The sequence below is a fragment of the Mesorhizobium argentiipisi (SeqCode) genome (assembly GCF_037179585.1).
GTDB classification, from domain to species: domain Bacteria; phylum Pseudomonadota; class Alphaproteobacteria; order Rhizobiales; family Rhizobiaceae; genus Mesorhizobium; species Mesorhizobium argentiipisi.
This window is the reverse complement of the sequence record NZ_JAPYKO010000019.1, coordinates 57,088-113,211: the sequence shown is the minus strand read 5'-3', so window position 1 is coordinate 113,211 and position 56,124 is coordinate 57,088. Positions and strand designations below refer to the sequence as shown.

Here is a 56,124-nt window from a genome sequence, read left to right as displayed (position 1 = left end):
ATAGTAGCAGCGCGGATGAAAGCGAAGGCTGCCGGTTTCGTGGAAGGCCGTTATACCGCGTGCACGCAAATACATCTCGACAAGTGTTCCGGAGATGGGCCGCGATATGGCAACCAGCCGTCTCGCCGCATCGGCAAAGCCTGCTCCAGCGCGAGATGCTGGCGTTTTGCATCCGGCTGGGTGAGGCGGTAGCTGATGAGGCATGGACAAAAAGCTGCGCGCCTCATCGGCAACGTCCCTGAAGTCGACCAAGCCAAGTGATTCACGGATCACGTCGAGCAGGTCACCGTGCTCGCCAGTGGCGGCGTCGGTCCACTTGCCTGCCGCGCCTTTGCCGAAATCCGGACCCCCGAGGCGCACAAACATGGAGCGCCCCGAGGCATTGCGAGCATCGCCAACCACCCAATAGCGACCCACGCGACGACCATTGGGAAGATAGCGTCGGCACACTGCCTCGGCCTGTCGGCCGAGACAGGATGCCAGTTCGGAGGCATCGTGCCGCGACATCAGGCTGCCCTCCTGTTCTGATCGACATCCACCTCGATGGGCAGCGCGACTTCTTCTGGCAGATGGCAAAGCAGCCAGTCGGTCGCCTTGCCGGCCAGGCTGGCGGCGCGCACGACAGCGCGATTGTCCTGCCGCAGCACCTCCAGCCATGATCCGATGTAGTCGGCATGCCGCACGGTCGGAACGATGCCCAAAGCAGCGCACGAGAAAGCGGCGCTGATCTCCGCCACCAGTTCCTCGAACGCATACTTTCTGGTTCCGAAGGAGCCGGAGAAGTCGCGCGCAAGACGTGAGGGATGGCCCGTAGCATGGCCAAGTTCATGCAGCGCCGTACGATGCCAGTTGATAGGCTCGAAGAAGGCTTGAGGCGGCGGTACTTGAATGCGGTCCTGGGTTGGCAGGTAATAGGCTCGATCGCCGCCGATGCGGAATTCAATGCCTGCGGCCTTGATCAGGGCCTCCACACGTGGCTCGATCAGGGCCGGGTCCGGTAGCGGGGAAACTGCCATGTTTTCCGGCAACTCTTCACATTGCTCGGCATTGAACACGGTGAACTTCTTGAGGAACGAGACCGGCCGGGCATCTTCGCCAGTATCTCTGGCGCGTTTCTTCTCATCGTGAGGAACAAAGCGATCAGCATACACGACGGTTGTGCCGTGCTCGCCCTTGCGAACGTTTCCGCCAAGCGCGAGGGCTTGGCGGAAAGTCAGCCAGTTTTGGGCCGTATAGCCCTGCTCGACGACAGCGCCCCACAGGATAAGCACATTGATGCCGCTATATGCTCTGCCGGTGCTGGCGTTCCGGGGCAGCGATAGCGGCGCCTTGGCCGCCGCACTCCCCCAGGGCTGAACCCAAGGAAACCGACCCGCCTCCAACTGCGAGATGATCTTGTCGGTTATCTCGTCATAGAGGTTCGCCCGGCCGGCAGCTACTGCGCGTCGGTGATGGTGATTGGACATCGTGATTTCTCCGCGACAGGCGCTGGAGGACTCTCCCCAGCTTTCGACCCGTCGTGGAAAAGCCAATCCACACTCTGACTCTATCGCGGTGAGGTCGCCGCAATATCGCGGCCTTAGCCGGCACCGCACGAGCGGCTCATTGGCGATGCCTTCGTGAACCGTCTTGTTGGGCGTTCAGGGCGTCGCGAAGTTGCCAAGTTCTCCCTGACCTATATGCCGCCGTTTCTTACGCAAGAGCGTCCTAACCACCGCATAAGGGGTCTAGTGCCGTTCACATACGGTTCTTGGATGCGTACTTTTCAAACGCATAACCACCTGGTGGTGAGAATGAACTCGGGACAGTGCCAGCTATGCCCTAGCTGTTTGATACCGATGGATCCTGCGCTTACTGGCGAAAGATCTGGGTCACATCGGGCAATTGTCTGGCCAATGCCCGATCATCAGGCTCAAGCACTAGCCGATGACGCTGAGATTGTTCTGCGGCGTCAAACGAGAGGCATGCAATGAGCATTCCAGAGCAGTTGGACGACAATGTGCCGCTCCGCCTCAACGTTGCTGCCGAAATCGCGTTCCCGGACGGTTCTATTGGCGCGGCAGGGTTGCGAAAGGAACGAGATGCTGGCCGCCTGCAGACAGAGCTGATCGCAGGCAAGGAATACGTGACTTTGGCAGCGATCGCTAAGATGAGAGAGCTATGTCGCGGACGTCGAAAGGGGCGCGCCTGGTCTGGCGCGCTGAAAGCAGAAAGCAGAACGGAGCCTTGCGCAACGGAGCTGGCTGGTACATCCGCGATGGTACAACCTTCATCAGCGCTTGCGGTGGCACTGGCGACCGCGAACGCGCTGAGAAACGGCTCGCCCAACACATCATCGAAAAATACCGGCCGGCCCGCGAGCGCGGACGCGATCCGGCCACCGTCCCGGTAGCCGACGCCGTTGGCGTTTATCTTACCGAGGTAGCGCCCTTACACGCCAAACCAAAGCAAACCGCCGAACGGCTTATCGTTGTGCTGAAGTGGTTCGGCAACACGAAAATCGGCGACATCAATGGCAAGGTCTGTCGCGACTACGCGAAGGTGCACGGCAATGGCGCCGCTGCCAGACGTCAATTGGAGGATCTGCGCGCAGCACTGAACCACTATCATCGAGAAGGCTATGTAACCTCGACCCCTACGATCGTGGCGCCAGCGAAGCCTCTACCGCGCGACCGCTGGCTGACCCGCGATGAGGCCGCAGCATTGCTTCGCGCCGCGTGGCGCATGCGCCAGTCATGGAAGGGCAAGCCAAGCGACCGTCGCACGGGACGCCACGTCGCGCGCTTTATCCTCGTTGCTCTATACACCGGCACCCGGTCGGCCGCGATCTGCGGAGCAGCCATCGGGCCAACAGAGGGCGCCGGGCATGTCGACCTCGAACGCGGCATTTTCTACCGTCGCGCCACCCGCCGCCGCCAGACGAACAAACGCCAATCGCCGGTCAGGTTGCCTGACCGGCTGCTTGCACATGTGCGTCGCTGGGCGGCAACACCGTTGGAGATCAAGACCAAGGGCCGCGGGAAGAGCGCAAGCATCGGCCGCATGATCGCGCACGACTACGTCGTAGAGTGGAACGGCAAACCGGTGCAATCGATCAAGAAGGCCTTCCGCTCAGTGGTCGAGGCGGCCGGGCTCGGCTGGCATGACGACGTGGCAGCACCTGACGGTAGCATTCGGCGCGTATTCCGCACTGACATCACGCCGCACGTCTTCCGCCACACAGCTGCGACCTGGCTGATGCAACAGGGTTCCGATCCCTGGGCAGCCGCCGGCTTCCTCGGGATGACCGTCGAGATGCTGATTGAGACCTATGGACACCATCACCCCGAATTTCAGACCGAAGCCATCCGGGCGATCGTCTCCAAGTCTCGCTCGCCAAACCTGCACAAAAACACAGTCAGGATGCTTGCGGCACAGAAAGAGAACATTTCCGAATACCCCACAGTTACCCCACAGAATCGCTGGAAATAAACGTGAACAAAGGCCGTATGGCGTCACAAGAAATGGCGGAAATCCGGAATTTCTCTGGCCAACCCGCTCGTTCGGGACGAGGGGGTCGCAGGTTCAAATCGTCATCCTTGCGGCGGCGAGCTTACCGAAAGTGATTTTGCGGTCGGTGCATGAGGGGTTACTCTGCGTCATCCACGAATAAGGAGGATCGGATGAAAACCTTCCTTGCGACAGTCGCAGCATTGGGCCTGTCGATGTCGGGCGCAGCCGCAGAGTGCGCGTATCACCAATCAATGGCATCAGCAGCACAGGTCGACACGACCAAAACGGCCAGCGTTGAAAAATCCGACGTGGCGAAGACAACTGACGCGCAGCAGATCAAGAAACCAGCGCCGCCCAAGACGGAATAGCGGCTTGCCTGAAACAGTGGAGCGGCGAAGTTCAGAGCTCTCCGCAATATCTAGCCTGTGAGGTTGCCGCTAGAAGTCCGTTTCTGCCAGCGCTGGTCGGGTATGACCTGATGAAGGAGCCGTAGTGCCAGAACGCGACAGCCGAGACAGCGGCGGCTGGCCGGCTTAAAGGCGGGACAGGGTGGCCTGGCGCTGTATACGCATTCGCGTATTTCTTGCCAATATACGCTATCACGTATGGTGGCAGCTTATACGTAAACGCGTATGATATATCCAATATACGCGATCGCGTATGAAATCTGCCATTGCGTTCCCAACCTCATGGAAAGGCTATACGCGCGAGCGCCGTCCATCTCCTGTATTTACACGCCACGCTACGACGCCTCGATAAACCTGTTGCAGCAGCTAAGAATACCGTTCTCTTAATCATCCCCGACCGGGGACCGCCTGCATTGTTCCCGACCGAAACGGGGACAAAATGGCAGCTTTGCACAACCACACCGAACGACACGCGCGCAGTTCGCGCATGCTGCGCACCGCGCTCGGTCAAGCCATCAGCCGGTTCCTCGACGATCCGGCAATCGTCGAAGTGATGTTGAACCCGGACGGCCGAATCTGGGTGGATCGGCTTTCGGAGGGTCTGGCTGACACGGGCCAGATGCTGCCGGCCGCCGATGGCGAGCGCATTGTGCGTCTGGTCGCTCACCATGTTGGCGCCGAGGTGCATGGCCGTTCTCCGCGCGTCTCGGCTGAGTTGCCGGAAACCGGCGAACGCTTCGAGGGGCTGCTTCCGCCCGTCGTTTCAGCGCCCGCCTTCGCGATCCGCAAGCCGGCAGTCGCTGTGTTCACGCTCGAGGACTATGTCGCGGCGGGCATAATGACCGCCGGCCAGAAGGCCACGTTGCGCGCCGCAGTAGTGGGCCGCGCGAACATCCTTGTGGCGGGCGGCACGTCCACCGGCAAGACGACGCTGACCAATGCCCTGCTCGCCGAAGTGGCGAAGGGGTCGGATCGCGTCGTCATCATCGAGGACACGCGCGAACTGCAATGCTCCGCGCCCAACATGGTCGCCATGCGCACCAAGGATGGCGTCGCATCGCTCGCCGATCTGGTCCGCTCCTCGCTCCGCCTTCGTCCCGACCGCATCCCCATCGGCGAAGTGCGAGGCTCGGAGGCGCTTGACCTTCTGAAGGCTTGGGGCACCGGGCATCCCGGCGGCATCGGCACCATCCACGCCGGCTCCGGCATCGGCGCCCTGCGGCGTCTCGAGCAACTCATCCAGGAAGCCGTCGTCACCGTTCCGCGCGCCCTGATAGCCGAAACCATAGACATGGTCGCCGTTCTATCCGGACGCGGTTCTGCGCGCCGGCTCACCGAGCTCACCCGGGTCGAAGGACTTGGTCCCGACGGCGACTATCGCACTTCCCAAGCCAGTCAGAACAATGAAGGAGACAATTCATGATCCGCGCTCTCTCCCGAGGCTACCGGCGTATCGCCGCTTCAGGCACGACGCTCTTCATCAGTCTCTTTGCCGCCTCGGCCGCCAATGCCGCCGGATCGTCAATGCCGTGGGAGCAGCCGCTGGAGAAGATCCTTCAGTCGATCGAAGGTCCGGTCTCCAAGATCATTGCCGTGATCATCATCATCGTGACCGGACTGACGCTCGCCTTCGGCGATACTTCCGGAGGTTTTCGGCGACTGATCCAGATCGTCTTTGGCCTCTCGATCGCCTTCGCGGCGTCCAGCTTTTTTCTGTCGTTCTTCTCATTTGGCGGTGGAGCGCTGATCTGATGGCGACCGCTTTCGAACAGATCGACGCGGTGCCGGGATATGTGGTCTCCGTTCACAGAGCTCTGACCGAGCACATCCTGCTCGCCGGCGCGCCGCGTTCGATAGCGATCATGAACGGCACCCTCGCAGGCGCGGTCGGCCTCGGCCTGCGGCTGTGGCTGGTCGGTCTCCTTCTCTGGGCGCTCGGACACTTCACGGCGGTGTGGGCCGCAAAGCGCGATCCGCTCTTCGTTGAAGTCGTCCGGAGACATCTGCGCCTTCCCGCCCACCTGTCGGTTTGAGGGCGCGGCCATGATGAACCTTGCTGAGTTTCGCCGGGACGCCAGCCGCCTGGCCGACTACCTGCCTTGGGCCGCGCTCGCGGCGCCTGGTGTGGTGTTGAACAAGGACGGGAGCTTTCAGCGCACCGCAAGGTTTCGCGGTCCGGACCTGGATTCCGCCGTGGCGGCAGAACTGGTGGCGGTCGCCTCGCGCATTAACAACGCCTTTCGTCGTCTGGCCTCCGGTTGGAGCATTTTCGTCGAGGCGCAGCGCCATGAGGCGGCGACCTATCCCGACAGCCAATTTCCCGATCCCGCCTCCGGCCTGGTCGACGCAGAGCGCAAAGCCGACTTCGAGGAGGAGGGCATCCACTTCATATCGAGCTACTTCCTCACCTTCCTCTACCTGCCGCCGGCTGAAGATGCGGCGCGGGCGGAGACTTGGCTCTACGAGGGGCGCGAACAGTCCGGCGTGGATCCTCATGAGATCCTGCGCGCGTTTGTCGACCGCACCGATCGTGTTCTCTCGCTTCTCGACGGCTTCATGCCGGAATGCCAGTGGCTCGACGATGCCGAGACGCTGACCTACCTGCATTCGACTGTCTCGACGAAACGCCATGGGGTGCGCGCCCCGGAGACCCCGATCTATCTCGATGCGCTGCTGGCGGAGCAGCCTTTGACTGCCGGGCTCGAGCCGCGCCTTGGCGACCAGCATCTGCGCGTTCTCACCATTGTCGGCTTTCCGACCGCAACGACGCCAGGCCTGCTCGACGATCTGAACCGGCTCGCTTTTCCCTATCGCTGGACGACACGCGCGATCCTGCTCGACAAGTTCGACGCTACCAGACTGCTGAGGAAGATCCGACGGCAATGGTTTGCCAAAAGGAAGAGCATCGCCGCGATCCTGAAGGAAGTCATGACGAACGAGGCGTCCGTGCTCGTGGACACGGACGCCGCCAACAAGGCCGCGGACACCGACATCGCCTTGCAGGAACTCGGCGCTGACGTTGCGGGCGTGGCCTACGTCACCGCGACCATCACGGTCTGGGACGCCGATCCGCATTTGGCGCAAGAAAAACTGCGCCTTGTCGAGAAAGTCATTCAGGGTCGCGACTTCAGCGCCATGCTGGAAACGGTCAATGCCGTCGATGCCTGGCTTGGGTCATTGCCCGGGCATGCCTACGCCAATGTCCGCCAACCGCCCATCTCGACACTCAATCTCGCCCACATGATCCCCCTCTCTGCCGTGTGGGCGGGGCCGGAACGGGACGAGCACCTTGGCAGTCCTCCCTTGCTATATGGCAAGACCGAGGGCTCGACCCCGTTCCGGTTGTCCTTGCATGTCGGCGACGTCGGCCACACCCTGGTGGTCGGACCCACCGGCGCTGGCAAGTCCGTGCTGCTCGCGCTGATGGCGCTGCAGTTCCGACGCTATCTGCACAGCCAAGTCATCGCTTTCGACTTCGGCGGCTCGATCCGCGCCGCAGCACTCGCCATGGGCGGTGACTGGCACGATCTGGGCGGGCTCACCGAGGGGAGCCAGGCTTCCGTGTCGCTCCAGCCTCTCCAGCGCGTCCACGACACCTACGAGCGCGCCTGGGCGGCCGACTGGATCGTGGCGATCCTTGCGCGCGAAGGCATCCCCATCACCCCCGATGTCAAGGAGCACATCTGGACCGCTCTGACATCGCTCGCCTCAGCGCCGGTCGACGAGCGCACCATCACTGGCCTCAGCGTGCTCTTGCAGGCGAACGACTTGAAGCAGGCCCTGCGGCCTTATTGCGTTGGAGGCCCATACGGCCGGCTGCTCGATTCCGAAGCCGAGCATCTCGGCGCGGCATCCGTGCAAGCCTTCGAAATCGAGGGTCTTATCGGCACCGGAGCAGCACCTGCTGTTCTGTCCTACCTGTTTCACCGCATAGGCGACCGGCTCGATGGACGGCCGACTCTTCTGATCATTGACGAGGGCTGGCTCGCGCTTGATGACGAAGGTTTTGCCGGCCAGTTGCGCGAGTGGCTGAAGACGCTGCGCAAGAAGAACGCCAGCGTCGTCTTTGCCACCCAGTCATTGTCCGACATCGACAGCTCCGGCATCGCGCCGGCGATTATCGAAAGCTGCCCAACCCGGCTGCTGCTGCCCAACGAACGCGCGGTCGAACCGCAGATCACGGCGATCTACCGCCGCTTCGGCCTCAACGACCGCCAGATCGAGATCCTGGCGCGCGCGACGCCAAAGCGCGACTACTATTGCCAGTCGCGCCGCGGCAACCGTCTCTTCGAGCTCGGCCTTTCCGAGGTCGGTCTCGCGCTCTGCGCCGCTTCGTCCAAGACCGACCAGGCTCTCATCGCCAGTGTTGCCATCGAGAACGGCCGGGACGGTTTCCTCGCGGCATGGCTGCGCGCCAGAAACGTCGCCTGGGCCGCCGACCTCATCTCCGCCCCGCAAATCTCTGCCCCGCAACCCAAAAAGGAGCCCCAAACATGATTACCCGTCACGCCCGCGCACGCGCCCTTACGCTGGCCGCGGCCATGCTCGCCATGCCCCTTTCAGTATCGCCCATCGTTGTCAGGCCGGCGCACGCTTTCATCGTGTTTGATCCATCGAACTATGCCCAGAATGTGCTGACGGCTGCCAGATCGCTCCAGCAGGTCACCAACCAGATCACCTCGCTGCAGAACGAAGCCCAGATGCTGATCAATCAGGCCCGCAATCTGGCGACCCTGCCCTTCTCCTCGCTCCAGCGATTGCAGCAATCGGTGCAGCGCACTCAGCAACTGCTCAACCAGGCGCAGAACATCGCCTTCGACGTCCAGCAGGTCGACAAGGTCTTCCAGCAGCAATACGGCAGCGTGTCCCTGTCCAAGTCCGATCAGCAACTCGTCGCTGAAGCGCGCTCGCGCTGGCAAAACACGGTTGGCGGCCTCCAGGACGCCATGCGGGTTCAGGCCGGGGTCGTTGGAAACATCGACACCAATCGCGCCCAGATGTCTGCGCTGGTCGGCGCCAGCCAATCGGCGATCGGCGCGCTCCAGGCGACGCAAGCCGGCAACCAGCTTCTGGCGCTTCAGGCTCAGCAACTCGCAGACCTCACGGCCGTCGTCGCCGCGAACGGCCGGGCAGCGGCACTGACAGAGGCCGAACGCGCCGCGGCCGCCGAACAGGGTCGTGAGCAGCGGCGGCGCTTCCTCGTCCCGGGATCGGGCTACCAGGCCGGCAATGCGGCGATGTTTAACCGCTGAGGTCCGGGACCATGGATGGCAAGACCCTCGTTCGCATCGCCGGCGTCATCTTCGTCGCGTTCGCCGTGACGGCGACCGCGCTCGAAATGACCCGCAAGAAGGAAACATCGCCTGGATCCGTCCGCCCGCCAGCGTTCCCAGCGCCGAGTGCGCTTCGCGAGGGTCTTCGCCGCTGCCAGAGCCTCGGCGAGGCTGCCTTGCTCGATCGCGATTGCTCGCGATTGTGGACCGAACAGCGCGATCGCTTCCTTGGCTTCAATCCGCCATCGGGTAACGCCGCGCCCGGGTTGGCCTTGCCGCACTCGCCGGATGCGACCGGGCAGGGGGCGCGATAGGCATGGGTGGCACCGGCGTCATTGATCAGTTCCTCGGCACATTTACCCGTTACATCGACAGCGGCTTCGGCCTGCTTGGCGGCGAAGTCGCATTCATCGCCACCACGCTCATTGTCATTGACGTGACGCTCGCCGCACTTTTCTGGAGTTGGGGCGTCGATGACGACATCCTCGCGCGGCTCGTCAAGAAGACTCTTTTCGTCGGCGTCTTCGCCTATCTGATCTCCAACTGGAACAGCCTTGCCCGGATCGTCTTCGAAAGCTTCTCCGGCCTCGGCCTCAAGGCAAGCGGCACCGGCTTCTCAGTGCAGGACCTGCTGCGGCCTGGCAAGGTGGCGCAGACCGGGCTCGACGCCGGACGACCATTGCTCGAGGCGATCTCGGGGTTGATGGGCTATGTGTCCTTTTTCGAAAACTTCATCCAGATCGCTTGCCTGCTCTTCGCCTGGGCGCTCGTCCTGCTGGCCTTTTTTATCCTGGCAGTGCAGCTCTTCGTCACGCTGATCGAATTCAAGCTGTCGACGCTCGCAGGCTTCGTCCTGATCCCTTTCGGCCTGTTCGGCAAGACGGCATTCATGGCCGAACGCGTGCTCGGCAACGTCATCTCCTCCGGTATCAAGGTGCTTGTTCTTGCCGTCGTCATTGGCATCGGCTCGACGCTCTTCAGCGAGTTCACCCAAGGCTTCGGTGGCGAAAACCCAACAATCGATCAAGCCATGGCGATCGTGCTGGCGGCCTTATCGCTGCTCGGTCTCGGCATCTTTGGCCCCGGCATAGCCAACGGCCTCGTCTCCGGCGGACCGCAGCTGGCGCAGGTGCTGCCGTCGGCACCGGCCTCGCCGCTGGCGGCATGGGGCTCATCGCTGGCGCGGCTGCCGGCCTCGCGACGAGGGGCGGAGCGGCGGCTTTCTCTGGAGCGACATCTGCGGCCCGAGGCGGCTCGTACTTGGCCGGGGGCGCATCGACTGCCTATACCTTAGGCTCTATCGGCCAGACTGGCGCCGCCGGTGTCGCCTCAGGCCTGAGCGGCGTTGCAAGCGCCGGCATGTCGGCCGCTGCCTCGCCGCTTAGGCGCGCCGCCGCTCAGGCCAGTCAATCGATGAAGTCAACTTTCACATCCGGCGTCAATTTTGCCGTCGAGTCCACCGGCGGATCGTCGACTCTGGGAACGCTGGGCGGGCCCGCCGCTTCGGCTAACCATCCTTCTTTCGGCCGCGCCACTCAGGCCAGGGCCGAGGCCCAAAGCCCACCTGACTGGGCCAAACGCATGCAGCGATCCCAGCGCCTGTCTCACGGCGTCCAAACCACTGCCCATGCCGTGCGCTCAGGCGAGGCCAACGGCAGCGGAACCTCCATTTCTCTTTCTGAAGGCAAGTGATCTATGAACATCTTCAAACGCCCCGCCGTTCACTACGGCAAGACACCACAACCGGAAACGCCTTACCAGAAAGCAGCGCAGGTTTGGGACGAGCGCATCGGTTCGGCCCGCGTGCAGGCAAGGAACTGGCGCATTATGGCCTTCGGATCGCTGATCCTGTCGGCTGGCCTTGCCGGCTCATTCGTGTGGCAATCGAGCCGAGGCACGGTCGTGCCATGGGTCGTGCAAGTCGATACGCTCGGACAGGCGCAGACGGTCGCGCCTGCGGCCGCCGACTACAAGCCGACCGATCCTCAAATAGCATGGCATCTTGCCCGCTTCGTCGAACAGGTCCGATCGATCCCGGCCGATCCGATCATCGTGCGCCAGAACTGGCTGCGCGCCTATGAATGGACCACCGACCAAGGTGCTGCGGCGCTAAACGACTATGCCCGCGCCAACGAACCCTTCGCCAAGATCGGCAAGCAGCAGGTCGCGATCGAAGTGTCCTCGGTCATCCGCGCTTCTGCGGCTTCCTTCCGCGTCGCCTGGACCGAGCGTCATTACGAAGACGGCCGACTTTCCGTCACCGAGCACTGGACCGCCATCCTGACGATCGTGATCCAGCCGCCAAACGACGCTGACCGGCTTCGGGCCAATCCGCTCGGCATCTACGTCAACGCCATCAACTGGTCGCGGGAGATGACCCAATGAAGCTGGCATTCCGTGTTTTGACCACTCCTGCTTTTCATGGACGCGCGTGCGCGGCGGTTTTGGTTTCGGGGGCCATACTCGGAGGCTGTGCCACATCTCAAAAGCCACCCCAGATCGCCTATGACGCCTTCGTGCCACCTTTGCCATCGGTCCCGGCTCTCGCCACTGGTGAGAAGCCGAAACCGCTGCATGTGCCGCCGAGCTGGTCGCCGACGCATGGCGGTGCCGCCGGCAATACCCCGACGGCGCGTGTCGAGAATGCCAACGCCGCCGCCCGCGTCCAGCCGCGGCGCGAGGGCTATTACAACGCCATCCAGATATATCCCTGGAGCGAAGGAGCCCTCTACCAGGTCTATGCCGCGCCCGGGCAGATAACAGATATCGCGCTCGAGCCGGGTGAGAGCCTTACTGGCACGGGGCCCATCGCAGCGGGCGACACTGCACGCTGGATCATCGGCGACACCGAAAGCGGTGCCGGTGATACGCGGCGCGTCCATGTACTGGTGAAGCCCTCGCGCGCCGACATCACCACCAACCTCGTCATCACCACCGACCGTCGCAGCTACATGATCGAGCTTCGGGCGGATCAAAAGCCTTACATGCCGGCCGTGGCATGGGCGTATCCGGTTAAGCCGGCCGGACACCAGCCGACCAGCCTTGCGACGCCAATCATCCCTGACCTCACCGCGCGCAACTATCGATATGCCCTCACCGGCGACACGCCACCGTGGCGGCCGGTCGCCGTCTACGACGATGGCAGGCGCGTCTACGTCGAGTTTCCGCGCGGGATCGTGCAGGGCGAGATGCCACCGATCTTCGTCATTGGTCCGGATGGCGAAGCCCAGATCGCCAACAGCCGTGTCTTCGGAAACGTCCTGATCGTCGACCGTCTCTTCGGCGCAGCTGAACTGCGTCTTGGCAGCGGCAAGCGCCAACAGATCGTCCGGATCTTGCGTAGTGATGGGGCACCAACCCGTCGACTGCCGCCGATGCCAGGCTTCGGTGCGGCGCCGAAAGTCACGAACGTACCGAGACAACAGGGAGGGCAGGGGGCATGAACGAGAACCAAACCGCCGCTCAGCCGATGCGGCTGCGCGCCGAGCCGGCGCGTGTGACCCGGCTGTCACGCAAAGTGCTCGCAGGCATTGGTTGCGTTGCATCGCTGGGCGTCGGAGGCGCACTGATATATGCGCTTCAGAGCCGCGATATCGGCACCGACGGCAAGGAGCTCTACTCGACCTCCAATCGACAGCCCGCCGACGGCCTGGCTGGGCTGCCACGCGATTATACCGGCCCCGTCCTTGGGCCGCCGCTGCCCGGCGATCTCGGGCGGCCGATACTCGACGCCCAGAACAAAGGGCAGCCCGTGGTGCCGCCAAGAATCGCGCCCCCCACGGTCGACGAGGCAGAGCAACGCCGGCTGGCTGAAGAAGAGGCCGCCCGGACGTCGCGTGTCTTTTTCCAGACGGGAGCGGTGGCCGCAGCCGCGACCGAGGGGCCCGGCAATAGCGCAGTGCCGGACCTCTCCGGAGCCGGCATGGCAGGAGGCCAGACGGCGCAGGATCGCCAACTGGCATTCCTGAACGCGGCGGCCGACCGACAGACGGTGACGCCCGATCGCGTCATGCCTCCGGCATCGCCATATGTTCTTCAGGCTGGCGCCGTCATCCCAGCGGCTCTGATAACTGGCATTCGCTCCGACCTGCCCGGTCAGATCAGCGCGCAGGTGACGGAGAATGTCTATGACAGCCCAACAGGCCGGGCGCTTTTGATCCCGCAAGGGACGCGCGTCATCGGTCAATACGACAGCGGGGTTGGTTTCGGGCAGCGTCGCGTGCTGCTCGTTTGGAGCAGGCTCATCTTCCCGAACGGCCGCTCGATTGTTCTAGAGAGGCAACCTGGCGCGGACGGGCAGGGCTATGCCGGCCTGGAGGACGGCGTCGACTACCACTGGAGCGAGCTCTTCAAGGCGGCCGCTCTCTCGACCATACTCAGCGTTGGGGCGCAGGCTGGCTCGTCCGGTCAGGAGAGTGACATCGGGCGGGCCTTGCGCAGCGGCGCTTCCGACAGCGTCAGCCAGGTCGGCCAGCAGGTCGTTCAACGTCAGCTCGAAATTGCGCCGACGCTCACCATTCGGCCGGGATTTCCGGTTCGCGTGATCGTCACCCGCGATCTTATGCTCGAATCCTATAGAGGTTGAAAATGGCCAAGCTGAAACTCGGACCAATCGTCGACGACAAACCAGTCAAAGTCACCGTGGAACTGCCAGCACCACTGCATCGCGACCTTACCAGATATGCTGAGCTCCTTGGACGCGAAGTGGGGCAGCCGTCTGCCGATCCCGTGCGCCTGATCGTGCCGATGCTCGAGCGCTTCATGGCGACGGACCGCGGCTTTGCAAAAGCAAGGCATGAGCGAAACGCTTAGCGTCGGATCGCTAGTGCAGGCCGAACCATATCGGGAGCTATATCGTTTGCCGGGAGACAATCTGCGAAAGCCGATCGGATCGCGTCGAGAGAGACCTCAAGGGTGCTGGAAAACGGCCTGCCTCTCTGCCAGATGGCGACGTAGTGATAGAGCGCCGATGGGTCGACCGGTCTTGCTTCCAACTCGAACGCTGAATATTCACGCGCGATTATCTCATTGGTGATCGAGACGCCGAGGCCGGCCGAAACGAATCCGACCTCGTAACCGTTGGAGTCATACTCGACCAGTATGTCCGGCTCGACACCAGCGAAGCGCAAGGCGTTGAAGTTCATTTGATGCGACGCGAATTCGGGGTCGATATCAACGATCGTTTCGCCTGCCAGGTCGTTCGCTTCGACACAAGCCTGCTTTGAGAAGCGGTGCTTTGGATGAAAGATGCATACGTTGCGCGCCGAGCCGAGCGGCGCCCACTCAAACAGGCAAAGATCCAAAGGCAGCCGAGAGATGCCAAGGTCCGCTCGACCGGACAGGATGTGCTCGCCCACCTGGTGATAGTTTCCTGAAATTGATCGGACACTGGCACCAGTCTTCGAATGGATTGTCGCGACGACCTTCGGCAAGGTCACGAAACCGAAGACCGCAGGTGCTGCGATTGCGACTTGTTGCCTCTCGTCGTTCTTCATCGCGAAGATCGACGCTTCCAGACGATCAAGGGACGTCAGCGCAAGGTCGACATTGCGCAGGAGTTCCCACGCCTCTCGCGAAGGAAGGATGCGGTTGGTCGATCTCTCAAACAGCGCGATGCCGAGGAGCGCCTCAAGCTGTTTGATGTGCTGGCTCACCGCAGGTTGGCTAATCCCGAGCGCGATAGCTGCTTGCCTCGTTGATCCGGCCCGCAGCACCGCGCGAAAGACCTGCAATTGTCGGAGCTTCAGGCCGCTCTGCAGCAACTCCATTTCGCGCCCTTCATAGGTGGTGTTCAAATGCGCGCCTTCGCCTCGAACAGGAGAACTGCCGTGTGAGCCCGGCCGCAATGTCGATGGTACAAGCCATTTATTACACCTTACAAGGCATAAAATAACCCTATATGTGGCAGAGAGTATCTGCCTGCCGATTGTGGACTCATGGTCAGTCCACGTCAGATTCGAGCCGCGCGGGCTTTGCTTGGTTGGTCGCAGCAGGAGCTTGCGGACAAAGCAATTGTGTCGCTGAATGCGCTGGCCCGGCTGGAAAATGGCAAGGTGGATTCCCGGATCAGTACTTTGCAAGCCATTGAGGCGGCTCTGACAAAAGCTGGCGTCGAATTTTTGTCCGCTGGTCAAAAGGGCGAGGGTGTACGGCTTCTAGATCCTCAGGCCTAACCGTCCAATTTCGTGGGACACTGATTGCCAACGGATGGGAACACCTTTGGACAAGATCGCTAGCGCATCCATTGGTCCGAGTTGTGCGTTGCAAAAAGGGCGCATCTATAATGCGTCGTTATCGCTAAAATTCTGAAAATTATAGATTGAACCTAAAATCGGTGTCGATAGATTTGGGAAATTCTGCAAAACAAATGCAGTTATCCCCTAGTTGATTTCGTAGTATCCGGCAATCAGCCCGGAGAAATGCCGCGCGGAGTACGCGCCATCATTGCGAAATCCAAAGTCGATGGAAGAGTCCAATGGGCGGTTTTACTGCTCAGTTTGCTACCGCTTTCTCGGTTACCGTGAGTCTCGGCCTTGTTAGCGGGTCTCTTGGCACGGTGATTGGGCTGCTGTTGGCCATGTCGAAGAGCTCTCCGGCTTCCCGTTTCAAGCCTGCGGTGACGGCCTACACGACGGTCGTTCGCGGTGTTCCAGAACTCCTCATCATCCTGGTCATCTACTTCGGGGGACCACCCTTGCCAGCAAGATCGCCGGCCGATATGTGGAAGTGAATGCCTTTACCGCTGGGGTAATTGCGCTCACGGTTGTCTTCAGCGGCTATGCCACTGAAGTCTTCCGTGGGGCGATTGCGGCCGTCCCTGCGGGACAGACTGAGGCGGCGAAGTCGCTGGGATTAAATGCTTGGCAGCGGTGGGCATTTGTCATTGGACCGCAGATGCTGCGGTTGGCATTGCCCGCCTATGGCAATCTTTGGATATCGCTCTTCAAGGACACCGCCCTGGTCTCGATCGTCGGCCTGACCGACATCATGCGTGTTGCCTATGTGGGCGCTGGATCGCTGCGCGCGCCGTTGGCATTCTATCTAGCGGCATCCGCGCTTTATCTCTCTCTGACGACGTTCACCTTGCTGTCGATCCGCTTGGCGGAGCGGCGCTACCCCGCTCTTGGTCGATAGGGGCGCTCCGCGATGAACCTCAGCTTGATGTTCGAGGCCATGATGGTGCTGCCGTCGGGTGTCGGCCTCACCCTGACCCTGACGGTCCTGTCGCTGGCAGCGGGCTTCATGTTGTCAGTTCCCCTGGCCTTTGCCCGCGCGTTTGGTCGGCCCGGCCTGTCTCTCGCAGTGCTGGCCTACACCTATGTCATTCGCGGAACGCCCATGCTCGTACAGCTCTTCCTGCTCTATTACGGCCTGGGCCAGATCGAAGCCGTTCGAGCGAGCGTCTTTTGGGTGGTCCTGCGAGATCCGTTCTGGTGCGCCTTGCTCGCTTTCTCCCTAAACAGTGCAGCGCACACGACCGAAATTCTATGCCGGGGCCTCCAGTCCGTGCCGAAGGGCGTCGTGGAGGCCGCCGTAGCGCTTGGCCTGAAACGCATCCAAATCGCTCGCCTTGTCACTTTCCCGGTCGCTTTCAGGATATCGCTCCCGGCTTACGGAAACGAGGTGGTGGGGATGATCAAGGGCTCGTCCCTGGCGAGCACCGTAACGCTGCTCGAGATAACCGGCATGGCCCGACAACTCGTGTCGTCCACGTTCGCACCCTACGAGGTCTTTATTGTTGCTGGAGCGATCTATCTGGCGCTCACGACACTCGCTGTGAAAGCGACCCAGTTCCTGGAACGTCGACTTTCCTCCGGCGACCATTCAAAGCTACGACGCAAGGCGCGGTTCCGACCGGCCTTGCCGAGACACCGGATCACCACGCCAGTGCCGTGACGCCGCAGCTTTGCTGCTGCCTTCCCACCGACCCAAACAAATGAGGTGCCTCATGCGCATTCGCTTAGCTATTGCTGTTTCTATCGCTTGCGTAATTCCAGCGTTGCCCGCCCGGGCCGGGACTGAAAGAACGATATCGATCGCCACCGAAGGCGCATCGCCGCCCTGGGACGGGACCGATGAGAACGGCAAACTTTACGGGTTCGATGTCGATGTCGGTCTCGAACTGTGCAATCGCATGAAGGTCAAATGCAGCTTCGTCGCACAGGATTGGGACGGGATCATTCCCGCACTGCTGGTCGGCAAGTACGACGTGATCATGTCCGGCATGGCCATCACCGACAAGCGCAAGCAGCAGATCGCCTTCTCGATCCCCTACGCCAGCGGCTTCAACCAATTCGTCGTGCGCAAGGAGCTTGGGCTCGATGCCGGCGACACCAAGGAACAGGTCAATCTCTCGACCATGGGTGACAAGCAGAAGACGACTATTGAGCGTGTCAGATCGACGCTAAGCGGCAAAGCCATTGGTGTCCTTCGTTCATCGAACTCTGAGGCTGTGGTGAAGCAGCTTCTCGGGGATGTCGTGACGGTTCGCAGCTATGACAGCCTCGACAATTTGAAGCTCGATGTTGCTGCTGGGCGTGTCGACGGCGGTCTGGCTGACTATTTCACATGGCGCGACTTCCTCGAAACCCATGATGGTTCGAGTGCAGTGTTCTTCGGTCCGGAACTGAAGGGCGGCCTTTGGGGACCGGCGTGGGCGCCGGTATGCGCAAGGACGATACCGAGCTGGTCAACAAGTTCAATGCGGCGATCGAGGCGGCAACCAGGGACGGAACAATCAAGGCGCTGAGCCTGAAGTGGTTCAAGGCCGATATCGCCCCAGCGTTGTCGAAATAGCCGAAGAACCGGCTTCGACTTCGATCTGGCGCTGAAAGCGTGTCAGCCCCATACCTTTATAACCCACAGAGCGAGTTCAATGATCGACCCTTTTTGCGCGGTCGTAACCGGCCAATCGTTGATCACGCATGACATCCGTCATGTCCAAGCCGAGCGGTTCCCCGAGATCGAACGCTTCCTCCAACAAGGTGACGTCGTCTTTACCAATTTCGAATCGACGATCCTCGGCCGACACGGTGGTTGGCCAACCAAGGGCAATACTTCGGTTACTCCGCGCCAGAGGTGCTGGACGCGTTGCAAGACGTCGGCTTCAACGCGCTTGCCTTGGCGAACAACCACGCATTTGACCTCGGCCCTTGCGGCATCCAGTCCACGCTGGAGGAAGTTGAGGCGCGGGGGTTCTTACACGCCGGGATCGGCATCGACGAAACACATGCTGCGAAGCTCGGCCGGCGCCATCTGGGTAATCGACAGGTTTCTCTGCTTGCGGTCGATGCCGGCCCTGGCCCGGCCAACATGTATGCAGCAAACCGTACCGCTTCCCGGCCTGCTCGTCCTGGCGTCAACCGGCTGACCACAGTGCGCAAGATTGCGGTGCCGGACGGGCATTTCCGGAGACTGGCTAGGCTTGGCGACCACTTGCAAAGTTCGCACTTCGAACTGACCAACTATGCGCAGCCGGACGATCCCCCTGAAGTGGCGGGCCAGGACATCAATTTCTACGGCACCGTATTCTCTCAGGCAGCCGACTTCGGTCGCCTGATCGAGATAGACCCGCGAAGCGCGGAGATACATTTGCGCGCCATCGGGCAGGCGGCCTCGCAAGGCGACTTCGTCATTGCCTATCTGCACCACCATCATTGGGAACCTGGTTGGCAGGATGTGCCGCGCTGGGTGCAGGCCTTTGCCCGGATGTGCGTCGACGCCGGCGCTGACCTCTTCGTCAGCCACGGCGCCCCCGTGCTCCAGGCAGTGGAAATCTACAACGGCTCGCCGATCTTTTATGGTCTCGGCAATTTTCTCTTCCACGTCCATCCCGACGAGAACGAGTGGGATCCGCCGGGAGTTTGGCAAAGCATTGTCGCAGCATGTCGTTACGATGCAAGCGGATGTCTCCAAACGATAGACCTTCTGCCCGTCGTGATTGGTGGAGGAAATCAGGCTGTCGCATCCGGAACAGGCAGATTGGTTCCAGTCGCCGCCACCGGAAATATAGCGCGAGATATTCTCGACGGTTTCACGATCCGCTCTCGGACCTTTGGCACCGCAATCTCGATTTCCGGATATTCCGGCACCATCATTGTGCCGCCTGCATGCAAATTCCGCTGAAGATCGACACCAACCAGTTCCGCCTGCGACGATCCTTTACCCGAGAATGGCTTCGTGGAGCATCGAAAGCATTGTCGAAGCCGAAACGCTCGAGACCAGCGCCAAAGATCGGGCGCGACCCTCACCCGGTCGATCTTCATGTCGGCAGACAGATCGCGACTGTTCGCGTGCAGTCGGACGTATCGCAGGCTCAGCTTGCCCGATCGATAGGTATCAGCTGTCAACAGCTCCAAAAATACGAGAATGCAACAAACCGCGTAAGTGCGTCCATGATCTACGAGATCGGCAAGTCACTGGGCGTGCCGGTTAGCCGTTTCTTCGAAGGTCTGCCGCAAAATGGGGGGAGGGATCATGAACCTTCACAGCTGCCGGTCGATCGGATTGGCTTCATTGCCAGCCCGGAAGGTCGGCGCCTTATCGAACGTCTCATTCAACTGTCTCCGCGGGTGCGAGCCCGCCTATCTGCTCTGATCGCCGCGGTCGGGGAAGAGTTGAGTGTCCCTCAATGCGATGAAAAGTAACGAGACGGCCGGCGAACAGGCGCCGGCTAAACGCAAGATGTTGGGTGGGGAGCCGGTTCGATCGAACCTGTTGCAGGGCAGCACCCATGACGCCGTCGCTTCCCCGCATCGAGCTCTTCGCGGTTCCGGGTGATCTATTGCCGCGATCGGCTCGGCATCCCAATGATGGGCTCAGCGTCAATGGCGGGCGATTTCTATTGGACATACCTATGGCTTGTCGGGCGCGCGGCTCGTCGGTCGCGAGGGCGAATATCCGCTGGCGTTCATGGATGACGTGAAGGACCGTCTTGCCAATCGCGTGCAGCTCACCACGGATGGCCACCGCGCTTATCTCAATGCGGTCGAGGAACCCTTTGGTGCCGACATCGATTATGCCATGCTTGTCAAGCAGTACGGCGAGCCGGAAAGCAACAAGTCGCCAGAGCGCCGCTATAGCCCGGCCGTCTGCACTGGTGCGACCAAGACGCGGATCGAAGGCAATCCCGATCCGAAACATGTCAGCACGTCCCATATCGAGCGCGCCAATCTCACCATGCGCATGGCGAACCGCCGCTTCACGCGCCTACCAATGCGTTTTCAAAGAAGTTCGAAAACCATGTTCACATGGTCGCCATCTACACCGTCTGGTATAACTTCATCAAAATGCAGAGCTTCTCATGATCGCGTACCACCGGGATATTTGCCACCATTGCCTCCATCACAGGAGCCTGAGCGCCGCGCTGCTGCAGGCCAGCGACAAGGCCCGTACGCGTCAGCACGCCGCGCAGCCTGCCGCCATCGTCGACGATCGGGAACTCGTGTTGCGTCGTGCGCAACAGCGCCTGTGCCGCCTCGTCGAGGGTCGCGGTCGACGGCAGGCTTTCGAACCGGCTGATCATGACATCGCGGACGTTAACGGCACGCGCCGCCGCCTCGAGCCCCATCGCCTGGGTTTCCGCCGTGGCGGCGAGGTAGACGAAGATCGCAACGAATATAAGCAGCACGTTGCCGACAACGAGACCGACGCGCGAAGGCGAAGGCGGCGAACTGACCAACGGTCCCTGCAATCTCTGTCGCGCGCACACGGTTGTAGCGCGTGGCGAGCAAGGCGCGCAGCACGCGCCCGCCATCCATCGGAAAGGCCGGAATGAGGTTGAACAGGACCAGCCAGATGTTGACACCGACAAGGCGAGCCACCAACGCGGCATGCGGGTTATCCATCGATGTCAGCGCGTCGACACCGACAGTGGCCCGAGCGCGAGGACGAGGAAAGAGGCAATGACGACATTGACCAGCGGGCCAGCGAGCGCGACTACGATCTCTTCCGACGGCTTCTCGGGCAGGCGCTCCAGCTCCGCGACGCCGCCGATCGGCAAGAGCGTGATCTTTGGAGTTCGGATGCCGTAGCGACTAGCGGCGGCATGGCCGAGCTCATGCAATACCACGCAGGCGAACACGGCGACGATGAAGCCGACGCCCTCGATCGCAGCCGACGTTCCACCCTCCTGGTAATAGGCGATGCCGATCCAGGCGAGCAGCAGCAGGAAGGTCAGGTGGATGCGGATCTCGGTGCCGCCGACACGGAGGATCTGGTAGGACCACTGCATGATGTGACTCCGTCGGGTCGGGAAGCAGGCCGCGCCCGCCGAGCATGAACCCGTTCGAAGTCGCGTCAACTGCCTCGTCATTCGTTCAAGCGCTTCGGCGAGCGGCGTCCGGCGGCCTATCGTTCGCGCGAGGGCGCGACATTCGCGCCTTTTCGGACGAACTGGCCGACAAGCGCTGGCAGCTTGCCGAGATCGAACAGTTCTGGCGCGCGACGTCGATGGTGTTAGGCCCGAGGAACCGCGGGCAGCGCCCACCTGCTCAACCGATCCGGTGCTCGTCGTCGATCAGTTCGAGTGAGGATGGGGCAGTGTCATCCCATCGCCATAGAACGCGATTCAAGTAGCCGATTACGGCGCCCTTGGCGAAGTTCGGCACGAGCAGGCCATTATAGCCTTGCGCGACGAGCTCGCGGGCAATTGTCTCTCATCTGATCGCGCCATATCGGGTCGGCGAGGGGCTAAGTCCATTGCGGCAAGAACAGTGGCATCGCCCGCATCCGTCGCGCCATCTTGACAGAGGGTAGACCCCAAAAAGTGAGAGTTTGCTCTGATTAGTCCTCCCAAGCGTCGCTACGCCTATTCGGACCGGCCGACGGAACGAACGGTACGCGTCCTGAATTTCTGGAGGATGCAACTGTCGCCATCTCTTCCATGACGCTTCTCGTCCAGCCGCGCCTGGTGAACGAGCCGTTTTCTGACCCGGGACTGCTTCTCGACTTCCGCTTCGGCGACAGGGCAGTCCTGTTTGACCTCGGCGATCTGTCGGCGCTTTCGCCACGTGAGATCCTTCGGGTTTCGCACGTGTTCGTGTCGCACATGCACATGGATCACTTCAGCGGGTTCGATCGTGTGCTCGGGGTGTCGCTCTATCGTGACAAGCAGGTCCATATCATCGGTCCGCCCGGACTGGCCGATGCCGTTGAGGCCAAGCTGAGGGCTTACACGTGGAACCTCCTCAATGAGCGTTCGCAGGACTTTACGATCTTCGCCTCTGACTGGACAGAAGAAGGCTTTGCCACCGCAGCCGCCTTCCGGGCGCGCAGGGCTTTCGCGCGGGAGGACTGGCAGAACCCGGGCACTCAGTTCCCCCTGGACGATCCGGAGTTCGTGATCGAAGCAGTTACGCTCGATCACGGTATTCCTTGCTTGGCCTTTGCCTTCCAGGAAAAACTGCGGGTGAACGTGCACAGGTCGCGTCTGGACGAACTTGGTCTTCCCGTCGGACCGTGGCTCACAAACGCCAAGCGGGCGGTGCGACGCGGCTCCGATGCGGCTACCGAGTTCACGCCGAGTGCGGGCAAGAAGGTGACGCTTGGGGAACTGCTGCGGGCTCAGGCACTGGTCTGTGCGCCTGGCCAACGCATCGCCTATGCAACCGATTTAGCCTTCGGTCCGCAGAACGTCGCACGTCTCGCCAATTTGGCGCGCGGCGCCGATCAGCTTTTCATTGAAGCCGGGTTCCTGGAGGAAGACCGAGACCTCGCAGCGTCGAAAAAGCATCTGACCGCCGCGCAGGCAGGCGCGATCGCCAGGCAGGCCGGCGTGATCGCCGCCCAACAGATGCATCTTTCGCCGCGGTATCTCGGACGCGAAGACGAGCTGCGGGCCGAATTCGAAGCTGGATTTTTCGGAGCTTCCGTTACAGCGAGATAAGGCTCGCCCCCCTCGTGAGGCCCAGCACGGTAGGAGCAAGTTAGCGCCTGCGAACTGGATGCACCTTCGGTGACGCGCGAATCGATGGCGGCAGCGAAGCCTGCATCCATCTCGTTGATGAAAATGCCCGCCGCCCATTGCCGCAACAGGAAGAGCTGCGTGTCGGTCAGACGCAGGAACTTGCTCACTGCTTGTTGGTGATCGGATTGTCGCCGGCAAGCAGCGGCATCAGCGGCAGATGATAGGTGCGCGTCGCTGGATTGGCGTCGAGCCGGAACAGGTTCTCCTCGCCGGGCTTGAGCAGCAGGTCGAAAAGATACTGGCGTGCGGGACGACCCTGATCGGTGGTGGCGTCCTTAGCTGCCGCGGCAAGCGCGCAGGTCCAGCAACTGGCCGCGCGTTCCAGGCGCGCACGTAGCTCCGGTTTGTCTTCGCCGAGATACCGGCTCATCACCTCGGTCCCGATCCGGAAGCGCTCGTAGAGATAGGTTCGTCCGTTGCGCTGTCGCGCCTCGATGGTGCCGACCAGATTGGAGGCCTTTCGTTGAGATGAAGACGCAGCAGGTCCTCATACGCCACCACAGCCGGACGACTGTGAGCTACAATTTCCATGTCTCTCTATTACTCGCCATGTGAGCATCAAAAAAATACTGATGCACACGGCCATCCCTTCGAGAGGCATAATCTTCGATATTCTGGATACGCCTTGAAAAACACCGATCGGGTGAGAAATCGCCGCCCTGCCGCTTCATGGAACGACCGTTTCCTCGGCCTGCCGCTCACTGCGGTCCTCATGGTAGTTTCGAGGAACCTGTCACCCAGATCAACCGAGCCGGTGCTCGTCGTCGATCAACTCGAGCCTGGACGGGGCAGTGTCACCCCATCGCCATAAAACGAGATTCAAGTCGCCGATCGCGGCGCCCTTGGCAAAGCTCGGCACGAGCAGGCCATTATAGCCTTGCGCGACGAGCTCGCGGGCAAATCGCTGTGTATGCGCCTCGCCATGGTCTCTCATCTGATCGCGCCATGTCGGGTCGGCGAGGGTCGACGCATCTAGGCCCATTGCGGCAAGAGCAGTGGCGTCGCCCGCATCGAAGACGGCCTCGATCTCGGCACGATAGCCAACCAGTGTTGTCGGCTGCAGATCGCCAACCTGGTTGGCTTCGCGCAAAGCCGTCAGGACCGAAGTCGACGCATAGAGTGCCGGCACCCCTTTGGCGTTGAAACGCCCTCCATAAAGTTCGGCCCCGCGTCCCGACATGGGCTCGCGGGCATACACTGGGTTGAGGGCGCGGTAGAGCCGGCCCGAATAGGAGATCGCGGCGATGCTCAGGCGTAAACCCCCGCATCAACCGCGTCGATAAAGTTGAGGACCTCATCGGCCCGTCCCTCACGAACGAGCTGCATGGCCGTCTGCCCCGAAAATCCCGGCAGCGGCTCGGAGCGATACCAAGCATAGGCCATGAGCGCGGAGCCAAATCGTGGCTCGACCTTGTTCACGATCTCTACCATCTCGCGCAGGCGGCGCTGCGTCTTGTCTGAACGCACCCGCTCTCGGCGCTGAACCGCGTCTTTCCCTAGACCCGCGGTTCGCGCGATCTCCTCGCTCGTGGTTCGGAAAGCGTCCGCGATCTTCTTGGGCGCGAACAACCCGTCATCCGCATACTGTGCCAGGCCCATTGGGGTATCTCCGTACGATGCCAACAATTATGACGCAATATAGCGTCATTATCACCGGCATTGCAAGGCCCTGCCAGACATCTTCGCGTCACGATGGGTGTTCGAGCGGCGTGGGCCCACTCTTTACTATCTCCGGTCTTCAACAATTGGCAGGCCTTGGATTGAAAGGGCGCGCCGCTAAAACCTCTGCAGGAAAGGAGCCTTCATCAGGACGCAGCAAACCGCCATTCCGCATCAGTGGGCGCGATCGTTTGATCTTGAAGTCGTCTGTGAAGTTCGAGCCAAGAAGGGTCGGAAACAAAGCTCCTCATGCTTCCGCACACGTTCATGAGCGAGACATCACCGATCCGCTCGATTATATGGCTGGTCTCTTTGCAGGTTGTGTCGCGCAAACAAACCAACGGATCATCTTCGCACTCAATTACCCTGTGCCCCCACGCTGCCGGCAAATCGTCCGTTGCCAGCGCATGTCGAAGATCCGGATCGGCGTTCGAGGCCGTGAGCGCGCGACACAAAATGTAGCGCATCAGAGGATAGTAAATAGGCTGATGACTTCCTCCGAGCGCGCGCACGCCGGGCAGGATCGACAAGACGAGGAAAACGAGGAAAAGGTTGGGGATCAGGCTGCGGTTTGCAAGTCGCTCAAGAATGTCTGGGGCCGCGAATCGGGCCACCTTCATTCCCGTCGCCAGGTGTACGAGCTCCCCGCCCCGCAGCCGCAGCGGCAGGCGCTTGCCGTTTTCATAAAGCCAAAAGAAATCGGTACCGCGTGCGAGCCACCCGCTCCAGGGGCTGGCCGCCAGCCTGTCGATCTCGGCCAGGATATTCGAAGCGAGCTTCGGGTCTTCAATCAGCCCCTTTCGTAGCCAGGAATCCTCGTCTGAAAGATGGTCTGCCACCAAGTCGGCGATATCCTCGTCGTCCATCTGGAGGAAGGCAATCCGGCTTCCGAACAGCTTCGGCCAAAGGCTGAGATTGGCTGCCTTGATGGCATGTGCTGGCCGCTCGAATTGCGATTTCGGCAGAAGGCTGCGAAGCAGCGCGAGTGCGTCTCCTTCAGCGTTCGGTTTCGCAGGAACCATCTCGAAACGGTAGGATCCCGGCCCGGCCAGAAGGCTGTATCCGATCATCCGGCTTCGGCTGAGGCCGAACACGTTGATAGGTTTCCCATCGAAGGTGAGCCAGCCTGGCCCCTTGCGCGGTTTTTCAACCAGGCTCACCGTCGAAACGGCGTAGGAAACATAGGTCGAGCAGCCATGGGCCGACAGGCCGAGGAGGCTGAAGAGATGCGTGTAGTAGGCTTCGGGCTCCATCAGGAGAAACAAATGTGGACCTGTCTGCAACACGCGGCGCTTTTCGAAATCCCTGCAGATTTCCGCGGCGGTGTCCCCCGACAAGCCGTTTCTTCGCGCCGCCTTCCTGATGAGGTCGAGCAGTTTGGCGAAGGACCGGAGCCGGATTTCTGGCATGGGACCCGCAGCCGGCGTTTCGAAGAGGCGGAACGCATAGTCGCGGACCGGTCGGGACTGAAAAGGTCTCGTCCACGGGTAGAGCGCTGCCAGCGACCCGAAGATTGCCCGTTTGGCGTCGGCGTCTGTTGCTAGCTCGTCCACCTCACGGTTCGTCCTTTTGCTGCGTGACACTTCTGCTCAAAAAAGAAGCACTGATGAGGAGCGCCACTCCGAAGCCAAAGAAGACTGTCGAAGGAGATACATGATCTCCCACAACCGCAGTGATGCTGAAAATGAACAACCCCAACGTCACAGCGAAACTATGCATGACGCCTTTGGCTCTGCCTATTGCACTATCGCATACTCGCGACTGCAATGTGACCTCAACGCTGACACGCCCAAGATTGTACAGAACCCCAAGTGCGGCGAAGACGATCAGCGACCACGGCAGGGGCATAACTAGCAATGCCATCAGCGAGAGCGCAGATGAGCTCAAAAGGGCGAAATCCAGTCCATGAGCACAGACTATTCGTGTCAGCTTAGCGGCAAGAACTGCTCCGATCAGCGAGCCAAGCGACCATGTCGCTTCGAGGTGGCCGAAATCGGCAGCGGTGCCCCTTTGTTCTTCTAAAATGAAGGCTGACCCCATCACGCTGACCAGGACCGCGCCCGCGTATGAGAGCGCATACACCGCAAAGAGGCGCAGTAGCCCCGCGTCAATGTCCAGGGCGGGGCTCCTGGCCCTTATGAAGCTGCCCGACGCCGGCTCGAGCCGTATCATGGACAGGCTGATTGCTGAAACAAGGAAGAAAACAGCAAGGACGGTGAACGCCAGGGCAGGGGAGCGTTCGCTGAGCAAGGGTCCGCAAAGCAGAGCCGCCCCGAGGCAGCCGAATTGCATGACGAAAAAAACATTGGAATTTGAGGCCATGAGATCGCCGCCCCGCACCATGACGGGGATCACCGACTGCGAACCTGTAAGAGCGACACGGTCACAAAAGGCGAAGAGGACCGCCGAGAGGCAGATTATTAGAAACGTGTCTTTGTAAGGGAGGGCGCAAGCTGTGGCGAGCAATATCACAAAGCGTGTGAGGTCTGCCGCGATAACTAGACGCCGCCGGTCAAATCGGTCCGCCGCCACGCCGACGAGAGGGCTCGCCACGAGTTCGGCCAAACTGACGATCGCAAGCACCGTCGCCACACTGGTGCTTCCGTACCCCGCCTCGACAAGGATCCAAGCGGATGCAACGTAATAGCCGTTTCGTCCGACAGCCGCCGACAGCGTACTGATCAGGAATCCGAGGAACGCCCGGGACCGGACTGACGGCCTTTGGTCACAACAAACTTGGCATGCCTCTGACATGGGCGGCGCGTCCAACCATTCGGCCGCTTCTCATACATGCTGCTGCCAAGTTTGCTTTACAGCGATGTCGGACTTTTCAATTCCTTGCTAAAATCAGCCAAACCGTCGGGTTCTATGTCTTGCACTTGCGTCGAAACTCGATCGGATTGGCGCCGAACGCTCGCTTGAAAGCGATTGTCAAATGACTTGAACTGGCAAAGCCGCATTCCATCGCGATCCTGGTCGCCGACAAGTTGGTCGATCGAAGCATCTCCGCGGACTGCTCCAATCGACGCCGCGCGATGAACGCATGCGGGGTCATCCCCGTCGACTGCTTGAAAGCCCTGCTGAAATGATATCGGCTAATACCAAGCTCTCTTGCCAGCTCGGCCAGCGTGAGCCTTTCGTCCGACAACGATTCAATCATTGCCAGCACGCGCTTGAGATCGAAAGCCGAAAGACCGCCCTTTGCCGGCTGATGGGCGGCTCGATTCAACCTGACCATCTGCACGAACAATTGCGCGACCTGGCCCTCCACCATCGTCGCGCTGATCGGATCGGGATATCTGAGCTCGGCGGCTATTCTCTGCAGTGCCGCTTCTATGGTGCTGTCACGAAAACCGATCCATGGTGGCAGTTCCGCCGCGCGGCAGAATGTTGATCCTCCAAAAGTCTGTTCGGCAAATTCCCGTTCGATTGATACCAGCAAATAGGATGCAATTGCGTCGCCCTCATCCCAGCCGGTCCACTCGCTCTCGGCGGGGATGTAGACTATCGAACCTGGCCGCCTTGCCGAGAAAGAAATCCGACGTCCATCGATGAAGTCTTCTCCACGGTGCGCAGCACCTTTTAGGTTCATTAGGAACATATGCCGGGGATGAGAAATCCTTGTCTCCTGTCGTTTTAGCCCCGTCCTGCTGACTAAATCGGCTCGTATGTTTCCCCAGCTCTCATACTGATGGGCCAGCGTCTGGTGCCGTGAAGGGCGCATCTTGTTCGGGTCCAGGCAAAAGGTTTCCGCCAATCGAAACGGCCTCCACATTGCGAGAAGATCGCCTGATGCTTTGTGCCGAACCATAGGTTGCCGGACAAATCACAAATAATTCTGGGTTGGTAGAAGATGTGGCTTTAGAGAAAAAACGGCGCTCGGATGAAAGCCGTCTGCAACATGCCTGTCTATGCGTCCATCCCGCCTATGCTCGACTGCATGGAATATTAAGTCGAGCTAATCTTTACTTCTGCGTCGAGCTTAGGCGTCTCACCGAAAAACGGTTGTGGAGGCATACTGCAATGCGCGGACTCGATGGGTTTCTGGCTGAATGCGACCGCGGACCGCGGATCAACGAGCTCAAAGACTTCTTTGCAGCGACTGCCGCCGGCCAAAACGGAATGCCTATCCGCAAGCCGGCGGTCGATTCTCGGCTGCTGCCTAGCGACGAGCTTCTTCGCGGTCTTGTCGGCCTGCACGCGGCCCGACAAGGCTTTTTCGACCAGCACTATCACGGCAGCATTCCTTATCGGTTGGAGGAGGAATGCCGAATGGCATACGCCATACTGAAATACGCGCGCTACCGCGAAGCGCCGCTGTCGCTATACAGCCTTGGGACAGCGGAGGGCACCATGGCCAGGACCCTGTCCGAGTTGTCCGGTGGAAGGATCCGCAGCCTCTCGTGCAGCCCCAACGCGGAAAACTACAAGTGCTTCATGGCATATGGCGAGCCGCCGGCTGCCGAGTTCTTCGTCGGGCCCTTTCATTGGCTGACCAAGGACGTTCTCAGCTCAGACGTGCGGCTGGCAAAGTTCGCGTCCGGATTCGATTTCATTCTGGAGGATACTACCTTCCAAATGTACTCGCCAAACAGAGTGAAGCAGATCGAGTTTGTGACCCAGCATCTCAAGGAAGGAGGTATCTTCCTTTTCGTCGAAAAGTTCCGTGCGGCTGACGAGAACGACTACAAGCGCCGCGAGCGGCAGAAGGATTTCGGCTTCAAGACACGCTACTTCCCGCAAGACGAAATCGAGAAGAAGAAGGACACAGTGCTAAAGACGATGTTCAACAACGAAGTGACGCTGAAAGAGATGTTCGACGCGGCGGGCGCGCGTTTCAATCACTGCGTGGTGACCTGGAATAGCGGAAATTTCTGCAGCCTTGCTGCGAGCAATAATAGTCAAAATCTCAACATGTACCTTTCGCAGATGGCAGACCCCGCCATTCCAAATGAGTATGTCTACGAACCCGGCTTATATCAGGCCACCGCCGACTACGATGCCGCCTTGCAGCAAAGGTGATGCTCAGGCGATGCCCCCTCCAGACCGACCGAGTCATGCGGGCAAATGCAACCTCATTGGCGCGATGCGTATGGAGGACGACCCGAACACGTTTCGCCTAAACAGACATGATCGTGACGATATCCGCAGAGGGCCCTCATGACGAATACCGGCAACGCCCTTCAGTTGCTGGCCTGCGCCTTTGTGGCCGCTGACTGCGGTAGTCTGCGGCGGGCTGCAACCGTGCTGAAAGTCGGTGAATCCAGCGTAAGTCGCAACGTCGTTAAACTCGAACAGCTTTTGGGGATGCAGTTGTTCGAGCGCGACGTTCGCGGCGTGCGATTGACCGAGGCAGGGCGCGCCTGGACCGACCTCGCTCGGACACATTACGACGGTTTGCAGCAAGCTTTTCGGGACGCCCGCAACCATAGGGACGTAGAGACGCTCAGGATTGGGCTGTGCGCAGTGGGGGGTGGAGAATTCCTGAAGCGCCTCATCGATCGCTTCCGCAAATCCTGTCCAAATGTCAGTTTGGCCATTGAGGATATTGTACGCGAACAATGCCTGACGGCCGTATGCCGTCGGCACTTCGACATCGTGTTTGCGCCAGGGCTCGGCAACGTCACCTCTTGCCGCGCCGAGTTGTTGTGGCAGGAGCGTATCTTCGTTCTAGTAGCTGCTGATCATTCGCTTGCCGAAAAGCGGGTGGTCACGTGGGCAGATCTTGCGGGGATGCAACTGCTCGTGCCGGCCGGAACGAGCGGACCGCTGCTGGATTTCACCACGCTGGAAGGTTTCGTTACCGACGGACGCCGCCCAACTGTCAATATGTGCCAAGGTGGCCAGGCGAGTGTCATCTTCAATGTGCAGCTAGGTCGAGGCATCACGCTGGCGGGTGAGAGCTTCGCACGAAACGTCACCATTGATGCGACGGCATGGAAACCTCTTGATGGCCATAACAGTCTCTGTTCAATCAAAGCTGGCTGGCTTGAATCAAATCCGAAACGTGCCGTTTTGCGGCTGATTGGCCTTGCCAGAAGGATGGCGAATACGATTGCGAGTCCAACACACTCACAAAGCGCAAGCTTTCGTTAGACCCATTCCAGCAACTCGCGCATGGATTTTTGTCCGAAGGTGCATAAGACAACGGGGCCAGCGGCGTGTGTGCCAATGGCCAAAGCAGCACAAGCGGCAGTGACTGCCGCCCTAGCAGAACGAGTTGGACGCTATCACCCTTTGACGCATCACTTGCTTGGGGCGTGCTACTCGAAGGAAGCAATCCAGTGTCCAGCCGATAGATGGTTACCCTTTGAACCGGATACATGGGTTACAGTTACAGTTTTCCCCCTGAGTTGGTGTCCGCCGCAGCGCCATCTGGTCGGGGTTGGATGGGGCTGCGGCGGACCAGTTTCTTGTGTCTGCCGTCAATGATGTACATCGGCATCCCGAACACGGCCTCCGGCATTTCATGTCATGGCTGGCGGCTTCTGTTCACCTTTGTTTGCGACTTAACCGTGGAGTTTTCTGTGGGGGAGTGGCGGAGGCGTTCGCCTTCTGTCCATCGCGCCATATCCTCACGACGTTTTTTGGGAGGCTTCGCGAGCGCGCCTTGGAGACGATCGCTTCGGCGGCATCTGCCTGGAAGTCGGGGTGATGGTGGCCATAGGTCTGGATCAGCATCTCGACGGTCATCCCGAGGAAGCCGGCGGCTGCCCAGGGATCGGCACCCTGTTGCATCAGCCAGGTAGCTGCCGTGTGGCGGAATACATGCGGGGTCACGTCCGTGCGGAACAAACGCTTGACGCTTCCGTCGGGCGCTATGGCATCGTCGTACCAGCCAAGCCCGGCAGCTTCGACCACTGAGCGGAAAGCTTTCTTGATCGACTGGACGGGCTTGCCGTTCCACTCCACGACGTAGTCGTGAGCGATTATTCGGCCGATGTTTGCACTTTTTCCGCGACCCCTGGTCTTGATCTCCAGCCGCGTGACCGCCCATCGCCGTAGATGGGCAAGCAGGCGATCGGGCAGGCGCATCGGCGGCTGGCGTTTCTTCGTCTCGAGGCGACCTACTGCACGACGATAAAAAACGCCGCGTTCGAGATCGACATGGGCTGCTCCGTCAGTCGGCCGGATGGCCGCGGCGCAGATCGCGGCCGAACGAGTGCCGGTATACAGAGCGACGAGGATAAAGCGCGCGACGTGGCGTCCCGTGCGACGGTTGCTGGGCTGCCCTTTCCAGGACTGACGCATGCGCCAAGCGGCGCGAAGCAATGCTGCGGCCTCATCACGGGTCAGCCAGCGGTCCCTCGGCGCGGACTTCGCTGGCAACACGATCGGCGGCGTCGAGGTTACATAGCCTTCCCGATGATAGTGGTTCAGCGCTGCCCGCAAGTCCTCCAGCTGCCGCCTCGCGGCGGCACCGCCACCGTGCGCTTTGGCATAGTCGCGGCAGGTCTTGCCATCGATGTCGCCAATCATCATGTCGCCGAACCAGTTCAGCACCGCGACCATACGGTTAGCGGTTTCTTTCGGCTTGGCGTGGCGGCACGCGACGTCTGTCAGGTAGACACCAACGGCGTCAGCTATCGCGACGGCGGTCGGATCACGACCGCGGGAGCGGACCGGCTTGTACTTTTCGGTGATGTAACTGGCGAGCCGCTTTTCAGCGCGTTCGCGGTCGCCGGTGCCGCCGCAAGCGCTGATGAAGGTTGTGCCGTCGCGGATGAACCAGCCGGCCCGGCTGCGCAAGGCTCCGTTGTGCTTTCTGCTTTCATTGCGCCAGACAAGACGTGTCCCTTTCGAAGTCCTCGACATCTTTTCCTCATATTGGCATTCTTTTCCAGCGATCATTTCGGTGACCAGTCGTCCCGCATCCCGTTCCTTGCGCAGGCCAGGTGCGCCCATGCTTAAGAGCGCGGAAATCCTCCTCGTTGTAGTGCAGGTACAACTCCGAAAGGACATCCCTCGGCACGTTCGCCGTTGTCTGGCCGATAGTCACGTCGTGGGTTTCCCGGTAATGTCTAGTGAAAGTGGATAAATGCCTAATTCAATGAAATTATACTCAATAAGATAGAAGGGAACAAGGTTAGCTCAACAGATAACACGAGATTCTTTTGAAAAAATATACTTCTTAGGTCGGATACGAAAGCGAATAGCGCAATGGGTCGCATGAGATGTTTGGCGCAGAATATTGGGATGACGGGGGCAACCTGCAGAGCCTGAGCTATGTCGATCTGGCTGATAGCTGGCCGCAATTGGGGCCGAGGAAAAGGACATCAGCAACAAGCTTTCACGCGGCCGCCGTATTCTTCGTCCTGCGCCTCAAGGCGATAGGGTCACAGAGACTGAGGTTCGACAAGTTTTGCGAGAAGGTCGCGCCTGCGCCTCGTCGACGCTGCGACGCTGAAGAAGGGGCCGCACGCCACCAGCACTTTTCCGATCGGGTTCGGCGCGCCTTGTCGCGAACGCCGGATCGACCGTGCTGATCGGCTTGGCTGTTTCTCCCTCTGACCTTCGAGATCCAGGAGCTTGCGAACCGAAACATAGTTCTGGCCGTCGAACTGGTAGGGCTGCAGGGCCTCAATCGGGAAAAATGTCGGAGCCGGCTTTGGCCTTAAGTTTCCCCAGCGGCAGGGGTTGTCCCGCTCCTGCCGTTTGCGTGCTGTGGGCAGACCGGGCGGCTGACTGGTTTTTATTTCTGTGGGGAAATCTGTGGGGTAGCGAAAGTCGGTGTCGCTAACCCATTGTTTTTTCTGGTCGGAGTGGCAGGATTTGAACCTGCGACCCCCTCGTCCCGAACGAGGTGCGCTACCAGACTGCGCTACACTCCGTGACCAGACCGCGGGCTTATAGCTGCCGCTTCCCGATCCTGCAAGCGGCAATGGCAGTCCTTCTGTCGCATTTCCTTTCTTTCGCGGAGCTTGCCCGAATGGCATAGGATTTGGCTGTCGGATAAAGGTGGGATTAAAGGCTTTTGTCGTAAGTCCGACCCATGGGAGCCGGACTTTTGACAGGGTCTTTCATGAGCCAGCGCATCGTCAGTTTCGTCATGAGCGGCGGCGTCGGTTCGCGGCTGTGGCCGCTGTCGCGCGAGGACAATCCCAAGCAATTCCACGACTTCTCGGGCGATGGCTCGATGCTGGCCAAGACCTTGCGCCGGCTGGCGGCGCGCCCGCAAGGCGAGACGCCGATTTTTCTGATCGCCGCGGAGCGTCATGCCGAGCGCGTCCATGCCGACCTTGCCGGCATCGATCTTGCCGGTGGCGGACCACTGTTCGAGCCGACGGGCCGCAACACGGCCGCCGCCGTGGCGCTTGCCAGCTTGCGCACGCTCTCCGAATATGGCGACGAGCTGGTGCTGGTGGTGCCGTCAGATCACGAGATATCGACGCCTCGCCAGTTCTGGCAAAGCATCGAGGCCGGCGCAGGCGCGGCAAATGCAGGCCGGCTCGTGGTGTTCGGCCTCAAACCGACACAGCCCGAGACCGGCTATGGCTATATCGAGGTCGGGGCCGGCAAGGACGGCGTCTTCGACGTCTCGCGCTTCGTCGAGAAGCCGGATCTCGCCACCGCGCAGGCCTATCTCGACGCCGGCAGCTTCTACTGGAACACCGGCATCTTCCTGTTCCGCGCCGCCGCCATGCGCGACGCCTTCGCGGCCTATCAACCGAAAATCTGGCAGGCGACGGAGGCCGCCTACAAGGCTGCGATCAGCGACCTGTCCGGCCTTTATATGCCGCTCGACCTTTATTCCGCGATCCCGTCGACCTCGATCGATTACGCCATCATGGAACGTGCGAAAGATATCGTCATGGTTCCGGCCGGCTTCCGCTGGAACGATCTCGGCTCCTGGCAGTCGCTGCTCGATGTCGGCCCGTCCGATGGGCAGGGCAACGTCATCGCCGGAGACGTCGTCGCCATAGATTGCGAGAACTCCTATATCCGCAGCGAGGGTCGGCTGCTGTCGGCCATCGGCATGAAGGACGTGGCCATCGTGTCCACCGCCGACGCCACTTTCGTCGCACCTGTCAGCCACAGCCAGCACGTCAAGAAGATCGTCGAGCAGTTGGAGAAATCCGGCCGGCTGGAAACTAGATTCACGCCGGCGCATGACCGCGTTATCGAGAGCGGCGCCTGGCGGCGACGCGTGCGCCACTGGCTGTTCGAGGAGACGCTGCCGCTATGGTCGACTGTCGGCGTCGACGAGCGCCATGGCGGCTTCCACGAGGCGCTGGGCTTCGATGCCTCGCCGCTGATGAAGCCGAAGCGCATGCGCACCCAGGCGCGTCAGGTCTATGCTTTCGCGGTCGCCAAGGAGCGCGGCTGGGACGGCCCGGCGGACCGGCTGATCGCGCACGGCATCGATTTCATGGCGGGACAGGGCCGCACCGACAAAGGCGGCTGGGTGCGCACGCTCACCATCGACGGCTCGGTCGCCGATCCGGTTGAGGATGCTTACGATCATTCCTGCGTGCTTCTGGCGCTTGCCCACGCCCATATGTCGGGACATCCCGACGCGTTGCGGCTCGGCGAGGAGACGTTTTCCTTCCTCGATGCGCATCTGGAAGACGCCCGCATGACCGGCTTTCTGGAAACCTCCGACGGTGCGGAAGAACGACGTTCCAATCCGCACATGCATCTGCTCGAGGCCTTCCTTGCCTGGCACAAGGCGACGGGCGAGCGCGCCTATCTGCGCCGCGCCGCACGCATCATCGATCTTTTCCGCAGCCATTTCTTCGATGCCGAAAGCTGGACGCTGGGAGAATATTTCGACGAGGGCTGGAAGCCGGCTGCGAGTGAGAAGCGGAGCTGGACCGAGCCGGGCCATCATTTCGAATGGGCCTCGCTGCTGGTCGATTTCGCCGCCCGCAGCGGCCAGGGCGAACTCACCGCCTTCGCCCGTAAGCTTTATGCCTCGGCCGTCGCCAACGGCCTCAACCGCGCCACCGGCCTCGCCTATGGCGCCGTCTCTCGGCAGGGCTTGCCGCTCGACACGGTCTCGCGCAGCTGGCCGCAGGCCGAGGCGATCAAGGCGGCGATCGCGCTCGACGGCTCGGGCGGGCCCGACCTCAAGCCCGAAATCGAAGCGCGCGTCGGCCGCCTGTTCCGCTGGCACATCGATCCGGCGCCGCTCGGCCTGTGGATCGACCGCATCGACGAGCGCGGCCGCTCACTGGCGACCGAGGTGCCGGCCAGCATCTTCTACCATCTGGTCTGTGCGCTGACGCAATATCTGGACGGGACGGCGGAGAAGTCTCAGTAGGGCGCCGCCACATCTCCCGTCTCGACATAAACCGCCTTCAGCTGCGAGTAATGCGCCAGCGCCGCTAGCGAATTTTCACGACCAATTCCGGACTGCTTGACCCCGCCGAAGGGCATTTCCACCGGCGTTAGATTGTAGGCGTTGATCCAGCAGGTGCCGGCCTGCAACTCGGCGATGACACGATGCGCGCGCGGCAGGTCGCGGGTGAACACGCCGGCCGCGAGCCCGAATTCGGTGTCGTTGGCGCGCTCGATCACCTCGTCCTCGCTGTCGAATTTGAGCACGCTCATCACCGGCCCGAAAATCTCTTCCCGCGCGATGCGCATACAGTCGGTGACATTGGTGAAGACCGTTGGCTCAATGAAGAAGCCGCCCTCGAACCCTTGCAGCGGCGGTACATTGCCGCCACAGGCGAGGCTCGCGCCATCCTGCTTGCCTGCCGCGATGTAGGAAACGACCTTGTCCTGCTGCGCCTTGTTGACCAGCGGCCCCATCTGCGTTTCGGGATCGAGCGGGTCGCCGATGCGGATTTTCTTGGTGCGCTCGATCAGCCGGTCGACGAAGCGGTCATGAATGCCCTTCTGCACGAAGACGCGCGTGCCGTTCGAGCAGATCTGGCCGGTGGAGTAAAAATTGCCGAGCATGGCGCCGCCGATGGCGTTCTCGATATCGGCGTCGTCGAAGACGATCAGCGGCGACTTGCCGCCGAGTTCCATCGTCGCGTGCTTCATCTTCGAGCCGGCAAGCGACAGCACCTTGCGGCCGGTCGGCACCGAGCCGGTCACCGAAACTTTTGCCACGACGTCATGGCCGACGAGACCGGCGCCGACATCGCCATAGCCCTGGACCACATTGAATAGACCATCGGGCAGGCCAGCCTCTGAATAGATTTCGGCAAGCGCCAGCGCCGATAGTGGCGTGTTCTCCGAAGGCTTGAACACCATGGCATTGCCCATGGCCAAAGCCGGCGCCGACTTCCAGCCGGCGACCTGGATCGGATAGTTCCAGGCGCCGATGCCGACACAGACGCCGAGCGGCTCGCGGCGCGTGTAGGCGAAGGGTCCGCCGAGATCGATCATCTCGCCATTGAAGGCTGCGGCCGCGCCGGCGAAGTATTCCAGGCAGTCGGCGGCCGAAGGCGCGTCCGCCACCAGCGTCTCCTGGATCGCCTTGCCGGTGTCGAGCGTCTCGATGCGGGCAAGATCGGCATTGCGCGCGCGCAGGATGTCGGCGGCGCGGCGCAGGATGCGTCCGCGCTCGACCGGCTTCAGTCGCGCCCAGGCCGGCTGCGCGGCGCGCGCGGCCTCGATGGCAAGCTCCAGAACGTTCGGCGTCGCTGAATGCAGTGTCGCGATGGTCTCGCCCGTCGCCGGATAGATCACCGGCAGCGGCGCACCGCCTTCGTCTTCGATGTAGCGGCCGTTGACGTAGTGCGATGCCGTCGGTTGGGCGCGCATGGCTTTCTCCAGAACTGTTGGCCGATCGGGCGGTCTGCCCGACAATGCCCTATCGGTCCGCCACCTGCCAGCGCGGATTGATCCACGGTTCCTGGTTGGATGGCGCCAGCGGCGTTCGGCCAAGGATGTGATCGGACGCTTTCTCGCCAGTCATGATCGAAGGCGCGTTGAGATTGCCGTTGGTCACCCGCGGGAAGATCGAGGAGTCGGCGACGCGCAGCCCCTCGACGCCGATCACCCGGCATTCCGGATCGACGACGGCGGTCAGGTCGTCGGCGCGGCCCATCCTGCAGGTACCGCAGGGGTGGTAGGCGCTCTCGGCGTGGTCACGGATGAAAGCGTCGAGCTCGTCGTCGGTCTGCACATGGCTGCCAGGCGAAATCTCCTTGCCGCGAAAGCCATCGAAGGCTTTCTGGCCGAATATCTCGCGGGTCAGCCGGATGCAGTGGCGGAACTCGCTCCAGTCGTCCGGATGCGACATGTAGTTGAAGCGGATCACCGGCTTCGCCTTCGGGTCGGGCGAGCGCAGCGTTACCGAGCCGCGCGACTTCGAGCGCATCGGCCCGACATGCGCCTGGAAGCCGTGCGACTTCGCCGCCGACTTGCCGTCATAGCGCACCGCCGCCGGGATGAAATGGTACTGGATATCGGGGTAGTCGACGCCGGCCTGCGAACGCACGAAGGCGGCAGCCTCAAAATGATTGGTGGCGCCGAGCCCGCTCTTGAAGAACAGCCACTGTGCGCCGATCAATGCCTTGGAGAAAGGATTGAGCACCGAGTTCAGCGTGATCGGCCTGGTCGATTCCTGCTGGATATAAAGCTCCAGATGGTCCTGCAAATTGGCGCCGACGCCCGGCCGGTCGGCAACCACCTGGATGCCGTTTTCCTGGAGATGCGCGCCCGGGCCGATGCCGGACAGCATGAGAATCTTCGGCGAATTGATCGATGATGCCGCGACGATCACCTCATGCCGCGCCTTAACAACCTGAATCTTTTTGTTGGCTTCGATCTCGACGCCGATCGCACGTTGATTCTCGATCACCACGCGTCGGGCGAAACCCTTGAGCAGGCTAACGTTTTTGCGTTTGAGAGCCGGCTTCAGATACGCGTTCGCCGCCGACCAGCGGCGACCGCCCAGAATGGTCTGCTCCATCGGCCCGAAACCTTCCTGCTTCGAGCCGTTATAGTCGTCGGTCAGCTCGAACCCGGCCTGGCGGCCTGCCTCCATGAACGCACCAAAGAGCGGGTTCTTGCGTGTGCCGCGCTGCACATGCAGCGGGCCGCCTTTTCCTCGCCAGCCGTCCTCGCCGCCGTCGGAATCCTCCATGCGCTTGAAATAGGGGAGCACGTCGGCGAACGCCCAGCCGGCGGCACCCTGTTCGGCCCAGTGGTCGAAGTCATGCGCATGCCCGCGCACATAGACCATGCCGTTGATCGAGGACGAGCCGCCGATCACCTTGCCGCGCGGGGTGGCAAGCACACGCCCGCCGAGATGCGGTTCGGGCTCGCTGGCGAACCCCCAGTCGTAAAGGCTCATATTGAGCGGGATCGACAACGCCGACGGCATCTGGATCAGCGGCCCTATATCGGTGCCGCCGAACTCGATGATGATCACCGAATGGTTGCCGTCTTCCGACAGCCGGTAGGCCATAGCCGAGCCGGCGGAGCCGGAGCCGATGATGACGAAATCCGCTTCAAGCATCGTTCATATGCGCCATGAAATCGGCGAGCGAGACATTGCCGCCGGTTGCAACCACAAGGACCGTCTTGTCCTTCACATCCACCTTGCCGCCGAGAAGTGCCGCGAGCGACGCCGCGCCGGACGGCTCCAGCACCAGCTTCATCCGCTCGAAGGCGATCTTCATCGCCCGCCGCACCGAGGCGTCGTCGACGGTGACGCCGCGCACGCCGGCAGCAGTCACCGCCGCGAAGGGCGCGTCGCCGGGCTTGCGCGCCATCAGCCCGTCGCAGATCGATTTCGGCCCGATCGGCATCGTTTCGATCGCGCCATGCGCCAGAGACGAGCCCATGCCGTTGAAGCCCTCCGGCTCGACGGCGATGATCTCGCTCTTGGGCGACAGATAATGGAAGGCGAGCGAGACGCCGCCGATCAGTCCGCCGCCGCCGACCGAGCAGAACACCAGATCGGCATGCGCCTTCTTCATGGCCAACTGGTCGAGCGCCTCCAGCCCGGCGCCGGCCTGGCCGGCGACGATCTCCGGATCGTCGAAGGGATGCAGCAAGGTGAGGTGCTCGGTCTCGGCGATCTCGCGCGCCTTTGCGGCCGCGACCTCCTCGCGCGCTCGCTCGCCATGATCGGTCAGCACCACGCGCGCGCCATAACCGGCCGTCGCGTCGCGCTTGGCGGCGGGCGCGTCGATCGGCATGACGATGGTGACCGGAATGCCCAGCGCCTGGCCGGCCGCCGCCAGCCCCTGCGCGAAATTGCCGGAGGAATAGGCGACGACTCCCTTCTTCGCCTCATCCGGCGACAATCGCTTCAAGCGCCAATAGGCGCCGCGTACCTTGAAGGAGCCGGCCCATTGCAGCGACTCCGGCTTGACGAAGACGCGCGCGGCGCCGGTCTCCTTGGCTAAAGCCGCCGACTCCAAGAGCGGCGTCACCTGCGTGGCCGTCGAGGTGACGGCATAGGCCTGTTTCAGATGGTCGAGTGTGGGAACGAGAACGTCAGCCATCATTCGCCTCTCGGATACCGTTTGCTCTCTTCGAGATTGTCGAGGTTCATGTGGTTGCGCATGTAGCGTTCCGACGCCTTCTGCAGCGGCTGGAAATCCCACGGGTAGTAGGCGCCGTTGCGCAGCGCCGGATAGACGACCCAGCGGCGCGCCTGGCTTTCGCGCACGGCGGCGTCGAAGGCGGCCATGTCCCAGCGCGCCCTGACCTTGTCCATAAACGCCGCCACCAGGGCTGCGTTCGCCGGATCGTCGGCGAGGTTGTCACGCTCGAGCGGATCGGTATCGAGATCGAACAGTTGCGGCGCGTCGAGCTCGCAATGGACGAATTTGTATTTGCCCTCGCGCATCGCGACCAGCGGCGCATAGGAGCCTTCGGCAGCATATTCGATCAGCACTGGGGCGCTGCGCGCCTTGCCGTCGAGCAGCGGCAGCAGCGACTGGCCGTCCGTCCACGGAGCGATTGCCGCGATGTCGATGCCGGCGAGGTCGCAGAGCGTCGGCGTCACGTCGAGATTGGAAACCGGCGCCGCGATCAGCCCGGCCGGCACGCCTTTGCCGGCGATCATCAGCGGCACGCGGGCAGATCCCTCGAAAAAGCTCATCTTGAACCACAGGCCGCGCTCGCCCAGCATGTCGCCGTGATCCGAACAGAACAGGACGGTGGTGTCGTCGAGCATGCGGGTGCGCTTGAGAACGTCCAGGAGCTCGCCGAGCTTGTCGTCGACATAGGAGATGTTGGCGAAATAGCCGCGTCGGGAACGGCGAACCTGCTCGGGGGTGATCTCGAAGGCCTGATAGTCGCTGGCGCGGTAGAGCCGTTGCGAATGCGTATCCTGCTCGTTATGCGGGATGAACGGGGTTTCAGGATCGAGCGCCTGGCAGTTCTCGTAGAGATCCCAATACTGCTTGCGCGCCACATAGGGGTCGTGCGGATGCGACAGCGAAACGGTAAGGCACCAGGGACGGTGACCCGCATCGTCCTGCTCGCGCGATAGCTGGTAGAGCTTTTGCGTGGCAAGGAACATGACCTCGTCGTCGTACTCCATCTGGTTGGTGATCTCGGCGACGCCGGCGCCGGTGACCGAACCCAGATTGTGATACCACCAGTCGATGCGCTCGCCGGGCTTGCGGTAGTCTGGTGTCCAGCCGAAATCGGCTGGATAGATGTCGGTGGTCAGCCGCTCCTCGAAACCGTGCAACTGGTCAGGCCCGACGAAATGCATCTTGCCGGACAGGCAGGTGTAGTAGCCGGCGGCGCGCAGATGGTGGGCGAAGGTCGGAATGGAAGACGTGAACTCGGCGGCGTTGTCATAGACCCCCGTGCGCGACGGCAATTGCCCGCTCATGAACGAGGCGCGGCCCGGGGCGCATAGCGGCGAGGCGGTGTAATTGTTGGCGAAACGCGCCGAACGCGCGGCAAGCGCCTTCAGGTGCGGCGCGTGCAGGAAGTCCGCCGGGCCGTCCGGAAAGAACGTGCCGTTGAGCTGATCGACCATGACGATCAGGAAATTGGGTCGCCGGGTGGTCAAGGCAGGCTCCGTCCGTTGAGCTTGGTTTCGAGATAGTCTTCCACGAGCGCGATCGCGGTCTGCGCGTCGGGCACGCCGTCTTTCAGCGCGCGGCGGATGTAGAGCCCGTCGATCAGCGCCGCGGTCGCTTCCGCCACGCGGTCGGCCTCGGTCCGCGGCAGGATGCCGGTCAACCCGCTCATCAGGTTCGAATTGAGCCGCCGCGCATAGATGCGCAACAGCCGCCGCAGCTCAGTCGATTTCTGCGCCTCGACATAGAAGGCGAGCCAGGCGGCGATGATCTGAGGCTGGAACTGATCATCGGAAAAGCTGACGGCGACGACGGCCGAGACGCGCTGGCGCGGCGTGATGGCAAGGTCAAACGCGCGTCTTGTGTCGGTGTTGAGCTCGGCCAGGATGTGCCGCATCGTCGCGAACAGCAACTCGTCCTTGGCGCCGAAATAGTGATGCGCCAGCGCCGACGACACGCCGGCGCGGCCGGCGATCTCCGACATCGTCACATCCAGCGATCCGCGCTCGCCGATCGCTGAGATCGTCGCGTCGATCAGCGCCTTGCGGCGCACTGGCTCCATTCCGATTTTCGGCATTTTTGCGTCCGGTTCGAGCCAAAGGTTATTTTTTATTGACGCGTCAATCAATAAAAATCGACGCGACGTCAACTGATCTTGTCGTGCTGGCTCATCGGATGGGGTTGGAAACGGTTCACTATTGAACAATATTGTGCCGCGAAGGATCGTGCTAGGCTGCGGCACAGATGGAGGTTGCCATGACCGCATGCATCGTCGGCTGGGCGCATTCGCGCTTCGGCAAGCTCGAGGGCGAGACGCTGGAGGGCTTGATCACCAAGGTTGCCGTCGAGGCGCTCGACCACGCCGGCATCGGTCCGGACGATGTCGACGAGATCGTGCTTGGCCATTTCAACGCCGGCTTCTCGCCGCAGGATTTTACCGCGAGCCTCGTGCTGCAGGCCCATGACCGGCTGCGCTTCAAGCCGGCCACCCGCGTCGAGAACGCCTGCGCCACCGGCTCGGCCGCCGTCCGTCAAGGTATCCGCGCCATCGACGCCGATGCCGCCCGCATCGTGCTGGTGGTCGGCGCCGAGCAGATGACGACCACGCCTGGTCCCGAGATCGGCAAGAACCTCCTCAAGGCCTCCTACCTGCCGGAAGACGGCGATACGCCGGCAGGCTTTGCCGGCGTCTTCGGCAAGATCGCGCAGGGCTATTTCCAGCGCTATGGCGACCAGTCGGATGCGCTGGCCATGATAGCGGCCAAGAACCATAAAAACGGCGTCGACAATCCCTACGCTCAGATGCGCAAGGATTTCGGCTATGAGTTCTGCCGCCAGGAAAGCGAGAAGAACCCGTTTGTCGCCGGTCCGCTGAAGCGCACCGACTGCTCGCTGGTCTCGGACGGCGCGGCCGCGCTTGTGCTCACCGACACCGCTACGGCGCTGAGGATGCGCCGTGCCGTGACCTTCCGCGCCAACGAGCACGTGCAGGACTTCCTGCCGATCTCGAAGCGCGACATCCTCTCCTTCGAGGGCTGCGAGCGTGCTTGGGAGCAGGCGCTGAAGAAGGCCGGCGTCACGCTCGACGACCTCTCCTTCGTCGAGACGCATGACTGCTTCACCATCGCCGAATTGATTGAATATGAGGCTATGGGGCTCGCCAAGCCAGGCGAGGGCGCCAGACTGGCGCTGGATGGCACGACGGCCAAGGACGGCCGCCTGCCGGTCAATCCCTCCGGCGGCCTGAAGGCCAAGGGCCATCCGATCGGCGCCACCGGTGTGTCGATGCATGTGCTGACCGCCATGCAGTTGACCGGCGAAGCCGGCGGCATCCAGGTGCCGGGCGCGAAGCTCGGCGGTATCTTCAACATGGGCGGCGCGGCGGTCGCCAACTACGTTTCCATCCTCGACCGGATCAGGTAGAAGCGGCCCGCATTAAAGCGGCGCGCCGCTGGGCGCGCGTGCGGGAGGCGACATGGCAAATCCGGTTCTGGTCGAAGTCACACGCGGCGAGGTGGTCGAAAGCAGGCACCGCGGCGCGGTTTCGGTCTTCGATGCCGACGGCAAGCCCGTCTGGGAGATCGGCGACACGGACCGCCCGGTTTTCCCGCGCTCCGCGGTGAAGGCGATCCAGGCATTGCCGCTGGTCGAATCGGGTGCTGCTGACGCCTATGGCTTCGGCGACCGCGAACTGGCGCTGGCCTGCGCCTCGCATTCGGGTGAGCCCGCCCATGTCGAACTGGCAATAGCGATGCTCGCCAAAGCGGGCCTTGACAGAAAAGCGCTGGAATGCGGCGCGCATTGGCCCTCGGGCCACGGTGCCACCATCGCGCTCGCCCGCGCCGGCAACATACCGAACGCCTTGCACAACAACTGCTCCGGCAAGCATTCCGGCTTCCTCTGCACCTGCGTGCATGCCGGCATTGCGCACGCTGGCTATGTCAAGGCCGGCCATGCGCTGCAGGAGATGGTGCGCGACGCCATGCAAGCCGTGACGGGCGCGGCGCATGACGTCGATCATTGCGGCATCGACGGCTGCTCGATCCCGACCTATGCCGTGCCCTTGAAGAGTTTTGCGCTGGGCTTTGCCCGCATGGCGACGGGCAGGGGCTTTGCGCCCGAGCGCGCCAAGGCGGCGAAGCGGCTGCTCGCCGCTTGCATGGCCGAGCCGTTCCTGGTCGCCGGCACCGGCAAGGCGGATGTCGCACTGATGCAGGCGGCACCCGGTCGCATCTTCGTCAAGACCGGCGCCGAAGGCGTTTATTGCGCGGCATTGCCAGAGCTTGGGCTCGGCATCGCCTTGAAATGCGATGATGGGGCCGGCAGAGCGGCGGAGGTGATGATCGCCGCCGTGCTGGCGAAGCTGCTGAACGGTGATGAAGCGGTTGCGGCAAAGCTCACCGAGCTTGCCCATCCTCCGGTGGAAAGCCGCGTCGGCGCCAAGGTCGGCTTGCTGCGGCCGACAGCGGCGCTCAACTAGGGCATCGGCTTACTGACGCGCATCTGCCGCGCGCGTGAACCCAAGGCAGAAAATTATGTGCTAGTTTCCTCCACGATCAAGCGGGCGCTGGTGTTGGCCATGCTGGAAGCGGACAAGGTGTTTGCCGGGTCCATCCCGGAAAATTACGATCGCCATATGGTGCCGCTGATATTCGAGGCCTATGCCGCGGAGACCGCACGGCGAGCGGCGTCCTTCTCACCCTTGGCCGTTTTGGAGACGGCCGCGGGCACCGGTGCGGTAACCCGCGCTTTGGCGCCGAAACTCGCTCCCGACGCTAGCTACGCCGTAACCGACCTCAACCAACCGATGCTCGATTACGCGGCGTCGCGCCAGGGGCCGGACAGACGAATCACCTGGCGCCAGGCGGATGCGTTGAACCTGCCTTTCGACGATGCGTCCTTCGACCTCGTCTGCTGCCAGTTCGGCGCGATGTTCTTTCCCGACCGCGCCACGGCCTACCGCGAGGCAAAGCGGGTTCTGAAGCCCGGTGGACATTTCCTGTTCAGCGTCTGGGATCGCATCGAGGAGAACATATTCGCCGACGACGTGACGAATGCTCTGGCAACGATCTTTCCGCACGATCCGCCGCGTTTCCTGGCGCGCACGCCGCACGGCTATCACGACAAGGACCTGATCCGCCGCGACCTCGAAGCCGCAGGATTTTCCGATGTGACGATCGACACCAGAGCCGAGCAGAGCCGCGCATCCTCGCCGCGCGTTCCCGCCGTCGCCTATTGCCAGGGCACCCTGCTTCGCAACGAGATCGAGGCCAGGGATCCGGCAAAGCTTGAAGCCGCGACCGACTACGCCGCGGCCGCGCTTGCCGAAAGGCATGGCCATGGCGAGGTGGCGGCCAAGATCCAGGCGCATTTTATCGTGGCTGTGGCCTAGCCCGTTTCGCTGCGTTTGGTTGGCATCCGTTCATAGTCGACCGAAATGCCTTGGCGATGCGATTGTGGTCGTTCAAATTTAATGCTCTGCTTTTAACGGGTTTCAGAGCTTTGCGAGCAAAGTCGAATGCATATCAAGACTGGGAACGGCATGGCGCATCACCGAATTGCACTTGGTCTTCTATACGGACTTCTTTTTACGGGCCTGGCGCTTTTAGCCTATGCTGTGAGGACAGCGCATTGGGTTGCCGATAATGCGGGTCTGAAAGCCATGCTTGCGTGTGTGTTGGCCTATATCGGTGTTATGTCCGGCTTAGTCTGGGCTATTAACAAGATCAACAAGGCTTTTCCGACGCTGGATTTTCCGCCTTCGAGTACTCACTCCGACCATGCCTGGTTCGTGGACCAAGTGACGGTCGATGTCGTACCGGACGTCGCTCACGATAAGTCGCCGCCAATAAAACGCGAGAAGCCGACCGATCGTTGAAGCCGATCCCCGGCATCACCTGACTGTCCTAGCTCACCTTGTTGCGCTCGACGGTCAGATGCGCATAGCCGCTGTCGCTTGCCTTCGCGAGATCGCCGGTCACCGGATCGGCCCAGCGCTGGCCGACAATGGCGCCGTTTTTGGCGCCGTCGATGAGGTTGTCCGAGATGACGGCGGTGCCGGCCCCTTCGACGACCGAAACGACGATGCCGGTGCCTGCCTTACGGATGATATTGCCGGTCGCCACGACATTGCGCAGATAGGGGCCCCAGCCGAGCTGCATGCCGTAGAGCGGCGCGTTCTCGATGACGTTGCCGGAAACCGTCGTGTCGGCCTCGGCGCTGATGCCGACACCGAAGCCGGGCGGATCGGCGGTGTAGGGACCGGTGGTAGAGAGGTTGCGCACAATGTTGTTCGAGCAGACCGCCATGCGGCCGCCTTCGTTGAAATTGACGATCGAGATGCCGTTGGCGGCGCCGTCGACCAGATTGTTGCTGAGGATCGCGCCTTCGAAGGAGAATTCCGAATAGATCCCGGTCTCTCCCGAGCGCGAGCAGGTGTTGCCGGTGATCTGCAGATTGCTCGAACTGTTGGCGCGGATCGCGGTGAAGGCGCAATCGGAGACGATATTGCCGGAGATGATGACATTGCCGGCGCGGAAGGCGTTGATGCCGTTGCCGTTCTGGCCGGTGCCGCCGTTGCGCGCGCCGATCCTCTGGACGCGGTTGCCGCTGACGATGGTGCCGTCTTCCGCAGCCTGCCAGCGATGCACCAGGATGCCGCCATTGGCGCAATCGGAAACGGTGTTGCCGGAAATCTCCAGCCCGCCGGCCTCGACCGAATAGATGCCGGCATCCGCGGCACCCGAAATATCGGAGCGGCCGATGCGGCCGACGGCATGCTCGAGCGCCAGCCCGTTCTTGCTGCTACCGGTCACCTGGCAATTGTCGAGGACGAGATGGGCGACGCGGCGCAGGTCGAGCAGCCCTTGCGTGTAGTCGGCCAGCCAGCGGTTGGCCCCGTCGAGGACCAGCCCGCTGAGCTCGATATGCTCGGCCTGTTCGGCCATCATCAGATGGCCGTTGCCGCCATAGACGATCCGCGTCGCGCCGGGCACGCCGGACAGGCGCACGCGGGCAGGCAACTTGAGGTTGGAGACGAGATAGGTGCCGGGCGGCAGGAACACCGGCTGGTCGCGGTCCCTGGCTTCGGTCAGCATCCTGGCGAAAGCCTTGCTCTGGTCGTCGACCGCCCCCGGCTGCACGCCGATCTCGGTGGCGTCGATCGAGCCACGCATCGCGGCCATCTCGATGCCCGGCAGCGACTTCGCCGATGCCTTGCCGGCGAAGACGCCGGCGACGGCGAGGCCCGCCGTCCGGGCAAGCAGCGTTCGTCTGTTCAACATCGGCACAGGTCCTGGCATTTTGCCCTGTCGTCGCAGGAATCGTGCCAAGGCCGGCCCGCCGCCAAACCGCTTGTGCAGTTGCCTCGCCAAGCCTAAGTTCACCGGATGAGCAGAGCTTTCACACGGGAAGAAGACAGCGAAAACGCCATTGCCGGCGTCGGCGAACGGCCGGTCAGCGCGCACCGCAACCTGGTGACGGAGCGCGGCCTGGCGATGATCGAGGACAATCTCGCCGAGCTGCGCGACCAGATGGCCAAGGCTGAAAGGCGCGGCGACCGCGAGCGCCTCGCTGTCGTGTCGCGCGACCTGCGCTACTGGACCGCGCGGCGCGAAAGCGCGGAGCTTTCCGTGCCGGAGCCGGGCAGCGACGTGGTGCGCTTTGGCATGGGAGTCACCCTGGAAAGCGAGGACGGCAAGAAGGTGCATTGGCGCATCGTCGGCGAGGACGAGGCCGATCCGTCGAAGGGGAGCATTTCCCATGTCTCCCCGATGGCCGTGGCCCTTTTCGGCAAGAAGGTTGGCGAGGTCGTCACCGTCAACGGCAAGGAATGGGAAATCGTCAAGCTCTCGGACAAGGTCGAGAACTAGCAGCCAAGCCTACTTGCCAGCCGCTGTAACCCAGCTTCGTATTTGTCCATACATCGCGAGCAGCGTTCATTTGCCGTTTGTAGTTGTCGTGGCGGATTGGCCTTAGAATGACGCCGTCGTCGGTTTCGACGATCTGGAGCTCATCGCCGACCTGAAGGTTCAAGCTGTCAAGCATTTCGCGTGGCAGTAGCAAGGCCCCGATCCGTCCTCAAGCCTGTGGATGGTTGTCTTGAACATCATCGCGCCATGGTTGTATCCGCTTCCATAGAACAACCTTTTGGCCAAATCAGCAAGCCCTCACCGATCGGTCAACAACCGATCCATCAGCCGGTTGGCCGCTTCCGGGATGACGGTCCCCGGCGGGAAGATCTCCGCCGCGCCTGCCGCCAGCACCGCGTCATAATCCTGCGGCGGGATGACGCCGCCGGCGACGATCAGCATGTCGCCATGGCCGAGCTTCTTCAGCGCTTCCTTGAGCTCGGGGATCAGCGTCAGGTGCCCGGCCGCCAAGGAGGAGGCGCCGATGATGTCGACGTTGTGCTGCACCGCGAGCTTGGCGATCTCGTCCGGCGTCTGGAACATCGGCCCGACGGTCACCTCGAAGCCCAGATCGGCAAAGGCGCTGGCGATCACCTTCTGGCCGCGGTCATGGCCGTCCTGACCCATCTTGGCGACCAGGATGCGCGGCTTGCCGCCGGACTTCTTCTCGAACGCTTCGATCTTCTCCTGCAGCGGGTCGAGCGCCGGGTTGTCGCCGAGCGCGTCGCGATAGACGCCGGAGATCGTCTGCACCGCCGCCGTGTGGCGGCCGAATACTTTTTCCAGCGCCAGCGAAATCTCGCCGACGGTAGCGTTGGCGCGTGCCGCGCGAACCGCGAATTCGAGCAGGTTCTCCTCACCCTCGGCCGCGCGGGTCAGTGCCGCCAGCGCGTCTTCCAGCGTCGCGACGTCGCGCGTGCCTTTCAGCCGCTGCAGCTTCGCCAATTGCCTGGCCTTCACCTCGGCATTGTCGATCTTCAGCACATCGACCTCGATATCCGCTTCAGGCCGGTGCGCGTTGACGCCGACCAGCACCTGCTCGCCGGAATCGATGCGCGCCTGGGTGCGGGCGGCGGCTTCCTCGATGCGCAGCTTCGGAATGCCCTTCTCGATCGCCGCCGCCATGCCGCCGAGGTTTTCGACCTCCTCGATATGGGCGAGCGCGCGCTCCGCCAGATCGTGCGTCAGCCGCTCGACATAGGCCGAGCCGCCCCACGGATCGATCATGCGCGTGGTTCCGGATTCCTTTTGCAGGATGAGCTGCGTGTTGCGGGCGATCCGCGCCGAATGGTCGGTCGGCAGCGCCATTGCTTCGTCGAAGGAATTGGTGTGCAGCGATTGCGTATGCCCCTGCGTCGCCGCCATCGCCTCGATCATAGTGCGGGTCATGTTGTTGTAGGGATCCTGCGCCGTCAGCGACCAGCCCGAGGTCTGGCAATGGGTGCGCAGCGACAGCGAGCGTTCGTCCTTCGGCGCAAAATTCTTCTTCATCAGGTTCGACCACAGCAGCCTTGCGGCCCTGAGCTTGGCGACCTCCATGAAGAAGTTCATGCCGATCGCCCAGAAGAAGGAAAGCCGCGGCGCGAAGCGGTCGATGTCAAGACCGGCAGCGACGCCGGCGCGCGCATATTCGATGCCGTCGGCGATCGTATAGGCAAGCTCGAGATCGGCCGTCGCGCCGGCCTCCTGCATGTGGTAGCCGGAGATCGAGATCGAGTTGAACTTCGGCATATGCCTGGAGGTGTAAGCAAAAATGTCCGACACGATCCGCATCGAAGGCTTCGGCGGATAGATGTAGGTGTTGCGGACCATGAACTCCTTCAGAATGTCATTCTGAATGGTTCCGGCGAGATCCTTCTGCGCGACGCCCTGTTCCTCCGCCGCGACGATGTACAGCGCCATGATCGGCAGCACGGCGCCGTTCATCGTCATCGACACCGTCATCTCGTCGAGCGGAATGCCGTCGAAAAGCTGGCGCATGTCGAGAATGGAATCGATCGCCACGCCCGCCATGCCGACATCGCCGGCGACGCGCGGATGGTCGCTGTCATAGCCGCGATGCGTGGCGAGATCGAAGGCGACCGACAGGCCTTTCTGGCCGGCCGCGAGGTTGCGCCGGTAGAAGGCGTTGGATTCCTCAGCCGTCGAGAATCCGGCATATTGCCGGATCGTCCAGGGCTGCTGGACATACATGGTCGGGTAGGGGCCGCGCATGAAGGGCGGCAGGCCCGGATAGGTGTCGAGATTGGCGAGACCCTTGAGGTCGCCTTGGTCGTAAACATGCTTTACGGCGATGCCTTCCGGCGTCATCCGCTGGCCTTTGAGCTCGACCGGCGCGCGACGCGGCTCCGACCAGCCGATCCGGCTGAAATCCGGGGTCATGATCCGGCTCCGATCGACTGGTCGATGCGCACCGGAAACAGCGGCTCGCAGGTCGCAACGCCTTCGGTCAGGGCCGGGCGCCGCTCTTGCGGCAGTGTCTCGACCGGGCGCTCTGTGCCGACGCGGTAAAGCGTAGTGCCGACAATGCCGCGTTCGCCCGACCGGTAAGCGCCATTGCGCTTGGCGGCGGCCGTCTGGACGCGATTCTGGATATAGCCCTGCTGCAGGCTGGCGAGCACGCCGCCCTCGGCCTCAATGCGCTGGAATTCTTCCCAGGCCGCAGCGCAGAGATCGTTCGTCAGCGACTCCACCGCGCCCGAACCGCTGGCCGGATCGGCGACATAGCCGATATGGCTCTCCTCGGACATGATCAGCTGCGCGTTGCGGGCGACGCGGCGGGCAAAGCCGGCCGGCAGCCCATGCGTGATGGTGTGCGGCAGGATCGAGATCGAATCTGCGCCCCCGGTTGCCGCCGCAAAGGCCGCGATCGCCGTGCGCAAGATGTTGGTTTCCGGGTCGGCCATCGTCATCATGCGGTAGGAGGTCTCAGCATGGATGCTGGCGGTCGAGGCCGGGATCGAGCAGGCTTCCTGGACGCGCGCCCAGAGCTTGCGCAATGCCCGCACCTTGGCCATCGACAGGAACTGGTCCTGGTCCACGCTGAGCGCGAAGCCGATATAGGGCGCCGCATAGACCAGCGGCTGGCGCGCCTTGTCGAACATTCTGAGATAGGACACGACCGATGCCATCATCGTGCCAAGCTCCTGCGCCTCGGTGGCGCCGGCATTGTGGAAGACGCGACCGTCGGCCTCGAGCAGCACGCCCGGCACGCCCATCGAGAAGAAATGCGCCAGCGATTGTGGCATCGATTCCTGCAGCGCCTCGATCGAGGTGCGCAGCCGCCCGGTTCCGGCGAAGATCGCCGCCGGGTCGATGCCGAAGGAAAGGTTGAGCTTGGCCGGATCGGAACGGCGGCGGCTCAAGAAAGCCAGCAGCCAGTCGGCCACGGCGCGGCTCCACGGATGCGCGTCGATGCGCACCTGCACGCGGTTGAGCGGCACGCCGTCGAGCACTCTTTCCAAGGCTTCCGCGGTGCGCGGCAGGCCGTAGCCGAAGGCATTCGGCGCGCCCTCGAAGACAAGCGACAGGCCGGTGGCGCCTTGGGCGATGTCTTCCAGGGCTTGCGCGCTGGCCCGGGCGACGTCCGGGTCGTCGACGCGCTGGCTGACGATCCAGGGCGCGGTCGGATTTGTGCGCGGCAACGGCTCGGCGGTCGTCGAGCGCTGGCTAAGCGGTTCGATGCGGATGCCGTCATCGGTGTGGGAAACGAGCTTTTCCTCGAACGAACCGCCGGCAAGGGCCTTTTCCGCCAGCGCCTGCCAACGCTTGGCGTCCGGATTCGGAAGGTCGACATCCCTGGTCAAGGCGCCGGCGCCCATGGCTCTCCTCGCTTCTCGGCCGCATCAGCCGGTCCAACCAATCTAAGGTCAGGAACCGGATATCACAATGCGTTATCCGGCCGGTTCTCGCGGCCAGCCAATCGATTGCCAAACATGCGCAAAATCCGCAAGCGCCAAAGGCCAAATTCGATGCACCCCAAATCGATACCGGGCATTGCCGCATGCGACTGGCGTTACTATACGTCGGGTGAGGCCGTGAGCGAAACAGATTGCGGAGACCGGATATGGCTGACGAGACCAGCATCTTCATCGGCGCCAGCCGCAAGCCCGACGATTCCTATCAGCGCGCCGAAGAGCTGCTGCTGCGCTACGGCAACCGCCACGGCCTCGTCACCGGGGCCACGGGCACCGGCAAGACCGTCAGCCTGCAGATCCTGGCCGAGGGCTTTGCGAATGCCGGCGTGCCTGTCTTCTGCGCCGACATCAAGGGCGACCTTTCCGGTATAGCGATGATGGGCGAGGTCAAGGATTTCCTCGTCAAGCGCGCCGAGCAGGTAAAGCTCGATCCCTACCAGTTCCAGGAATTTCCAGTCATCTTCTGGGACCTGTTCGGCGAGCAGGGCAATCCGATCCGCGCCACCATTTCCGAGATGGGGCCGCTGCTTTTGTCGCGGCTGATGAACCTCACGGAAGCTCAGGAGGGCGTCATGAACATCGCCTTCCGCATCGCCGACGAGGAAGGCCTGCTGCTGCTTGATTTGAAGGACCTGCAGGCGCTGCTCGCCAACATCGCCGAGCGCGCCGACGAACTCAGCGCACGCTACGGCAATGTCACCAAGCCTTCGGTCGGCGCCATCCAGCGCACGCTGCTCGTGCTGGAGAGCCAAGGCGCGGCGAACTTCTTCGGCGAGCCGGCGCTGCGCATCGCCGACATCATGCGCACCACGCGCGACGGCCGCGGCGCGATCAGCGTTCTGGCCGCCGACAAATTGATGATGAACCCCAGGCTCTACGCCACCTTCCTACTCTGGCTGATGTCGGAGCTGTTCGAGGAACTGCCCGAGGTTGGTGATCTCGACCGGCCGAAGCTGGTGTTCTTCTTCGACGAGGCGCATCTTTTGTTTGAGGACGCGCCGAAGGTGCTGATCGACCGCGTCGAGCAGGTGGTGCGGCTCATCCGCTCCAAGGGTGTCGGCGTCTATTTCGTCACCCAGAACCCGCTGGATATTCCGGAAAAGGTGCTGGCCCAGCTCGGCAACCGCGTCCAGCACGCGCTGCGCGCCTATACGCCGCGCGAGCAGCAGGCAGTCCGGACGGCGGCCGAGACCTTCCGGCCCAATCCCGATTTCGACTGCGCCACCGCCATCACCCAGCTCGCCACCGGCGAAGCGCTGGTCTCGATGCTGGAGGACAAGGGCGTGCCGGCCATGGTCCAGCGCACGCTGATCCGGCCACCGTCATCGCGACTCGGACCGATCACGCCCGACGAGCGCCGCAAGATCATCGCCGAGAGCCCGGTCGCCGGCCAGTACGACGAGGCCGTCGATCGCGAATCAGCCTTCGAAATGCTGCAGAAGAAGACCAAGGAGGCGCAGGACGCCGAGGCGCAGGCAAAGCAGCAGAACAGCGGCGGGTCGCGCTGGACCATTCCCGGTTTCGACGATGTTTCGGGAACATCGGGCCGGCGGTCTTCCAACCGCCAGACCGTGGCCGAAGCTGCCATCAAATCGGTGGTGCGCTCGGTCGGCTCCTCCGTCGGCCGCGCCATCGTGCGCGGGATTTTGGGAAGCCTGGCGCGAGGGCGTTAAAGCGAAAGGCGGAACGCGACGCGGATCGCGCCGCAACCTTCGACATCAGGCGAGGACGCGCCTGCCGTCGCGCGAAACCGTTACGGAAATGCGCCGCCCCGGAAAGCTGTCCTCGTTACCCCTCGACGATCAAATCTTACTCGTCGAGGGGCGAGCCGCTTCGGCGGCAGCTAAAACTTTTCGCAAGGGAACTTTTCCCGGCGGAACCGCAATTTCATGAAATACCGAATGGGCCAAATCATGGCCTTTGACGTGCTGTTGCCGGGGGGCAAACTCAATGGCGCCGACAGCACGTGCGATCACGAATCATTGTGGCCAGGGAACCGAAAGCGCGCTCTAGGGTTGGGCCCAGGCTGCGGAGGGCGGAGCATCAGGAGTCCGAGTTGCGGCGAGACGACGATCTGCCGGCCTGGTATTCGGAAATTCCTGCTGAAAGGCGGCCGCTGCTGAACGCGAAAGGCGGGTTGTCGACCGGCCACACTCGCCTCGTGGAGCAATTCTTGAGCGAGAACTTTTCGCGCAAGCTTTCGCTCGCTGAGATGGCGGCTGTGTGCGGGCTGTCGCCCTACCATTTCGCCCGTTCTTTCTCCAAGACGTTCGGCGTTACGCCGCATCAATATGTTCTTGCCCTTCGCCTTGACTTTGCCGAGAAGCTGCTGGCCGACAGGCGCATGTCGATCACGGACATCGCCTATCTGAGCGGCTTCTCGAGCCAGAGCCACCTCACCACCACGATGAAGAAATATCGCGACGTGACGCCAATGCAGGTGCGAGAGAGGCAGGTTCGATCGCGGGCCGGCAGGCAGGGCTAATTCCCGGCGCGGTTATCTATGGGTCGGCTTATAAAAGGTATTACTAAAGTAATTTCGCGTTAACCTATGAAAGATCTGCGGTATATTTTCAGATAAACAGCAATTTGTTGGAATACGAAGCCCCGAAAACCTGTCTTTCTGCAGCAAATCCGGTATTCGGATTCTAAGCTGGCCGAGGGGACATGAGCGACGACACGGCGATTCGCCGGAGCCTTTCCGAGGAGATCGGTTACTGGCTGGAGTCGGCATCGAGGACGCTTGAGAAGCGCTATGGAGATGGCGTGCCCCTGGCCAAGCAGGACATGCTGCTGGCCCATTATCTCTATGGCCTCACGGCTGTCGTTCACGCGCATGACGCGCCTGCCGTGCATCTGGCGGCGGTGCGCTCCTATCTCGAGCGGCTGATCCCAAGCGAGCGGGTTGCCGCGGCGCTCCGGGCTGTTCCCGAGGCCGGTGACGCCTGGCTTGAAAACACGCTCGATCGCGTCGAGGCGATCGGAGAGAAGCAGGGCCATGCGCTGCTCGCGCGCGGCGCCGATGTGATCATCCCATTTTCGAGCAGACACGCTTCGGCGGCAGGGTCGGCGGAACCTGCCGTTGTCGAGCGCGACCCACCAAAGGAGGCATTCTCGCAATGAACTTCAGGCAAGAACGTATCACTCGGCGCGGGTCGGCTCGCTTCGCAGGCAATTGGATTTCCGGCGCCACCGACTGCCGCTCGCTCCGTCGTCGCCTGATGGCGGCGCTGCGCAACGCGCATCGAGTGCTTGGCCTCGGTCGCAAGAATATGGGTCTCGGAACACTGGGCAGCGGCGGCAACGCGCGTTCGGCTCTGGCCTGCGGCATGAGCCCGGCCAGCATGCTCGGCGGCCTGGCGGCAATCGCCGCGCTCGGCCTCGCCACGCCGGCGCTGGCGCAATATGCCGCGGGCGGCGGTTCGGCGACCGGCGGCAACTCCGTCGCCATCGGTAACGGCACCGCGACGAATGGCAATAACAGCGTGGCGTTGGGCAGCTCCAACAGCGCAACGGGCGACGGCACGATTGCCATCGGCTATGCGATGGGTGTCAATGGCCTCAACTCCATAGGCATAGGTGTCTTCGCAGGCGCAACCGGCGTCAATGCCCTCGCCGTTGGCGGGAACGCCAAGGCCAACGGGGACGGAGCAAGCGCTATTGGCGTCAATTCGGTTGCAACCACAAGCGCGGCCGCCTTTGGCAATAATGCGCGTGCCGACGGAGTGAACTCCACGGCGATCGGCACTGTTACCCGCGCGACCGGGCTGCGCGCGACCGCGCTCGGGTTCGGGGCAACAGCATCCGGCGTGGATTCGATTGCCCAAGGTAACAGCGCCATCGCAAGCAACCAGAATGCCGTCGCCATCGGCTTCCAGGCGGTCGCTACACAGATCAACTCCATCAATATCGGCGGGCGTACTCTTGCGGGAGCGGGCGCTACTGCGCAGGGCGCCATCGCCCTTGGCACGGATGTGACGGCGTCTCAGCAAAACACCGTTGCCATAGGCATACTGACCAAGGCAACGGGAACGAGCGCCACGGC

General features: G+C 62.0%; 54 protein-coding genes, 1 tRNA gene and 4 pseudogenes (2 of these 59 cut by a window edge). 35 read left to right on the top strand and 24 right to left on the bottom strand.

The genetic code is table 11. The features are described 5' to 3' along the window. Both O7A05_RS23730 and O7A05_RS23725 read right to left on the bottom strand, forming a co-directional pair. Positions 1-507: the beginning of a DUF7146 domain-containing protein gene (locus O7A05_RS23730; protein ID WP_337095355.1), read on the bottom strand. Its footprint begins 558 nt before the window's first position; only the first 507 of its 1,065 coding nucleotides appear in the window; its start codon is at positions 505-507; its stop codon lies off the left edge, out of view. After that, positions 507-1,466, bottom strand: coding sequence for an ArdC family protein (locus O7A05_RS23725; RefSeq protein ID WP_337095354.1), 960 nt, complete (start codon positions 1,464-1,466; stop codon positions 507-509). The genes O7A05_RS23730 and O7A05_RS23725 overlap by 1 nt, the downstream gene beginning before the upstream one ends. A 694-nt stretch (positions 1,467-2,160) precedes the next feature. Here O7A05_RS23725 and O7A05_RS23720 point away from each other — a divergent pair. From O7A05_RS23720 to O7A05_RS23655, 14 genes are all read left to right on the top strand, one after another. Beyond that, on the top strand, positions 2,161-3,471 hold the full coding sequence (locus O7A05_RS23720; protein WP_337095353.1) for a tyrosine-type recombinase/integrase: 1,311 nt from the start codon (positions 2,161-2,163) through the stop codon (positions 3,469-3,471). 191 nt (positions 3,472-3,662) lie between these two features. Then, positions 3,663-3,860, top strand: a complete 198-nt coding sequence (locus tag O7A05_RS23715) for a DUF680 domain-containing protein (RefSeq protein WP_027164757.1) — start codon at positions 3,663-3,665, stop codon at positions 3,858-3,860. A gap of 478 nt (positions 3,861-4,338) precedes the next feature. Further along, a complete protein-coding gene (trbB, locus tag O7A05_RS23710; RefSeq protein WP_337095352.1) occupies positions 4,339-5,322 on the top strand; it encodes a P-type conjugative transfer ATPase TrbB in 984 nt (327 codons plus the stop codon). Continuing rightward, a complete protein-coding gene (locus tag O7A05_RS23705) occupies positions 5,319-5,651 on the top strand; it encodes a TrbC/VirB2 family type IV secretion system protein (protein WP_337095351.1) in 333 nt (110 codons plus the stop codon). Before trbB ends, O7A05_RS23705 begins: the two co-directional genes overlap by 4 nt. Continuing rightward, positions 5,651-5,932 (top strand): VirB3 family type IV secretion system protein, encoded by a 282-nt coding sequence (locus O7A05_RS23700; protein WP_027164760.1) that lies wholly within the window; start codon positions 5,651-5,653, stop codon positions 5,930-5,932. Before O7A05_RS23705 ends, O7A05_RS23700 begins: the two co-directional genes overlap by 1 nt. A gap of 10 nt (positions 5,933-5,942) precedes the next feature. Continuing rightward, positions 5,943-8,396, top strand: a complete 2,454-nt coding sequence (gene trbE, locus O7A05_RS23695) for a conjugal transfer protein TrbE (protein WP_337095350.1) — start codon at positions 5,943-5,945, stop codon at positions 8,394-8,396. Then, on the top strand, positions 8,393-9,151 hold the full coding sequence (trbJ, locus tag O7A05_RS23690; RefSeq protein WP_337095349.1) for a P-type conjugative transfer protein TrbJ: 759 nt from the start codon (positions 8,393-8,395) through the stop codon (positions 9,149-9,151). The genes trbE and trbJ overlap by 4 nt, the downstream gene beginning before the upstream one ends. A gap of 11 nt (positions 9,152-9,162) precedes the next feature. Further along, on the top strand, positions 9,163-9,486 hold the full coding sequence (gene trbK-alt, locus O7A05_RS23685) for a putative entry exclusion protein TrbK-alt (protein ID WP_337095348.1): 324 nt from the start codon (positions 9,163-9,165) through the stop codon (positions 9,484-9,486). Between the two features lie 2 nt (positions 9,487-9,488). Then, positions 9,489-10,466: a P-type conjugative transfer protein TrbL gene (gene trbL, locus O7A05_RS23680; protein WP_337095347.1), complete on the top strand. Its 978-nt coding sequence runs from the start codon at positions 9,489-9,491 to the stop codon at positions 10,464-10,466. A gap of 65 nt (positions 10,467-10,531) precedes the next feature. After that, positions 10,532-10,864: a TrbL/VirB6 family protein gene (locus O7A05_RS23675; protein WP_337095346.1), complete on the top strand. Its 333-nt coding sequence runs from the start codon at positions 10,532-10,534 to the stop codon at positions 10,862-10,864. Positions 10,865-10,867: 3 nt separating this feature from the next. Beyond that, entirely contained in the window at positions 10,868-11,557 is a 690-nt protein-coding gene (gene trbF / locus O7A05_RS23670) for a conjugal transfer protein TrbF (RefSeq protein ID WP_337095345.1), read from the top strand. Continuing rightward, the gene (trbG, locus tag O7A05_RS23665; RefSeq protein WP_337095344.1) at positions 11,554-12,615 is read left to right on the top strand and encodes a P-type conjugative transfer protein TrbG; all 1,062 of its coding nucleotides are present in this window, start codon (positions 11,554-11,556) and stop codon (positions 12,613-12,615) included. The genes trbF and trbG overlap by 4 nt, the downstream gene beginning before the upstream one ends. Further along, complete coding sequence (locus O7A05_RS23660; RefSeq protein ID WP_337095343.1) at positions 12,612-13,757, top strand: TraB/TrbI/VirB10 family type IV secretion system protein; 1,146 nt, start codon at positions 12,612-12,614, stop codon at positions 13,755-13,757. The genes trbG and O7A05_RS23660 overlap by 4 nt, the downstream gene beginning before the upstream one ends. 2 nt (positions 13,758-13,759) lie before the next feature. Further along, positions 13,760-13,984 (top strand): DUF2274 domain-containing protein, encoded by a 225-nt coding sequence (locus O7A05_RS23655; RefSeq protein ID WP_337095342.1) that lies wholly within the window; start codon positions 13,760-13,762, stop codon positions 13,982-13,984. Here the strand turns inward: O7A05_RS23655 and O7A05_RS23650 are convergent. Next, positions 13,981-14,940 carry a LysR family transcriptional regulator gene (locus O7A05_RS23650; RefSeq protein WP_337095370.1) on the bottom strand — a complete coding sequence of 320 codons (960 nt, stop codon included), beginning with the start codon at positions 14,938-14,940 and terminating at the stop codon, positions 13,981-13,983. The two genes, O7A05_RS23655 and O7A05_RS23650, sit on opposite strands and share 4 nt — an antisense overlap. Before the next feature lie 168 nt (positions 14,941-15,108). Here O7A05_RS23650 and O7A05_RS23645 point away from each other — a divergent pair, with 168 nt between their 5' ends. The 8 genes and pseudogenes from O7A05_RS23645 to O7A05_RS23605 form a co-directional block, all read left to right on the top strand. After that, positions 15,109-15,345 carry a helix-turn-helix domain-containing protein gene (locus O7A05_RS23645; protein ID WP_240564938.1) on the top strand — a complete coding sequence of 79 codons (237 nt, stop codon included), beginning with the start codon at positions 15,109-15,111 and terminating at the stop codon, positions 15,343-15,345. Positions 15,346-15,647: 302 nt separating this feature from the next. Further along, complete coding sequence (locus O7A05_RS34495; RefSeq protein WP_415927047.1) at positions 15,648-15,902, top strand: ABC transporter permease subunit; 255 nt, start codon at positions 15,648-15,650, stop codon at positions 15,900-15,902. Beyond that, the gene (locus O7A05_RS34490; protein ID WP_415927046.1) at positions 15,899-16,306 is read left to right on the top strand and encodes an ABC transporter permease subunit; all 408 of its coding nucleotides are present in this window, start codon (positions 15,899-15,901) and stop codon (positions 16,304-16,306) included. The genes O7A05_RS34495 and O7A05_RS34490 overlap by 4 nt, the downstream gene beginning before the upstream one ends. 12 nt (positions 16,307-16,318) lie before the next feature. Further along, positions 16,319-17,068 (top strand): ABC transporter permease, encoded by a 750-nt coding sequence (locus O7A05_RS23635; protein ID WP_337095341.1) that lies wholly within the window; start codon positions 16,319-16,321, stop codon positions 17,066-17,068. 52 nt (positions 17,069-17,120) lie between these two features. Next, positions 17,121-17,968, top strand: a pseudogene (locus tag O7A05_RS23630) (transporter substrate-binding domain-containing protein). 79 nt (positions 17,969-18,047) lie between these two features. Beyond that, positions 18,048-19,297: pseudogene (locus O7A05_RS23615) on the top strand (CapA family protein). Next, the gene (locus O7A05_RS23610; RefSeq protein WP_337095337.1) at positions 19,282-19,818 is read left to right on the top strand and encodes a helix-turn-helix domain-containing protein; all 537 of its coding nucleotides are present in this window, start codon (positions 19,282-19,284) and stop codon (positions 19,816-19,818) included. Before O7A05_RS23615 ends, O7A05_RS23610 begins: the two are co-directional and overlap by 16 nt. A 235-nt stretch (positions 19,819-20,053) precedes the next feature. After that, positions 20,054-20,463 (top strand): annotated as a pseudogene (locus O7A05_RS23605) (IS1 family transposase); the annotation flags it as partial. Here O7A05_RS23605 and O7A05_RS23600 read toward each other — a convergent pair. The 3 genes from O7A05_RS23600 to O7A05_RS23595 are packed head-to-tail and all read right to left on the bottom strand — an operon-like array spanning position 20,433 to position 21,404. Further along, positions 20,433-20,696 (bottom strand): CBS domain-containing protein, encoded by a 264-nt coding sequence (locus O7A05_RS23600; protein WP_337095369.1) that lies wholly within the window; start codon positions 20,694-20,696, stop codon positions 20,433-20,435. The pseudogene O7A05_RS23605 and the gene O7A05_RS23600 sit on opposite strands and share 31 nt — an antisense overlap. A gap of 13 nt (positions 20,697-20,709) precedes the next feature. Then, positions 20,710-21,018: a site-2 protease family protein gene (locus O7A05_RS34485; RefSeq protein WP_415927045.1), complete on the bottom strand. Its 309-nt coding sequence runs from the start codon at positions 21,016-21,018 to the stop codon at positions 20,710-20,712. Positions 21,019-21,023: 5 nt separating this feature from the next. Next, positions 21,024-21,404, bottom strand: a complete 381-nt coding sequence (locus O7A05_RS23595; RefSeq protein WP_337095336.1) for a site-2 protease family protein — start codon at positions 21,402-21,404, stop codon at positions 21,024-21,026. Positions 21,405-22,055: 651 nt separating this feature from the next. Between O7A05_RS23595 and O7A05_RS23590 the strand changes: the two genes are divergently transcribed. Beyond that, positions 22,056-23,057: a ribonuclease Z gene (locus O7A05_RS23590; protein WP_337095335.1), complete on the top strand. Its 1,002-nt coding sequence runs from the start codon at positions 22,056-22,058 to the stop codon at positions 23,055-23,057. A gap of 137 nt (positions 23,058-23,194) precedes the next feature. Here O7A05_RS23590 and O7A05_RS34480 read toward each other — a convergent pair. The 7 genes and pseudogenes from O7A05_RS34480 to O7A05_RS23560 all read right to left on the bottom strand — a co-directional run. Next, positions 23,195-23,245: pseudogene (locus O7A05_RS34480) on the bottom strand (hypothetical protein); the annotation flags it as partial. Beyond that, positions 23,242-23,508 carry a hypothetical protein gene (locus O7A05_RS23585; RefSeq protein WP_337095334.1) on the bottom strand — a complete coding sequence of 89 codons (267 nt, stop codon included), beginning with the start codon at positions 23,506-23,508 and terminating at the stop codon, positions 23,242-23,244. The pseudogene O7A05_RS34480 and the gene O7A05_RS23585, both read right to left, overlap by 4 nt. Before the next feature lie 372 nt (positions 23,509-23,880). Further along, entirely contained in the window at positions 23,881-24,375 is a 495-nt protein-coding gene (locus tag O7A05_RS23580; protein WP_337095368.1) for an RES family NAD+ phosphorylase, read from the bottom strand. 11 nt (positions 24,376-24,386) lie between these two features. Beyond that, a complete protein-coding gene (locus tag O7A05_RS23575; RefSeq protein WP_027164788.1) occupies positions 24,387-24,737 on the bottom strand; it encodes an antitoxin Xre/MbcA/ParS toxin-binding domain-containing protein in 351 nt (116 codons plus the stop codon). 206 nt (positions 24,738-24,943) lie between these two features. After that, positions 24,944-26,350 (bottom strand): hypothetical protein, encoded by a 1,407-nt coding sequence (locus O7A05_RS23570; protein ID WP_337095333.1) that lies wholly within the window; start codon positions 26,348-26,350, stop codon positions 24,944-24,946. Between the two features lies 1 nt (position 26,351). Beyond that, positions 26,352-27,551, bottom strand: coding sequence for an MFS transporter (locus O7A05_RS23565; protein WP_337095332.1), 1,200 nt, complete (start codon positions 27,549-27,551; stop codon positions 26,352-26,354). Positions 27,552-27,663: 112 nt separating this feature from the next. Continuing rightward, positions 27,664-28,554 carry a helix-turn-helix transcriptional regulator gene (locus O7A05_RS23560; RefSeq protein ID WP_027164791.1) on the bottom strand — a complete coding sequence of 297 codons (891 nt, stop codon included), beginning with the start codon at positions 28,552-28,554 and terminating at the stop codon, positions 27,664-27,666. Between the two features lie 266 nt (positions 28,555-28,820). On the opposite strand from O7A05_RS23560, the gene O7A05_RS23555 reads away from it, so the two are divergent. Continuing rightward, a complete protein-coding gene (locus O7A05_RS23555; RefSeq protein ID WP_337095331.1) occupies positions 28,821-29,819 on the top strand; it encodes a class I SAM-dependent methyltransferase in 999 nt (332 codons plus the stop codon). A 138-nt stretch (positions 29,820-29,957) separates the two neighbouring features. Next, on the top strand, positions 29,958-30,893 hold the full coding sequence (locus O7A05_RS23550) for a LysR family transcriptional regulator (protein WP_337095330.1): 936 nt from the start codon (positions 29,958-29,960) through the stop codon (positions 30,891-30,893). A gap of 396 nt (positions 30,894-31,289) precedes the next feature. On the opposite strand, the gene O7A05_RS23545 is transcribed toward O7A05_RS23550, so the two are convergent. Together O7A05_RS23545 and O7A05_RS23540 are read right to left on the bottom strand one after the other, a co-directional pair. After that, a complete protein-coding gene (locus tag O7A05_RS23545) occupies positions 31,290-32,702 on the bottom strand; it encodes a tyrosine-type recombinase/integrase (protein WP_337095329.1) in 1,413 nt (470 codons plus the stop codon). Between the two features lie 849 nt (positions 32,703-33,551). Further along, a tRNA-Pro gene (locus O7A05_RS23540) sits at positions 33,552-33,628 on the bottom strand. A 191-nt stretch (positions 33,629-33,819) separates the two neighbouring features. On the opposite strand from O7A05_RS23540, the gene O7A05_RS23535 reads away from it, so the two are divergent. Next, positions 33,820-36,060, top strand: a complete 2,241-nt coding sequence (locus O7A05_RS23535; RefSeq protein ID WP_337095328.1) for a mannose-1-phosphate guanylyltransferase/mannose-6-phosphate isomerase — start codon at positions 33,820-33,822, stop codon at positions 36,058-36,060. On the opposite strand, the gene betB is transcribed toward O7A05_RS23535, so the two are convergent. From betB to betI, 5 genes are read right to left on the bottom strand one after another with little or no spacing between them, the layout of a single operon-like run. Beyond that, on the bottom strand, positions 36,054-37,517 hold the full coding sequence (gene betB / locus O7A05_RS23530; protein WP_337095327.1) for a betaine-aldehyde dehydrogenase: 1,464 nt from the start codon (positions 37,515-37,517) through the stop codon (positions 36,054-36,056). The two genes, O7A05_RS23535 and betB, sit on opposite strands and share 7 nt — an antisense overlap. A 49-nt stretch (positions 37,518-37,566) precedes the next feature. Next, on the bottom strand, positions 37,567-39,219 hold the full coding sequence (betA, locus tag O7A05_RS23525; protein WP_337095326.1) for a choline dehydrogenase: 1,653 nt from the start codon (positions 39,217-39,219) through the stop codon (positions 37,567-37,569). Beyond that, a complete protein-coding gene (locus tag O7A05_RS23520) occupies positions 39,212-40,216 on the bottom strand; it encodes a threonine/serine dehydratase (RefSeq protein ID WP_337095325.1) in 1,005 nt (334 codons plus the stop codon). The genes betA and O7A05_RS23520 overlap by 8 nt, the downstream gene beginning before the upstream one ends. Next, positions 40,213-41,742 carry a choline-sulfatase gene (betC, locus tag O7A05_RS23515; protein ID WP_337095324.1) on the bottom strand — a complete coding sequence of 510 codons (1,530 nt, stop codon included), beginning with the start codon at positions 41,740-41,742 and terminating at the stop codon, positions 40,213-40,215. Before betC ends, O7A05_RS23520 begins: the two co-directional genes overlap by 4 nt. Continuing rightward, positions 41,739-42,329, bottom strand: a complete 591-nt coding sequence (betI, locus tag O7A05_RS23510) for a choline-binding transcriptional repressor BetI (protein WP_337095323.1) — start codon at positions 42,327-42,329, stop codon at positions 41,739-41,741. The genes betC and betI overlap by 4 nt, the downstream gene beginning before the upstream one ends. Positions 42,330-42,508: 179 nt before the next feature. Here betI and O7A05_RS23505 point away from each other — a divergent pair, with 179 nt between their 5' ends. The 4 genes from O7A05_RS23505 (at position 42,509) to O7A05_RS23490 (ending at position 46,130) form a co-directional block, all read left to right on the top strand. After that, a complete protein-coding gene (locus O7A05_RS23505; RefSeq protein ID WP_337095322.1) occupies positions 42,509-43,675 on the top strand; it encodes an acetyl-CoA acetyltransferase in 1,167 nt (388 codons plus the stop codon). Positions 43,676-43,727: 52 nt separating this feature from the next. After that, the gene (locus O7A05_RS23500) at positions 43,728-44,732 is read left to right on the top strand and encodes an asparaginase (RefSeq protein WP_337095321.1); all 1,005 of its coding nucleotides are present in this window, start codon (positions 43,728-43,730) and stop codon (positions 44,730-44,732) included. A 99-nt stretch (positions 44,733-44,831) separates the two neighbouring features. Beyond that, positions 44,832-45,644 (top strand): class I SAM-dependent methyltransferase, encoded by an 813-nt coding sequence (locus O7A05_RS23495; RefSeq protein WP_337095367.1) that lies wholly within the window; start codon positions 44,832-44,834, stop codon positions 45,642-45,644. Positions 45,645-45,770: 126 nt separating this feature from the next. After that, a complete protein-coding gene (locus tag O7A05_RS23490; RefSeq protein ID WP_337095320.1) occupies positions 45,771-46,130 on the top strand; it encodes a hypothetical protein in 360 nt (119 codons plus the stop codon). Between the two features lie 28 nt (positions 46,131-46,158). Here the strand turns inward: O7A05_RS23490 and O7A05_RS23485 are convergent, their stop codons facing one another. Beyond that, positions 46,159-47,535, bottom strand: coding sequence for a TIGR03808 family TAT-translocated repetitive protein (locus O7A05_RS23485; RefSeq protein WP_337095319.1), 1,377 nt, complete (start codon positions 47,533-47,535; stop codon positions 46,159-46,161). Positions 47,536-47,640: 105 nt separating this feature from the next. On the opposite strand from O7A05_RS23485, the gene greA reads away from it, so the two are divergent. Beyond that, on the top strand, positions 47,641-48,123 hold the full coding sequence (gene greA / locus O7A05_RS23480) for a transcription elongation factor GreA (RefSeq protein WP_337095318.1): 483 nt from the start codon (positions 47,641-47,643) through the stop codon (positions 48,121-48,123). Here the strand turns inward: greA and O7A05_RS23475 are convergent. The 3 genes from O7A05_RS23475 to O7A05_RS23465 all read right to left on the bottom strand — a co-directional run bounded on the left by O7A05_RS23475 (position 48,095) and on the right by O7A05_RS23465 (position 51,983). Next, on the bottom strand, positions 48,095-48,298 hold the full coding sequence (locus O7A05_RS23475; protein ID WP_337095366.1) for an AbrB/MazE/SpoVT family DNA-binding domain-containing protein: 204 nt from the start codon (positions 48,296-48,298) through the stop codon (positions 48,095-48,097). The two genes, greA and O7A05_RS23475, sit on opposite strands and share 29 nt — an antisense overlap. Before the next feature lie 122 nt (positions 48,299-48,420). After that, the gene (gene scpA / locus O7A05_RS23470) at positions 48,421-50,544 is read right to left on the bottom strand and encodes a methylmalonyl-CoA mutase (protein ID WP_337095317.1); all 2,124 of its coding nucleotides are present in this window, start codon (positions 50,542-50,544) and stop codon (positions 48,421-48,423) included. Beyond that, positions 50,541-51,983, bottom strand: coding sequence for a methylmalonyl-CoA mutase subunit beta (locus O7A05_RS23465; RefSeq protein WP_337095316.1), 1,443 nt, complete (start codon positions 51,981-51,983; stop codon positions 50,541-50,543). The genes scpA and O7A05_RS23465 overlap by 4 nt, the downstream gene beginning before the upstream one ends. 245 nt (positions 51,984-52,228) lie before the next feature. Between O7A05_RS23465 and O7A05_RS23460 the strand changes: the two genes are divergently transcribed. From O7A05_RS23460 to O7A05_RS23445, 4 genes are all read left to right on the top strand, one after another. Continuing rightward, a complete protein-coding gene (locus O7A05_RS23460; RefSeq protein WP_337095315.1) occupies positions 52,229-53,752 on the top strand; it encodes a helicase HerA-like C-terminal domain-containing protein in 1,524 nt (507 codons plus the stop codon). A 500-nt stretch (positions 53,753-54,252) separates the two neighbouring features. Next, positions 54,253-54,564 carry an AraC family transcriptional regulator gene (locus tag O7A05_RS23455; protein WP_337095314.1) on the top strand — a complete coding sequence of 104 codons (312 nt, stop codon included), beginning with the start codon at positions 54,253-54,255 and terminating at the stop codon, positions 54,562-54,564. Between the two features lie 182 nt (positions 54,565-54,746). Continuing rightward, entirely contained in the window at positions 54,747-55,202 is a 456-nt protein-coding gene (locus O7A05_RS23450; protein WP_337095313.1) for a hypothetical protein, read from the top strand. Positions 55,203-55,300: 98 nt separating this feature from the next. Next, a protein-coding gene (locus O7A05_RS23445) for a YadA-like family protein (RefSeq protein ID WP_463151564.1) crosses the window boundary here: on the top strand, positions 55,301-56,124 show its 5' portion. The gene runs 3,493 nt beyond the window's last position; 824 of the gene's 4,317 nt are visible here — the first part of the coding sequence; its start codon is at positions 55,301-55,303; its stop codon lies beyond the right edge, outside the window.

Bases quoted from the DNA above. Each gene is read 5' to 3' on its own strand.
- O7A05_RS23610 (WP_337095337.1), top strand. From the start codon at position 19,282: ATGCAAATTCCGCTGAAGATCGACACCAACCAGTTCCGCCTGCGACGA.
- O7A05_RS23450 (WP_337095313.1), top strand. From the start codon at position 54,747: ATGAGCGACGACACGGCGATTCGCCGGAGCCTTTCCGAGGAGATCGGT.
- O7A05_RS34485 (WP_415927045.1), bottom strand. From the start codon at position 21,018: ATGGATAACCCGCATGCCGCGTTGGTGGCTCGCCTTGTCGGTGTCAAC.
- trbG (WP_337095344.1), top strand. From the start codon at position 11,554: ATGAAGCTGGCATTCCGTGTTTTGACCACTCCTGCTTTTCATGGACGC.
- O7A05_RS23555 (WP_337095331.1), top strand. From the start codon at position 28,821: ATGCGCGGACTCGATGGGTTTCTGGCTGAATGCGACCGCGGACCGCGG.
- trbK-alt (WP_337095348.1), top strand. From the start codon at position 9,163: ATGGATGGCAAGACCCTCGTTCGCATCGCCGGCGTCATCTTCGTCGCG.
- betA (WP_337095326.1), bottom strand. From the start codon at position 39,219: ATGCTTGAAGCGGATTTCGTCATCATCGGCTCCGGCTCCGCCGGCTCG.
- O7A05_RS23660 (WP_337095343.1), top strand. From the start codon at position 12,612: ATGAACGAGAACCAAACCGCCGCTCAGCCGATGCGGCTGCGCGCCGAG.
- O7A05_RS23490 (WP_337095320.1), top strand. From the start codon at position 45,771: ATGCATATCAAGACTGGGAACGGCATGGCGCATCACCGAATTGCACTT.
- O7A05_RS23725 (WP_337095354.1), bottom strand. From the start codon at position 1,466: ATGTCCAATCACCATCACCGACGCGCAGTAGCTGCCGGCCGGGCGAAC.
- O7A05_RS23505 (WP_337095322.1), top strand. From the start codon at position 42,509: ATGACCGCATGCATCGTCGGCTGGGCGCATTCGCGCTTCGGCAAGCTC.
- O7A05_RS23535 (WP_337095328.1), top strand. From the start codon at position 33,820: ATGAGCCAGCGCATCGTCAGTTTCGTCATGAGCGGCGGCGTCGGTTCG.
- O7A05_RS23645 (WP_240564938.1), top strand. From the start codon at position 15,109: ATGGTCAGTCCACGTCAGATTCGAGCCGCGCGGGCTTTGCTTGGTTGG.
- O7A05_RS23585 (WP_337095334.1), bottom strand. From the start codon at position 23,508: ATGAGCCGGTATCTCGGCGAAGACAAACCGGAGCTACGTGCGCGCCTG.
- trbJ (WP_337095349.1), top strand. From the start codon at position 8,393: ATGATTACCCGTCACGCCCGCGCACGCGCCCTTACGCTGGCCGCGGCC.
- O7A05_RS23705 (WP_337095351.1), top strand. From the start codon at position 5,319: ATGATCCGCGCTCTCTCCCGAGGCTACCGGCGTATCGCCGCTTCAGGC.
- trbF (WP_337095345.1), top strand. From the start codon at position 10,868: ATGAACATCTTCAAACGCCCCGCCGTTCACTACGGCAAGACACCACAA.
- betB (WP_337095327.1), bottom strand. From the start codon at position 37,517: ATGCGCGCCCAACCGACGGCATCGCACTACGTCAACGGCCGCTACATC.
- O7A05_RS23700 (WP_027164760.1), top strand. From the start codon at position 5,651: ATGGCGACCGCTTTCGAACAGATCGACGCGGTGCCGGGATATGTGGTC.
- O7A05_RS23655 (WP_337095342.1), top strand. From the start codon at position 13,760: ATGGCCAAGCTGAAACTCGGACCAATCGTCGACGACAAACCAGTCAAA.
- O7A05_RS23465 (WP_337095316.1), bottom strand. From the start codon at position 51,983: ATGGGCGCCGGCGCCTTGACCAGGGATGTCGACCTTCCGAATCCGGAC.
- O7A05_RS23550 (WP_337095330.1), top strand. From the start codon at position 29,958: ATGACGAATACCGGCAACGCCCTTCAGTTGCTGGCCTGCGCCTTTGTG.
- O7A05_RS23475 (WP_337095366.1), bottom strand. From the start codon at position 48,298: ATGCTTGACAGCTTGAACCTTCAGGTCGGCGATGAGCTCCAGATCGTC.
- O7A05_RS23575 (WP_027164788.1), bottom strand. From the start codon at position 24,737: ATGGGCCTGGCACAGTATGCGGATGACGGGTTGTTCGCGCCCAAGAAG.
- O7A05_RS23590 (WP_337095335.1), top strand. From the start codon at position 22,056: ATGACGCTTCTCGTCCAGCCGCGCCTGGTGAACGAGCCGTTTTCTGAC.
- O7A05_RS23600 (WP_337095369.1), bottom strand. From the start codon at position 20,696: ATGATCAGCCGGTTCGAAAGCCTGCCGTCGACCGCGACCCTCGACGAG.
- O7A05_RS23595 (WP_337095336.1), bottom strand. From the start codon at position 21,404: ATGCAGTGGTCCTACCAGATCCTCCGTGTCGGCGGCACCGAGATCCGC.
- O7A05_RS23715 (WP_027164757.1), top strand. From the start codon at position 3,663: ATGAAAACCTTCCTTGCGACAGTCGCAGCATTGGGCCTGTCGATGTCG.
- trbE (WP_337095350.1), top strand. From the start codon at position 5,943: ATGATGAACCTTGCTGAGTTTCGCCGGGACGCCAGCCGCCTGGCCGAC.
- greA (WP_337095318.1), top strand. From the start codon at position 47,641: ATGAGCAGAGCTTTCACACGGGAAGAAGACAGCGAAAACGCCATTGCC.
- betI (WP_337095323.1), bottom strand. From the start codon at position 42,329: ATGCCGAAAATCGGAATGGAGCCAGTGCGCCGCAAGGCGCTGATCGAC.
- scpA (WP_337095317.1), bottom strand. From the start codon at position 50,544: ATGACCCCGGATTTCAGCCGGATCGGCTGGTCGGAGCCGCGTCGCGCG.
- trbB (WP_337095352.1), top strand. From the start codon at position 4,339: ATGGCAGCTTTGCACAACCACACCGAACGACACGCGCGCAGTTCGCGC.
- O7A05_RS23720 (WP_337095353.1), top strand. From the start codon at position 2,161: ATGTCGCGGACGTCGAAAGGGGCGCGCCTGGTCTGGCGCGCTGAAAGC.
- O7A05_RS23460 (WP_337095315.1), top strand. From the start codon at position 52,229: ATGGCTGACGAGACCAGCATCTTCATCGGCGCCAGCCGCAAGCCCGAC.
- O7A05_RS23500 (WP_337095321.1), top strand. From the start codon at position 43,728: ATGGCAAATCCGGTTCTGGTCGAAGTCACACGCGGCGAGGTGGTCGAA.
- O7A05_RS23520 (WP_337095325.1), bottom strand. From the start codon at position 40,216: ATGATGGCTGACGTTCTCGTTCCCACACTCGACCATCTGAAACAGGCC.
- trbL (WP_337095347.1), top strand. From the start codon at position 9,489: ATGGGTGGCACCGGCGTCATTGATCAGTTCCTCGGCACATTTACCCGT.
- O7A05_RS23565 (WP_337095332.1), bottom strand. From the start codon at position 27,551: ATGTCAGAGGCATGCCAAGTTTGTTGTGACCAAAGGCCGTCAGTCCGG.
- O7A05_RS23495 (WP_337095367.1), top strand. From the start codon at position 44,832: ATGCTGGAAGCGGACAAGGTGTTTGCCGGGTCCATCCCGGAAAATTAC.
- O7A05_RS23485 (WP_337095319.1), bottom strand. From the start codon at position 47,535: ATGTTGAACAGACGAACGCTGCTTGCCCGGACGGCGGGCCTCGCCGTC.
- O7A05_RS23650 (WP_337095370.1), bottom strand. From the start codon at position 14,940: ATGGAGTTGCTGCAGAGCGGCCTGAAGCTCCGACAATTGCAGGTCTTT.
- O7A05_RS23545 (WP_337095329.1), bottom strand. From the start codon at position 32,702: ATGGGCGCACCTGGCCTGCGCAAGGAACGGGATGCGGGACGACTGGTC.
- O7A05_RS23675 (WP_337095346.1), top strand. From the start codon at position 10,532: ATGTCGGCCGCTGCCTCGCCGCTTAGGCGCGCCGCCGCTCAGGCCAGT.
- O7A05_RS23635 (WP_337095341.1), top strand. From the start codon at position 16,319: ATGAACCTCAGCTTGATGTTCGAGGCCATGATGGTGCTGCCGTCGGGT.
- O7A05_RS34495 (WP_415927047.1), top strand. From the start codon at position 15,648: ATGGGCGGTTTTACTGCTCAGTTTGCTACCGCTTTCTCGGTTACCGTG.